48 protein-coding genes and 1 pseudogene (1 of these 49 running past the window's edge) are annotated in these 57,671 nt (G+C 70.1%); 25 read left to right on the top strand and 24 right to left on the bottom strand.

From position 1 onward, the window contains the following. From OO69_RS07425 to OO69_RS07405, 5 genes are all read right to left on the bottom strand, one after another. Positions 1-145, bottom strand: partial view of an expansin EXLX1 family cellulose-binding protein gene (locus tag OO69_RS07425; RefSeq protein ID WP_033279658.1) — the 5' portion only. It extends 779 nt beyond the left edge of the window; only the first 145 of its 924 coding nucleotides appear in the window; it begins with the start codon at positions 143-145; the stop codon falls past the left edge of the window. Positions 146-337: 192 nt separating this feature from the next. Further along, on the bottom strand, positions 338-937 hold the full coding sequence (locus tag OO69_RS07420; RefSeq protein ID WP_234444363.1) for a hypothetical protein: 600 nt from the start codon (positions 935-937) through the stop codon (positions 338-340). A gap of 52 nt (positions 938-989) precedes the next feature. Next, on the bottom strand, positions 990-1,487 hold the full coding sequence (locus OO69_RS07415; protein ID WP_033279657.1) for a hypothetical protein: 498 nt from the start codon (positions 1,485-1,487) through the stop codon (positions 990-992). A 71-nt stretch (positions 1,488-1,558) separates the two neighbouring features. Continuing rightward, positions 1,559-2,983, bottom strand: coding sequence for a carboxylesterase/lipase family protein (locus OO69_RS07410; RefSeq protein WP_033279656.1), 1,425 nt, complete (start codon positions 2,981-2,983; stop codon positions 1,559-1,561). 61 nt (positions 2,984-3,044) lie between these two features. Then, positions 3,045-4,331: an MFS transporter gene (locus OO69_RS07405; protein WP_234444362.1), complete on the bottom strand. Its 1,287-nt coding sequence runs from the start codon at positions 4,329-4,331 to the stop codon at positions 3,045-3,047. Between the two features lie 139 nt (positions 4,332-4,470). Here OO69_RS07405 and OO69_RS07400 point away from each other — a divergent pair, with 139 nt between their 5' ends. The 11 genes from OO69_RS07400 (at position 4,471) to OO69_RS07350 (ending at position 19,647) form a co-directional block, all read left to right on the top strand. Then, the gene (locus tag OO69_RS07400) at positions 4,471-5,724 is read left to right on the top strand and encodes an ROK family transcriptional regulator (protein ID WP_033279654.1); all 1,254 of its coding nucleotides are present in this window, start codon (positions 4,471-4,473) and stop codon (positions 5,722-5,724) included. Between the two features lie 119 nt (positions 5,725-5,843). Next, positions 5,844-6,851, top strand: a complete 1,008-nt coding sequence (locus tag OO69_RS07395) for a LacI family DNA-binding transcriptional regulator (RefSeq protein ID WP_106970979.1) — start codon at positions 5,844-5,846, stop codon at positions 6,849-6,851. 256 nt (positions 6,852-7,107) lie between these two features. After that, positions 7,108-8,442, top strand: coding sequence for an ABC transporter substrate-binding protein (locus tag OO69_RS07390; RefSeq protein ID WP_033279653.1), 1,335 nt, complete (start codon positions 7,108-7,110; stop codon positions 8,440-8,442). 7 nt (positions 8,443-8,449) lie between these two features. Beyond that, complete coding sequence (locus OO69_RS07385) at positions 8,450-9,397, top strand: carbohydrate ABC transporter permease (RefSeq protein WP_033279652.1); 948 nt, start codon at positions 8,450-8,452, stop codon at positions 9,395-9,397. 62 nt (positions 9,398-9,459) lie between these two features. Beyond that, entirely contained in the window at positions 9,460-10,266 is an 807-nt protein-coding gene (locus OO69_RS07380) for a carbohydrate ABC transporter permease (RefSeq protein ID WP_051800866.1), read from the top strand. 29 nt (positions 10,267-10,295) lie between these two features. Beyond that, entirely contained in the window at positions 10,296-13,025 is a 2,730-nt protein-coding gene (locus OO69_RS07375) for a glycoside hydrolase family 38 C-terminal domain-containing protein (protein ID WP_033279650.1), read from the top strand. 57 nt (positions 13,026-13,082) lie between these two features. Further along, positions 13,083-16,064, top strand: a complete 2,982-nt coding sequence (locus tag OO69_RS07370; RefSeq protein WP_033279649.1) for a glycoside hydrolase family 2 TIM barrel-domain containing protein — start codon at positions 13,083-13,085, stop codon at positions 16,062-16,064. Positions 16,065-16,179: 115 nt separating this feature from the next. After that, the gene (locus OO69_RS07365) at positions 16,180-17,907 is read left to right on the top strand and encodes an MOSC domain-containing protein (RefSeq protein ID WP_033279648.1); all 1,728 of its coding nucleotides are present in this window, start codon (positions 16,180-16,182) and stop codon (positions 17,905-17,907) included. 190 nt (positions 17,908-18,097) lie between these two features. Continuing rightward, complete coding sequence (locus OO69_RS07360; RefSeq protein WP_033279647.1) at positions 18,098-18,451, top strand: hypothetical protein; 354 nt, start codon at positions 18,098-18,100, stop codon at positions 18,449-18,451. A gap of 145 nt (positions 18,452-18,596) precedes the next feature. After that, entirely contained in the window at positions 18,597-19,268 is a 672-nt protein-coding gene (locus OO69_RS07355) for a SigE family RNA polymerase sigma factor (RefSeq protein ID WP_033279646.1), read from the top strand. Positions 19,269-19,296: 28 nt separating this feature from the next. After that, on the top strand, positions 19,297-19,647 hold the full coding sequence (locus OO69_RS07350) for a hypothetical protein (RefSeq protein WP_033279645.1): 351 nt from the start codon (positions 19,297-19,299) through the stop codon (positions 19,645-19,647). A gap of 22 nt (positions 19,648-19,669) precedes the next feature. On the opposite strand, the gene OO69_RS07345 is transcribed toward OO69_RS07350, so the two are convergent. From OO69_RS07345 to OO69_RS07295, 11 genes are all read right to left on the bottom strand, one after another. Further along, a complete protein-coding gene (locus tag OO69_RS07345; protein WP_033279644.1) occupies positions 19,670-20,659 on the bottom strand; it encodes a sugar kinase in 990 nt (329 codons plus the stop codon). Then, positions 20,656-21,303, bottom strand: a complete 648-nt coding sequence (locus tag OO69_RS07340; protein WP_033279643.1) for a bifunctional 4-hydroxy-2-oxoglutarate aldolase/2-dehydro-3-deoxy-phosphogluconate aldolase — start codon at positions 21,301-21,303, stop codon at positions 20,656-20,658. Before OO69_RS07340 ends, OO69_RS07345 begins: the two co-directional genes overlap by 4 nt. Positions 21,304-21,333: 30 nt before the next feature. Next, entirely contained in the window at positions 21,334-22,152 is an 819-nt protein-coding gene (locus OO69_RS07335) for a hypothetical protein (RefSeq protein ID WP_033279642.1), read from the bottom strand. Continuing rightward, positions 22,149-23,294, bottom strand: a complete 1,146-nt coding sequence (dgoD, locus tag OO69_RS07330) for a galactonate dehydratase (protein ID WP_033279641.1) — start codon at positions 23,292-23,294, stop codon at positions 22,149-22,151. Before dgoD ends, OO69_RS07335 begins: the two co-directional genes overlap by 4 nt. Continuing rightward, positions 23,291-24,067: a FadR/GntR family transcriptional regulator gene (locus OO69_RS07325; RefSeq protein WP_033279640.1), complete on the bottom strand. Its 777-nt coding sequence runs from the start codon at positions 24,065-24,067 to the stop codon at positions 23,291-23,293. The genes dgoD and OO69_RS07325 overlap by 4 nt, the downstream gene beginning before the upstream one ends. Before the next feature lie 34 nt (positions 24,068-24,101). Continuing rightward, entirely contained in the window at positions 24,102-24,875 is a 774-nt protein-coding gene (locus OO69_RS07320) for an SDR family NAD(P)-dependent oxidoreductase (RefSeq protein ID WP_033279639.1), read from the bottom strand. Positions 24,876-24,962: 87 nt separating this feature from the next. Beyond that, complete coding sequence (locus OO69_RS07315; protein WP_033279638.1) at positions 24,963-27,029, bottom strand: alpha-galactosidase; 2,067 nt, start codon at positions 27,027-27,029, stop codon at positions 24,963-24,965. After that, complete coding sequence (locus OO69_RS07310; protein WP_033279637.1) at positions 27,026-27,874, bottom strand: carbohydrate ABC transporter permease; 849 nt, start codon at positions 27,872-27,874, stop codon at positions 27,026-27,028. The genes OO69_RS07315 and OO69_RS07310 overlap by 4 nt, the downstream gene beginning before the upstream one ends. Then, positions 27,874-28,809, bottom strand: a complete 936-nt coding sequence (locus OO69_RS07305) for a carbohydrate ABC transporter permease (RefSeq protein ID WP_033279636.1) — start codon at positions 28,807-28,809, stop codon at positions 27,874-27,876. The genes OO69_RS07310 and OO69_RS07305 overlap by 1 nt, the downstream gene beginning before the upstream one ends. A 1-nt stretch (position 28,810) precedes the next feature. Beyond that, a complete protein-coding gene (locus tag OO69_RS07300; protein WP_033279635.1) occupies positions 28,811-30,103 on the bottom strand; it encodes an ABC transporter substrate-binding protein in 1,293 nt (430 codons plus the stop codon). Between the two features lie 90 nt (positions 30,104-30,193). After that, the gene (locus OO69_RS07295; RefSeq protein ID WP_033279634.1) at positions 30,194-32,323 is read right to left on the bottom strand and encodes a glycoside hydrolase family 27 protein; all 2,130 of its coding nucleotides are present in this window, start codon (positions 32,321-32,323) and stop codon (positions 30,194-30,196) included. A 222-nt stretch (positions 32,324-32,545) separates the two neighbouring features. Between OO69_RS07295 and OO69_RS07290 the strand changes: the two genes are divergently transcribed. Next, complete coding sequence (locus tag OO69_RS07290) at positions 32,546-36,607, top strand: discoidin domain-containing protein (RefSeq protein WP_033279633.1); 4,062 nt, start codon at positions 32,546-32,548, stop codon at positions 36,605-36,607. A gap of 11 nt (positions 36,608-36,618) precedes the next feature. Here the strand turns inward: OO69_RS07290 and OO69_RS07285 are convergent, their stop codons facing one another. Continuing rightward, a complete protein-coding gene (locus tag OO69_RS07285) occupies positions 36,619-37,065 on the bottom strand; it encodes an SRPBCC family protein (RefSeq protein WP_033279632.1) in 447 nt (148 codons plus the stop codon). 173 nt (positions 37,066-37,238) lie between these two features. Here OO69_RS07285 and OO69_RS07280 point away from each other — a divergent pair, with 173 nt between their 5' ends. Together OO69_RS07280 and OO69_RS07275 are read left to right on the top strand one after the other, a co-directional pair. Continuing rightward, complete coding sequence (locus tag OO69_RS07280) at positions 37,239-38,225, top strand: ATP-binding cassette domain-containing protein (RefSeq protein WP_033279631.1); 987 nt, start codon at positions 37,239-37,241, stop codon at positions 38,223-38,225. After that, complete coding sequence (locus OO69_RS07275) at positions 38,222-39,007, top strand: ABC transporter permease (RefSeq protein WP_033279630.1); 786 nt, start codon at positions 38,222-38,224, stop codon at positions 39,005-39,007. The genes OO69_RS07280 and OO69_RS07275 overlap by 4 nt, the downstream gene beginning before the upstream one ends. Here the strand turns inward: OO69_RS07275 and OO69_RS07270 are convergent. From OO69_RS07270 to OO69_RS07255, 4 genes are all read right to left on the bottom strand, one after another. Next, the gene (locus tag OO69_RS07270) at positions 38,988-42,125 is read right to left on the bottom strand and encodes an ATP-binding protein (RefSeq protein WP_033279629.1); all 3,138 of its coding nucleotides are present in this window, start codon (positions 42,123-42,125) and stop codon (positions 38,988-38,990) included. The two genes, OO69_RS07275 and OO69_RS07270, sit on opposite strands and share 20 nt — an antisense overlap. 35 nt (positions 42,126-42,160) lie before the next feature. Then, entirely contained in the window at positions 42,161-43,441 is a 1,281-nt protein-coding gene (locus OO69_RS07265) for an MFS transporter (RefSeq protein ID WP_234444361.1), read from the bottom strand. Between the two features lie 247 nt (positions 43,442-43,688). After that, positions 43,689-44,270, bottom strand: coding sequence for a LuxR C-terminal-related transcriptional regulator (locus OO69_RS07260; RefSeq protein WP_234444381.1), 582 nt, complete (start codon positions 44,268-44,270; stop codon positions 43,689-43,691). Positions 44,271-44,320: 50 nt separating this feature from the next. Then, the gene (locus OO69_RS07255) at positions 44,321-45,583 is read right to left on the bottom strand and encodes a sensor histidine kinase (protein WP_051800824.1); all 1,263 of its coding nucleotides are present in this window, start codon (positions 45,581-45,583) and stop codon (positions 44,321-44,323) included. 133 nt (positions 45,584-45,716) lie between these two features. Between OO69_RS07255 and OO69_RS07250 the strand changes: the two genes are divergently transcribed. The 7 genes and pseudogenes from OO69_RS07250 (at position 45,717) to OO69_RS07220 (ending at position 51,480) form a co-directional block, all read left to right on the top strand. Then, on the top strand, positions 45,717-46,040 hold the full coding sequence (locus OO69_RS07250) for a hypothetical protein (RefSeq protein WP_158713357.1): 324 nt from the start codon (positions 45,717-45,719) through the stop codon (positions 46,038-46,040). Between the two features lie 96 nt (positions 46,041-46,136). Further along, positions 46,137-47,342, top strand: a pseudogene (locus OO69_RS48775) (IS701 family transposase). Between the two features lie 84 nt (positions 47,343-47,426). Continuing rightward, positions 47,427-47,966: a DUF6368 family protein gene (locus OO69_RS07240; protein WP_158713356.1), complete on the top strand. Its 540-nt coding sequence runs from the start codon at positions 47,427-47,429 to the stop codon at positions 47,964-47,966. A gap of 110 nt (positions 47,967-48,076) precedes the next feature. Next, entirely contained in the window at positions 48,077-48,517 is a 441-nt protein-coding gene (locus OO69_RS07235; protein ID WP_033279626.1) for a MarR family winged helix-turn-helix transcriptional regulator, read from the top strand. 29 nt (positions 48,518-48,546) lie between these two features. Next, positions 48,547-50,304, top strand: coding sequence for an MFS transporter (locus tag OO69_RS07230; protein WP_033279625.1), 1,758 nt, complete (start codon positions 48,547-48,549; stop codon positions 50,302-50,304). Between the two features lie 40 nt (positions 50,305-50,344). Beyond that, positions 50,345-50,911, top strand: coding sequence for a cysteine hydrolase (locus OO69_RS07225; protein WP_033279624.1), 567 nt, complete (start codon positions 50,345-50,347; stop codon positions 50,909-50,911). Next, positions 50,908-51,480, top strand: coding sequence for a YbhB/YbcL family Raf kinase inhibitor-like protein (locus tag OO69_RS07220; protein WP_033279623.1), 573 nt, complete (start codon positions 50,908-50,910; stop codon positions 51,478-51,480). Before OO69_RS07225 ends, OO69_RS07220 begins: the two co-directional genes overlap by 4 nt. Before the next feature lie 28 nt (positions 51,481-51,508). Here OO69_RS07220 and OO69_RS07215 read toward each other — a convergent pair whose 3' ends face one another. Beyond that, the gene (locus OO69_RS07215; RefSeq protein WP_033279622.1) at positions 51,509-52,555 is read right to left on the bottom strand and encodes a LacI family DNA-binding transcriptional regulator; all 1,047 of its coding nucleotides are present in this window, start codon (positions 52,553-52,555) and stop codon (positions 51,509-51,511) included. Between the two features lie 109 nt (positions 52,556-52,664). Here OO69_RS07215 and OO69_RS07210 point away from each other — a divergent pair, with 109 nt between their 5' ends. From OO69_RS07210 to OO69_RS07195, 4 genes are read left to right on the top strand one after another with little or no spacing between them, the layout of a single operon-like run. Further along, positions 52,665-53,843: a phytanoyl-CoA dioxygenase family protein gene (locus OO69_RS07210; protein ID WP_033279621.1), complete on the top strand. Its 1,179-nt coding sequence runs from the start codon at positions 52,665-52,667 to the stop codon at positions 53,841-53,843. Between the two features lie 29 nt (positions 53,844-53,872). Then, a complete protein-coding gene (locus tag OO69_RS07205; RefSeq protein WP_033279620.1) occupies positions 53,873-54,634 on the top strand; it encodes an SDR family oxidoreductase in 762 nt (253 codons plus the stop codon). Between the two features lie 31 nt (positions 54,635-54,665). Next, positions 54,666-55,667 carry a Gfo/Idh/MocA family oxidoreductase gene (locus OO69_RS07200; protein WP_033279619.1) on the top strand — a complete coding sequence of 334 codons (1,002 nt, stop codon included), beginning with the start codon at positions 54,666-54,668 and terminating at the stop codon, positions 55,665-55,667. Beyond that, on the top strand, positions 55,664-56,683 hold the full coding sequence (locus OO69_RS07195) for a Gfo/Idh/MocA family protein (protein ID WP_033279618.1): 1,020 nt from the start codon (positions 55,664-55,666) through the stop codon (positions 56,681-56,683). Before OO69_RS07200 ends, OO69_RS07195 begins: the two co-directional genes overlap by 4 nt. A gap of 58 nt (positions 56,684-56,741) precedes the next feature. On the opposite strand, the gene OO69_RS07190 is transcribed toward OO69_RS07195, so the two are convergent. Continuing rightward, entirely contained in the window at positions 56,742-57,575 is an 834-nt protein-coding gene (locus OO69_RS07190) for an ATP-binding cassette domain-containing protein (RefSeq protein WP_051800865.1), read from the bottom strand. Between the two features lie 5 nt (positions 57,576-57,580). Then, a partial coding sequence (locus OO69_RS49990; protein ID WP_078652292.1) for a sugar ABC transporter permease occupies positions 57,581-57,671 on the bottom strand: 91 nt, incomplete at its 5' end.

Here is a 57,671-nt window from a genome sequence, read left to right as displayed (position 1 = left end):
AACTGATCGCCGAGGGCTCGGTGGCGGCACTTCCGGCTTCGGCCTTCACCTCCTCGCCGTTCTTGTGGCCGGGCAGGAGCACCAGGGCCAGGGAGACGACGATGAGCACCGCGGCCGCCGACAGGAACAGCCACCGCTTGGACACCGGACCTCCTAGATGACCGCCACCCGTTGCTCGGGGTGAGGAAGGCAGCGATCGTGGCAGCCTCGCGGTGACGGCGGCAAGCCCTTTCTCCGGGAGCGTAGTTGGGGACAGATGTGGCTTCACCGTGCTGGCGTGGTTCCTGATGCGCACCGTCGGTCGCGCCACCGTAACCCGGCCTGCCTGAAGGCCGGGTTACTGGCGCTCGAACCCGTCGGCCCGGCTCCACCGCAGAGTGCTGTCCCTCCCGAAGACGACCTGCTGCCCATCGCTGGAGACGGTGGCCCGCTCCCAACCGTCGAAGTCCTTCGCGACGTTGACGCTCCACTCGGTCAGGCCGCCGGTGCCGACGGCCGCGATGGACTCGGTCGGCGGTTCACCGTCGTAGCAGTAGGAGCCGAAGTCGGCGATCGCGGCGACGGTTCCGTTCTTGGTGCGCAGGTGGATGCCCTGGCATGCGTCGGTCTTGGTGCGGTAGATGACTTTCGGTTCGGTCCAGGCTTTCGCCGTGGGGCTGTAGTGCTGCTCGACGAGGCCCTTGCCGCGCAGGTAGTGCAGGGCCACACGGCGGCCGTCGTCGAGTTTCGCCACGGCGTTGTACGGGCTGGGGCTGCCGCTCCAAGGGAGGTCGCTCTTCTCCAACTCTGCGGTGTACACGGAGGAATCCGGGGAGGCGGTCGCGGAAGGCGCTGTCGTCGCCGAGTCCTGGTGACCGCCGCCGCATGCCGCCGCGGCGATCATCACCGACACCGCCGCCGTCGCCCTGACCAACATCTGAATGCCGGGCTTGTGCATACACGCCTCCCGTTCGCCCTACTCAGGCGCAGCATAAGCACGAGCCAGCTGTTCACGGTGGGGGGCGGTGGCCAGGCAGGTCCCTCGCGGCCTGGAGTGCGTCGAGTCGGAGAGCCTCGAAGGACGCGGTCCGGTCGTCGTCCTGGTCGGCCAGCGAGATCGCACAGTGCACGATCGGCTGGAGTGCGTCCGGGTAGCCGAGTGCCTCGGCGACCTCGGTCCAGATCAGATCGGCGCCGGTGGCCGGATCGAGGCCGCCGTTGGTGATCTCCTCGGCCAGCCAGTAGGCGTGGGCCCAGTGCGCGGCCGTAGGGTCTGCCGGTGGTTCGAAGGACAGCCTCAGTTCGTCGAGTACGTGGTCGAAGAGCTCGGGTGCTTCGGGTTCCTCTTTGCGTGCGAGGCCGGCCAGGAGAGGGAGGGACGGGCTGTCGACATCCGCGAGAAGTGCGTCCAGGCCCGCCTGGATGAGCTGGTCGGATCCCACATGGCAGCCGAAGGCGCGAGCCCTGGCGAGTCGCCCGAGCCGCGCCTTGGCCTCTTCCCCGGTCATGTCCTCGGCCTCCGTCCACCTGGCAGGAGGCAGATGGTGTCACGGCCGGGGGGTCGTTCCGCCACCGGATTTCAGGGCGTGGTCCAGATACGGCGTTCGGCGCTCAGCGGGTCGTCCAGGGCCTCCGGGACCGTGTCCCAAGTCATCGTCGTGCGGCGCTTGTTGGTGTAGCGGGGCCACTGCGGGCCCGGGTCCAGGTCGCGGATGAAGGCGACCCACGCGGCGTGCATCGCGTCCGCCAGGGACTGAGGCGGATGCGGGCCCGTCGCCGCCGTGACGCGTTCCGCGTCCAGGAGGTCGAAGGCGAAGGGGATCTCGGTGCAGTGGGCGGCGCTGCCCCAGGTGAAGTGGTAGAGCCAGGTGGGGAGTTCGTGGTGGGCGTGGGACTCGGCCAGGGCGAGGGACGGGCCGCGGAAGATGGCGTCGGTCAAGGCCTGCCCCATGCGTAGTGCTGGGTCCGCCCTGTCCTGGAGGGCTGTGTACATGGTCACGGCGTCGGAGCCCAGGCCGTGGCCTGCCAGTACGGCGTCAACGACCCCCACGGGTACGGGTGTTGGTGTGGTCCCCGGCGGGGGGTAGAACTCGCGCTGGGTGAAGCCGAGCAGGAGCGGGACGGGGGCCGCGCTGCCGTTCGCGAAGGCGTCCGGCACCGGGACCGGAATCAACTCCCCGTCCGCGAAAGGCGCCAGCGTCAGGCCCGCCTCGGGTGTGGCCAACGCGTCCTGGAGGGCGAGCAGTTCGTCGCCGGTGAGGTCGCGGAGGGCGGAGGCGAGGGCGGGGACGCCGGTGCGTTCGGCCAGGCGGGCCGAGTCGGCGAGAGCGTCGCGGCGGTGCTGGGGCGACCTGACCGCGCCGGACTGGGAGATCACGGCACGGAAGAGGCCGTGTGCCGAGGGGGTCGCCATCAGGGTCTGAGCGGCGCCGCCGCCCGCCGACTGACCGGCGACGGTGACCTTCCCCGGGTCGCCGCCGAACGCGTCGATGTTGTCGCGCACCCAGGTCAGCGCGGCGATCCAGTCGAGCACACCGCGGTTGTCGGGGGCGTCGTCGAGGTGCAGGAAGCCCTCGATGCCGAGCCGGTAGCCGATGGACACGAGGACGATGCCGTCGCGGGCGAAGGCGGAACCGTCGTACCAGGGACTGGCGGCGGACCCGGCGACGTAGCCGCCGCCGTGGATCCAGACGAGGACCGGCAGGCCGGCGCCCGGGGTCGGGTCCGGGGTGAAGACGTTGAGGTTGAGCACCCCGTCGCCCGGTATCGACGGCTCCGGGATGGTGGTGGGGCCGTCGAGGATGAAGGGGCGGCGCTGCGCGGTGGGCCCGTACCGGGTGGCGTCGAGCGGCTCGGTCCACGGCTTGGTCGGGACGGGCGCGGCGAAGCGGAGGTCGCCGACGGGGGCCTCGGCGTAGGGGATGCCGAGGAAGCGGGCGGTGGTCTGCTGCCACACCCCGAGGACGGGGCCCAGGGACGTGGCAGCGAGTACGGACTGGGGCACGGAGCAACTTCCTTGTGGAGGCGGGGGGTTCGAAGGACGGGGGGGGGCGATACTTCGTCCGTTATTTGACGCCCTTGATCGGGCGGATGGCCAGCGCGCTGATCAGGACGACGGCTGCGGCGAAGGCGAACAGGACGCGGTAGCCCGGGAGTTTGTCGGAGCCGGCGGCGAACGAGGTGATGAGGACGGAGGCGATGATCGGTCCCAGGGCCTGTGGGACGTTGGTGGCGATGTTGAGGATGCCCAGGTCCTTGCCGGCCGCCGCGCCCTTGGGCAGGACCTCGGTCATCAGGGCCATGTCCAGCGACATGTACGTACCGAATCCCATGCCGCTGACCAGCGCGTACGCGTACATCGCGGGCAGGGTGGGGCTGACCAGCGGGATGGCCATCGACAGGGCGAGCAGGACGGACGCGCCGATCACGAAGATCTTGCGGCGGCCGGTGCGGTCGGAGATCTTCGCCGCCGGGATGGCTCCGGCGAGGGTGCCGACGAAGGCGAGCACGGACATCAGCTGCTGGGCGCTGTCCACCGCGCCGCCGTCCAGGCCGACGTAGTCCTGGAGGGCGTAGCGCTGGTAGGTGGCGACGCCCCAGTAGCCGAGGATGAACGTCATGCGGGCCACGAACGCCCAGGCGAAGTCGGGGTGTTGGCGCGGTGAGACCCAGAAGCCGGTGAGGAACTCCCGCCAGGAGAAGGGCTCCGGCGGCTCGGGGCGGGTCCGGTCCCGGTTGAGCAGGACGAACGCGAGCACCACTACCAGGACGATCGCGGCGATCACGCCGTATCCCAGGCCGAGTTGACCGGCGTAGCGGGCGGCGACGATCACGCCGAGCGTGGCGCCGAGGTTGGAGCCGAGACCGACGAAGGCGGAGACGATGCCGAACCTGCGCGGGGCGACGCGGTCGGCCATGACGGCGGTGAGCGGGGCCTGGACGACGTTCAGCAGCACCTGGACGGCGACCCACATCAGCGTGAGCCAGAGCAGGGTGGTGGCGTGCGAGATGGCCAGCAGGGAGAGGGTCGAGCCGACGGCGCCGAACAGCATCCAGGGGGTGCGGCGGCCCAGGCGGCCCCGGGTGCGGTCGGAGATGGCGCCGATGATCGGCTGGGCGAAGAGCGTGACGATGGAGGAGGTCATCGTCACCAGAGCGAGGTTCGATTCCTTCGCGGCGGCGTCGAGGTTCTGGATCTGAGCGGGGAGCAGAACCACGACGAGACCGGCGTACGCGGTGTAGAGAGCGGCGAATCCCGCACCCATCGACCACATCAGGACGTTCACCTGGGAGCTGCCCAGGGTGTCGTCCGTTCGGGAGGTGGCGGGGGCGGAAGAGGTCGAAGCGGACAAGGACGCCTCCACGGGGACGGACCGGCACCGTTGCCGGTGCCGGGAGTATGGCCACGTGGATTTATTTATTTCAAGGCTCGAAAAATAATATCTTGGCCACCTTGACCGGATCCCTTCTGGCGGAGGCACAATCGTCTGCGTGAACGCCCCCGCCGACTCCGCCGACGTACGACGCCGCAATCTGGCCCTCGTGCTGCGGTACCTCGACGCCCACGGCCCGTGCGCCCGTACCGAGGTGGCGGCCGGCACCGGACTGGTGCACGCCACGGTCACCGCGCTGGTGACGGAGTTGATCGACCGCGGCCTGGTCGCCGAGGCGGGGTCCGTGCCGTCCGCCGGGCGGGGCCGCCCCCGGCGTCTGCTGCGGCTGGTCCCCGAGCGCGTGGTCATCCTCGCCGCGCAGGTGAGTCTGGAGTCCGTGCACGTGTTGGCGGCGGACTTCCGGGGCCGCGTCCTGCACCGCGAGTCGGCGCCCCACCACGCGCCGTACGGCGATCCGCGCGCCCTCGCCGCGGTCATCGGCTGCGTGGTGCGGTCGGCCGAGGCGGCGGTACGGGACGCGACACCGCACGCCCATCTCGCCCAACTCGCCGTGGCCATGGCCGGACCGGTCGTCGGCACCTCCCAACTGGTGGCCGCCGCCATCGACTTCGGCTGGCACAGCACCGACCTGCGCTCCCTCGTCGTCGCCGAACTCCCCTTGCTGGACTGCCCTGTTGACGTGGTGAACGACGCGAACATGGCCGCGCTGGCCGAGTATCACGCGCTCGCGGCCGACGGCGTCGAGCACCCCGACACCGTCGCCTACATCAAGGCCGACACCGGCGTGGGCGGCGGGCTGCTCGTCAACGGCCGTGTGCACAGCGGGAGTCACGGCATGGCGGGTGAGATCGGGCATCTGCCGATCTCCCTCGACGGGCCCAACTGCCGCTGTGGGACGCGTGGTTGCCTGGCGATGTACATCGGACCCGAACCCCTCATCCACGCGGCCGGGTTGGACGCCGTGGCCGAATCGGAGGGCGGCGAGGCGGCGCTGGCCAAGCTGGACCGGCGGCTGCGCGCGGGCGATCCGGCCGCGGTCGCCGCGCTCGGGGCTGCCGGGCACGCACTCGGAGCCGCCGTCCTCGGCGTGTCCGGTGTCACCGACGCGGGCGAGATCATCCTCGGCGGATACCTCGCCACCTGGGCGTCTTGGCTCGCGCCCGGCCTGGACGAGCGACTCGCCGGACGCCGCGCCCTGGCGCCCGACATGCAGCCGCTGATCACCTTCGGCGTCCTCGGCGGGGAAGCCACGCTGCGCGGCGCGTTTCAGACCTGCCGCGACGCCCTGCTCGACGATCCCACCAGCGTTCCGGCGCTCGCCCGGACCCCGATTCCCGTGCCGTCCCAATAGCGCGACGCCCACACGAATCGTCCCCCACCTTCCGGTCGTGGCTTCGTTCGGCCGCCCTCGTACATGCATACTCGGGCTCTGCGCGCGCACCGGCGTTCGCGAGAAGCGGGAGGTGGGCGATGGTGGTGCCGTCGGCAACGGGGACGGAACCCCGGAAAATCACGATCAATGACGTCGCCAAGTCGGCCGGGGTGTCCCGGCAGACGGTGTCACGGGCGCTGAACGACAAGGACGAGATCGACAGCGTCACGAAACAGCGGGTGCTCGACGCCGCCCGCGCGCTCGGTTACCGGCCGAGCCGGTTCGCCCGGGGTCTGGTCCGGCAGGACACGATGACCATCGGGCTGGTGATCCCCGATCTGCTCAACCCGTTCTTCACCGAGGTCGCGGCCGCCGCGCTGGAGGCGGCGAGGACCCGTGGCTGGCAGGTCGTCGTGTACGACACCGGGGACCGGGCGGAGGAGGAACTCGGCACGCTCCAGGTGATCAGCTCCCAAGTGGACGCCGTCATCGGCTACTTCAGCTGTCCCGAGAGCGAACTGGAGAAGTTCACGCGCGGCATGCCGGTGGTGCTCATCGGCCGGGAACAGCGCACCCGGTTCAGCGCGATCCAGATCGACGGCGCGGCGGGGGTCCATGCCGCGGTCGCCCACCTGGTCGCGCGGGGGCACACCCGGATCGGCATGCTCGACCACCACACCCGGGCCGAACCGAGCATCCGGCACGAGTGGTTCACGACCGCCGCGACCGCCCACGGGATCGAGGCCGGCCTGATGGTCCCCGCGGACCAGACGGCCGACGGCGGCGGATCGGCGCTCAGGACCCTGCTCGCCGACCATCCCGACGTCACCGCGGTCCTCACGTTCAACGACATCATCGCGATCGGCGCCCTGCGCGAGGGCCGCCGCCTCGGCCGGAGCATCCCGCAGGAGCTGGCGGTCATCGGCTTCGACGGTCTGCAGCTCGGGGCGCTCGTCGAGCCCCCGCTCACCAGCGTCGCCCTCGACACCCGCCGGCTCGGCGCGCTCGCCATCGAGCAGGTCGCGCGGCTGCTCTCGGGAGAGGAAGCGCTTGCGGGCGACGACCTCGTCGTACGGGGTGAACTGCGGTTGAGCGGCTCCGCCTGACCGCCACGCGTGCGCATCCGGTCCGAATGTCTTGACACTCGCCCGGGCCGAAGCGCAGACTTCCGAACATTCCAAAATGCATGTCGAGGTCTATCTGCAGGCAGTCCCGTGAGCGCTCACGGGAGCGCTCACGGGACACTCTTAGACCTCGGGAAAATGGTGTGCCCACGTCCCTTCCACCCAGAAGGCATCCCGCCCTCGGGATCAGCATCGAGCCGCCTAGCACCGCCGCTAGTCGTTGTCTGGAACGGAAACCATGAGCAGCACAATCACGCGCATCCGCCTCGGCGCCGTAGCCGTGGCCGCCAGTGTCGCCGTACTCGCCGGATGCTCGTCGTCCTCGCCGTCGACGAAGACCTCCGCGGCCTCCTGCGCACCCGCCAAGGGCAAGGTCACCCTCCAGTACTGGAACACCGTTCCGGGCATGGACAAGGTGGTCGCCCTGTGGAACAAGAAGAACCCGGACATCCAGGTCTCCACGAAGAACATCTCCAACGACCAGTACGGCATCCTCAGCAACGCCCTCAAGGCGGGCAAGGCGCCGGACCTGGCCCAGGTCGGCTACGACGAGTTGCCCAACCTGCGTACCCAGAGCGCGTTCGTGGACGCCTCGGCCTGCTCTGCGGCCACCGCGGCCAAGTCGAAGTTCGTGCCGTGGACCTGGTCGCAGACCAGCTTCGGCAACACCGGCGTCTTCGCCCTGCCGCAGGACACCGGCCCGATGGCCCTCTACGTCCGCAGTGACATCTTCAAGAAGTACGGCATCGCGATCCCGAAGACGTGGGACGAGTACGCGGCCGCCGCGGCCAAGCTGCACAAGGCGGACTCCAAGCTCGACATCACGTTCTTCGACCCGAACAACGCCGAGTGGTTCAACGGGCTGCTGTGGCAGAACAACTCGCAGATGTACAGCTACGCCGACAACAAGTGGCAGGTCACCGTCGCCTCGGAGCAGAGCAAGCAGGTCGCCGACTACTGGCAGAAGCTGATCTCCGGCAAGCTCGTGCGCACCGACCTCGCCAACGGTTCGACGCAGATGTACGCCGCGTACCAGAAGGACCAGATCGCCAGTTACGTCGGCGCCGCCTGGGGCTACAGCATGTTCCGCGACAACCTCCCCAAGCAGGCCGGGAAGTGGACGATCGTCCCGATGCCGACGTGGGGTTCGAACGGCGCCTCCGGTGACTGGGGCGGCTCGACCGTCGCGTTCATGAAGGGCGGCAAGCACCTCTACGAGTCGGTCAAGTTCAACACCTGGCTGAACACCGATCCGGAGGCCCTCGCGCTGGAGAACCAGCTGGGCGGCCTCTACCCGGCGGCGAACGCGGGGCTCCAACTGCCCGCGCTGTCCAAGGGAGTTCCGTACTACAACAACGAGAAGATCTTCGACGTCTTCGCCGACTCGTCCAAGAAGATCAACACCAGCTTCACCTGGGGCCCGACCCAGAAGACGGTGAACCTCGCGCTCCAGGACGCGATGGCCAAGGCGGCGGCCGGTGACGGCACGCTCTACGACGCGCTGACGACGGCGCAGGCAGCCGCGCTGAAGTCCATGAAGGACCAGGCGATCCCGGCCGCGGCGGGCAAGTGACCGCGCAATGACCGACATCGCAACGCGCGCGGCGCGCGTGGTGCAGTCACCCGGGGGCCGTCGCCGTCTCAACGGCGGCGGCCCCCGGGCGGGCACCATCTTCGCGTTCGTGATCCCGTTCTTCCTCCCGTTCGTGCTCTTCTACCTGGTGCCGGTCGGCTACGCGCTGTGGCAGAGCGTCCGCGTCGTCCGCCGCACCGGCGGACAGTACGGCACCTCGTACACGACGTTCGGCGGCTTCGACCAGTACGAAAAGGTGCTCCAGAACAGCGAGTTCTGGTCCAGCGTCGGCCGCATCGGCCTGTTCGGCATCGTGCAGGTGCCGGTGATGCTGTTCGTCGCTCTGGTCATCGCACTGCTCCTCGACACTCCCCTGCTGAAGCTCAAGTCGGTCTTCCGCATCACCGCGTTCATGCCGTACGCCGTACCCGGTGTGATCGCCGCGATCATGTGGTCGTATCTCTACTCGCCCCAACTCAGCCCCGTAGTCGACCTGTTGAACGACATCGGGCTCAAGCCCGACTTTCTCGGCCCGGGTGCCGTGCTGTGGTCGGCGGCGAACATCTCCACGTGGCTGTGGACCGGCTACAACATGCTGATCATGTTCTCGGCGCTGCAGTCGATCCCGCAGGAGCTGTACGAGGCGGCCAAATTGGACGGCGCCAGCAACTGGGCCATCGCCTGGCGGATCAAGGTCCCGATCATCGCCCCGTCGATCGTCCTCACCACGGTGTTCTCGATCATCGGCACCCTCCAGCTCTACGCCGAGCCGGCCGTGCTGCGGCAGATCTCCTCGAACATCTCCAGCACGTTCACGCCGAACATGCTCGCCTACGCGGTGGCCTCCGGGAACAACTACCAGCAGGCCGCGGCGATCTCCGTGGTCATCGCCGTCATCACCTTCGTCCTGAGCTTCGGGTTCATGCGACTGACGTCGAAGAGGGCCGGCCTGTGACCAACCGATCCGCCAACAAGCGCTCCGTGAACCGCGAGAGCCAGGTCAGCCGTACGGCCGCGATGGCCCTGATGCTCCTCCTGGCGATCTACTTCCTGCTGCCGATCTACTTCCTGATCGTCGCCGCCACCAAGCCGCAGGGCGACCTCGCCGCCACCAACGGCCTGACGTTCTCGCACTTCAACCTGTTCGAGAACCTGCGTGTCCTGTTCAGCCGCAGCGACGGCATCTTCGGCAAGTGGATCGTCAACACCGTGATCTACGCGGTCTTCGGCGCCCTCGTGGGAACGCTGATCTCCGCGCTGTGCGGATACGCGCTCGCCAAGTTCAGTTTCCGGGGCCGGGAGTTCCTGTTCTCGGTCATCCTCGGCGGCGTCCTCGTCCCGACCACCGCGCTGGCGCTCCCGCTGTTCCTGCTGTTCTCGGCGACGGGCATCGTGAACACGTACTTCGCGGTGTTCCTGCCCAGCATCGTCAGCCCGTTCGGGGTCTATCTCGCGCGGATCTTCGCCAACGCCGCTGTACCGCAAGAGCTGTTGGAGTCGGCGCGGCTGGACGGCGCCGGTGAGTTCCGCACGTTCTTCTCGGTCGCGTTCAAGCTGATGACGCCGTCGCTGGTGACCATCTTCCTGTTTCAGTTCGTCGCGATCTGGAACAACTTCTTCCTGCCGATGGTGATGCTGCAGAAGGAGTCCCTCTTCCCGATCACGCTCGGCCTGTACGAGTGGAACGGCCAGACGGCCCGCGCCCCGCTGCTCCAGGAGTCCGTCATCACCGGCTCGTTGGTGTCGATCGTGCCCGTGATCATCGTGTTCATCCTGCTCCAGCGGTTCTGGCGCACCGGACTCGCCGCCGGTTCCCTCAAGTGACCGTCCCCGCACAGAAGGTGCCTCCCGCGATGCCCAACCCCGCTGTGTTCGTGCCCCACTTCCACTGGGACCGCGAGTGGTACGAGCCCTTCCAGGTGTTCCGGCACCGGCTCGTCGCCGCTCTCGACACCGTGCTGGAGACGGCGGAGACGGACCCGGACTTCCGGTTCACCGTCGACGGCCAAATGGCCGCGATCGAGGACTACTTGGAGATGCGGCCGGAGAACCGCGAGCGGGTCGCGGCCCTCGTCGCCGAGGGCCGGCTCGCGGTCGGCCCGTGGCTGATCCTGCTCGACGAGTTCCTCTGCTCCGGCGAGACCATCGTCCGCAATCTGCAGATGGGTTGGGCCGCGGCGGCCGACCTGGGCGGCGCGATGCCGATCGGCTATCTCCCGGACATGTTCGGCCACGTCGCCCAGATGCCGCAGATCCTGGCGCGCGCGGGCATCGAGCACGCGGCGCTGTGGCGCGGGGTACCCGGCTCCGTCGACGGCCACGCCTTCAACTGGCGTGCGCCGGACGGCTCCCAGGTCCGTACCGAGTTCCTCTTCGACGGCTACGACAACGGCCTCGACGTCCTGCTGGTGCCGGACAGAATCGGCCGCGCGCTCGGCGACTACGCCGAGATGACGGCCGAACGCTGGGGCACGGATCCGGTGTTGGCGATGGCAGGCACCGATCACAACGCGCCCGACCCCCAACTCGCCTCCTGGCTACGGCAAGCCGCCAGCGAGGGCCGCGCGATCACCATCGCCACTCTCGACGAGTACCTCCGCAAGCACGTCCGCGACGAGGTCTCCGCCAGCGTCACCGGCGAGCTGCGGAGCCATGTGCGCGGCAACATCCTCCCGGGCGTGCTCTCGGTGCGGCTCGATCTCAAGCAGCGCATGGCCATTGCCGAGCGCACGATCGACCACGCCGAGCGCGTGAACGCCCTGTGGTCGCGGCGCGACGACTCACCGTTCCTGGACCTCGCCTGGCACAAGATCATCGAGTCGACCGCACACGACTCGGTGGTCGGCTCCGGCACCGACGAGACCTGCGACCAGGTCGCCGCCCGCCTCGCCGAAGCCGCGCAGACGGCCCGCGCCGTACGGGACGCGGCGCTCACCGAGCCCGCCGAACTGGTCCCGAGCGACGGCTACTTGGTCGCCAACCCGCTGCCGTCCGACCGCTCGGTGCTGGTCGAGGTGGACGTCATGGCCCCGCCGGAGGGAACCGCGCTCATCGCGACCGCCGCCGACGGTACGACAGCCCCCGTACAGCTGATCTCCGAGGCCCCGACCGTCCTCAGCGACGAGCGCATGGACGCCTCCCAGCTCGAACGCGTCCTGCGTCGTATCCACCGCCGTGAACTCTTCGGCCGCCAGATCGACCACTACGAACTCACCCCCGGCGCCCTGGTGTTCCACCTCGCGGAGGTACCGACCGCCGGCCCCTTCGACCTGCTGATCCTGCGCCGCGAGGTCGCCGAGGCAGCAGCCCAACACCCGGGTGAGTGGCGGGTGTTGACCATGGAGGAGGCCCGGGCCACCGCACTCGTCCCTGTGCGCGTTCCCGCCTCCGGGCTGGCGTCCTTCCGGGTCGAACCGAGCGACCGCGCCTCCGCCGCCGTACCGTCGCACGCGCCCGCCACGGCGACGGACCGCACGCTCTCCAACGGCCGGGTCTCGGTAGCGGTCGCCGCCGACGGCACCCTGGACCTGACCGGGCCGGACGGCACCGTGCTGTACGGAGTGGGTCGGCTCGTCGACGGCGGTGACCGGGGCGACAGCTACAACTACGCTCCCCCGGCGCACGACGTCCTCGTGTCGGAGCCGACGGAGATCGCCGTCGAGGTCGTCGAGAACGGCCCCCTGCGTGCACGGCTGCGGGTCACCCGCGTCTACGAGTGGCCGGCCGCGCTCTCCGCCGACCGCAATGTCCGCGGCGAACAGACCGTGCCGACACCGGTGGAGACGCTCGTGGAGGTGCGCGCGGGCGAGCCCTTCGCGCGGGTCTCCACGTCCTTCCTCAACCAGTCCGCCGACCACCGGCTGCGCTTCCACGTACCGCTGCCCGAGCCGGTCACGACCTCCGCGTCGGCCGGTCAATTCGCCGTCACCGAGCGCGGATTGACCGCCGAGGGCGGCTGGGGCGAGTTCCCGCTGCCGACCTTCCCGGCCGGTTCGTTCGTGTCGGCCGGGGCCGCCACCGTCCTGCTCGACCACTCCAGCGAGTACGAACTCGTCGGCGACGGCTCCGAACTCGCCGTCACGCTGCTACGCGCGATCGGCTCGATCAGCGTCAACATCCACCCCCTGCGCGATGAACCTGCGGCGAGCGAGATCCCCGTCCCCGGCGCGCAGGACCTCGGGATGCGGATCGAGAACCGGTTCGCCGTCGTCCCGTCGGCCACCGGCTGGCGCGGTGCGAACGCGGTGGCGCTCGCGGAGGAGTTCCGCAACGACGTACTGGTCACCCGCGGAACCGCGCCCACCGGGGGCCAACTGCCGCCCGACACCGCCGGGTTGCGCGTCGACGGCGGGGACGTCCTCGTCTCGGCCGTCCGCCGCGTCACCGACGCCGAGCACGGGCCCGGCACCGAGGTGCGGCTGACGGCGATGAGCGACACCGGCTCGACGGTCCGCGTGACGGGCACGTTCACCGAGGCCGTCACCGTCGATCTGCTGGGCAGGACGATCTCCCGCACCCAGGTCCAGGACGAGCTCGAACTCGCCCTCGGCCCCTGGGAGATCCACACCGTCGTGCTCCGGTAGGCGGCCATGATCGAATGCAATGCACCCGTTCCACCCTCACGAAAGCGTTGTGACCTCTTGCTTCCCGAGTTCTCCCCCCAAGTTTCCGACCTCGCTCCCGGGCGTGGTGCCCTGCGTCCGGCGCGCTCGTGGCTGCACTCCGACGCGAAGTCCCTTTCCCTGAACGGGCCCTGGCGTTTCCGCCTGTCCCCCACGGCGTCGGCGGCGGAGGACTTCGCGGCCGACGGCTTCGACGACAACACCTGGGACAGCATCCCCGTGCCCGCCCACTGGGTACTCGAGGGTGACGGTGCCTACGGCCGCCCGATCTACACGAACATCCAGTTCCCGTTCCCGATCGACCCGCCGTACGTCCCGGACGAGAACCCGACCGGTGACTACCGCCGCACCTTCGACGTCCCCGCCGACTGGTCGGACGCCGAGCGGGTCGTGCTGCGCTTCGACGGCGTCGAGTCGCTGTTCCGCGTGTGGGTCAACGGCGTCGAGGTCGGCGGCGCGAGCGGCAGCCGGCTCGCCCACGAATTCGATGTGACGGACGCCGTACGCCCTGGTGAGAACGTCGTCGCGGTGCGGGTGCACCAGTGGTCGGCGGCGAGTTATGTCGAGGACCAGGACCAGTGGTGGCTGCCGGGCATCTTCCGCGATGTGACCCTGACCGCCCGTCCGGCCGGAGGCATCGAGGACGTCTGGCTGCGGGCCGGTTTCGATGACGGGCGCGGGCGGGTCGAGGCTGAGGTCGTCGCCGACGCTACGGCGTTCCCGGTCACCCTGCGCATCCCCGAACTCGGCGTCGAGCAGGTCTGGGCGACGCCGGACGACGTGGCGGCCGTCGACATCGCCGAAGTGGAGCCCTGGTCGGCCGAGTTGCCACGCCTGTACGACGCCACGGTGTCCACGGCCGCGGAGACCGTCTCGCTGCGGGTGGGTTTCCGTACGGTCGAGATCCGCGGGGACCAGTTCCTGGTGAACGGGCGCCGGGTCGTGTTCCACGGGGTGAACCGGCACGAGACCCACCCGGAGCGCGGCCGTGTCTTCGACGAGGCGCACGCCCGCGAGGACCTGGCGCTGATGAAGCGGTTCAACGTGAACGCGATCCGCACCAGCCACTACCCGCCGCACCCCCGGCTGCTCGACCTCGCCGACGAGCTCGGGTTCTGGGTGATCCTGGAATGCGATCTGGAGACGCACGGCTTCGGCAAGGTCGACTGGGTCGGCAATCCCAGTGACGACCCGGCCTGGCGCGAGGCTTACCTCGACCGCATCGAGCGCACGGTGGAACGGGACAAGAACCACCCCAGCATCGTGATCTGGTCCCTCGGCAACGAGGCGGACACCGGCAGCAACCTCGCCGCCATGTCGGCCTGGGTGCACGCCCGCGACGCCGAACGCCCCGTGCACTACGAGGGCGACTACACCGGCGAGTACACCGACGTCTACTCGCGCATGTACGCGTCCGTGCTGGAGACCGAGCAGATCGGCACCGACGGTTCCCGTGCCCCGCTGCTCAACTGCACGCCCGCACAGGGCGCCAGGCAGCGCACCAAGCCGTTCCTGCTCTGCGAGTACGCCCACGCGATGGGCAACGGCCCGGGCGCCTTCGACCAGTACGAGGCGCTGGTGCGCCAACACCCGCGCCTGCACGGCGGGTTCGTGTGGGAGTGGCGCGACCACGGCATCCTGACCACGACACCGGACGGGACGCCGTACTACGCGTACGGCGGTGACTTCGGCGAGGTCATCCACGACGGCAACTTCGTGATGGACGGCATGGTGTTGAGCGACGACGTGCCGACGCCGAGCCTCCACGAGTTCAAGGCCGTAGTGGCGCCGGTGCACTTCGCGTTCGACGGCGACAAGGTCGCGATCACCAACCTCCGGCACACGACCGACACGTCCGACCTGCGCTTCCGCTGGCGGGTCGAGCACGACGGACACCCTGTGGAATCAGGGGAGTTGGAGGTCCCGTCCGTCGTGGCGGGCGACTCGGGCCGGGTGTCGTTGCCGTCGGTCCCGGTGTCGCCGGATGCCGAGACCTGGCTGACGATCGACGCGGTGCTGGCGACGGCGACCCCTTGGGCGCCCGAGGGTCATGTCGTCGCAACTGCCCAGCTGGACCGATCGGTTCGGCGTCCCATCCCTGCCGGCCGTGGCCGGTTCGACTGGCAGCCCGGCGCCGGGACTCTCACGCTCGGCGTCGCGGAGTTCGTCGGCGGGTCTCTCGTCAGGCTGGGCGAACGCGCCGTAGCCGGGCCTCGGTTGGAGCTGTTCCGCGCTCCGACCGACAACGACAAGGGCGCGTGGGGCGAGGTCGACGAGAGTGACGCGAGTGTCTCCGGGGTGTCCAACGCCGAGCTGTGGCTCCGTGACGGGCTCGACCGGCTGACCTCGCGCCGGGTGTCGGTGGAGCAGAGCGCGAACGCGCTGCGCACGGTCGACAAGGTGTCGGCCGCCGACTCGGGCCTGTCCGTACTGGTGGAGTCCGTCTGGTCGCGCGAGAGCGACGGCGAGGTGGAGCTGCGGGTGGAGATCCAGCCCTCGCACGGCTGGCAGACGGTGTGGCCGCGGATCGGCGTGCGTTTCGACCTGCCCGACGGCACGGCGCCGATCGACGGCGCCGAGTGGTTCGGCCTCGGTCCGCTGGAGTCCTACCCCGACAGTGTGCGCGCGGCCCGCACCGGGCGCTTCGCCGCCTCCATCGGCGATCTCTCGGTCGACTACGCACGCCCCCAGGAGACCGGTCACCGCTCCGAACTGCGCCGACTGGCCCTCACCAGCGGCGACACCGAGGTGCTGCGCATCGAGGCCCTCGCGGACACCCACGGTCGCCGTCCGGGCTTCACGCTCAGTCGGCACACCCCGCAGGAGATCGCCAAGGCCGGGCACCCGTACGAACTGCCGGATTCGACGACGAGCCGGCTGTTCGTCGACGCCGCCCAGCACGGGCTTGGCTCACGGGCCTGCGGTCCGGATGTGTGGCCCGAGTTCGCGCTGCGCCCGGAGGCTCGCACGATCAGGCTCCGGATCACGGCACCGGAGTAGGCCGACAGGTTGAGGGTGCGGTCTCGCACGGCGACGGCCGCACCCTCACTATGGGAGGAGACGACTGCCCCGGCCGCGCCCGTATCCGGCCGTCCCCGTGGGAAGGAGCGCTCCGATGCCCACCCTGCTGTCAGTGAATGTCGGCATGCCGAAGGACGTTCCCTGGCAGGGCAAGACTGTCTATACGGGCGTATGGAAGTACCCGGTGGTGGGCCCGGCGATGGTCCGCCGCCTGAACATCGACGGCGACGGCCAGGGCGACACGGCAGGCCACGGCGGCGAACAGCGGGCGGTCCTCGTCTACCAGATCCAGTCGTACCGGCACTGGCAGCGGCACTTCGGCCGCGACGACCTCGGCTACGGCCAGTTCGGCGAGAACCTCACCGTGGACGGCCTCCTCGACGACGAGGTGTGCATCGGCGACCGATACCGCATCGGCGAGGCCGAGTTCGAGGTCACCCAGCCGCGCGTCACCTGCTACCGCGTCGGCATGCGCTTCGGCGAACCCGAGCTGGCCGCGCTGCTGGTGAGCCATCACCGGCCCGGGTTCTACATGCGGGTCGTGCGGGAGGGGCGGGTGCAGGCCGGCGACCGGATCGTACGGACCAGGACCGGTCCAAACGCGCTGAGCGTCGCCGACATCGACGCGCTGCTCTACCTCCCCGGCCGCGACCCCGCCAAGCTGCGCCTCGCGCTGGACGTGCCCGCGCTGAGCCCCGGCTGGCAGGGGTCGTTCCGTGAACTGCTCGCCGCGGCCGACGACTTGACGACCTCCGCCCACCCGGCCTGGGCCGGTTTCCGCGCGCTGCGCGTGACGGAGGTGGTCCCCGAAAACACGACGGTCACCTCGATCCGGCTGGCAGCCCCGGACGACTCCCTGCTCCCGGCCGCCCGCGCGGGCCAGTACCTGACCCTGCGCGTCCCCACTACGACCGGCCCCGCCCCGGTGCGCAGCTACTCGCTCTCCGCCGCGCCCGACGCCGGCACCTACCGGATCAGCGTCAAACACGAGCCCCACGGCACCGCGAGCGGCTACCTCACCACGCGGCTACGGCCCGGCGCCGAACTCGAAGTCGCCGCGCCCCGTGGGGAGTTCGTGTACGCCGAGGACAGCGGACCGGTGCTTCTCGTCTCCGCCGGCATCGGTCTCACGCCGGTGCTGTCGATGCTGCACGAGCTGGCCGCGCAGGGCAGCAAGCGGGAGGTCTGGTGGATCCACGGCGCCCGCGGCCCCCGGGAACACCCCCTCGCCGCCGAGGCACACGACCTGCTCACCGCGCTGCCGGACGCGCACGAGCACGTCTTCTACAGCGCGGCCACACCCGAGGAACGGCGGCACGCCCATGCCACCCCGGGACGCCTCACGAAGGACAAGCTGCTCGCGCTGTCCATCCCGGCCGACGCGACCGCGTACATCTGCGGCCCCGCGCCCTTCATGACCGACATGAGGCAGGCCCTCACCGAGGCCGGCATCGACCCCGAACGCATCCATACCGAGTTGTTCGGAACGCTGGGCGCCATCAACCCCGGCCTCACCGACCACCCCGCCCGGGCACCGCACCAGCCCCCGGGCACACCCGGAACCGGCCCGCTGGTGACCTTCGCCCGCAGCGGTATCGCCGTCCCGTTCGACGCCGACACCAACGGCACTGTGCTCGAACTCGCCGACGCCTGCGACGTACCCACCCGCTGGAGCTGCCGCACCGGCGTCTGCCACACCTGCGTCACACCCCTGCTGTCCGGCACGATCACCTACTCCCCCGACCCGCTGGAGCCACCGGCCGACGGCGAGATCCTGATCTGCTGCGCGCGTCCCGGCACGGACATCGTCCTGGACATGTAGGGACCGTCTCCCACTCCCGCGAAGGGCCGTCACGCACGCCCCGTAGAAAAGATTCCTCCGACCTGCAACCTCGATGCCCTCGGAACGTCTGTCCGGGTGGAGGCGCCTCCGAGCCAGGGCCTTCGCCACGGGAAGCCAGCCGTGGCGGCGGCCCGCCAGTCCCGTCAGCATCGACGATTCGAGGAATCACATGTCCGCAGGTCAGACCGTCCGCTGCAGCCTCCGCGCGGGTCGGGTACGGATCGCCCTGGGCGTCACCGGCGCCGCCGCCGCGCTCGCCCTCGGCGGCTCCTTCACCGCCCACGCCGACAACTCCGCGCCCGCCCCGAAGCCGGTTCCCGCCAAGGGCACGCCCGCCGACCAGTGCCCGGAGCCGGTCGAGGCGGTGCCGAACGGGATCGCCCACGCCTACAAGGGCAAGCAGGTGTCGTACACCATCCTGAGCGACGACCCGGTCGACGCGGTGCCCGGCGACGACTGCACCGCCCCGGACCCGAGCAAGGGCACCCCGGTCGACGCCAAGCCCGCTCCCGCCAAGCGCTGACACGCGCGGCGAACTGCCGCTGATCGGCACGGGCCAGTCATCCGGCCCGTGCCGAGGTGAAGCCGCCGGGTACCTGCCCGGCGGCCTCACCGCCCGCCCGTCGACACCGGGCGCAGGTACGAAGACCTTGCTGTCCTGGAGATCCATGAACGCGGCGACGACCCCGGCCTACGGCATACCGACGGGCGGACACCGGCCCCCACGTTTCCCGGCGCGCACCTGGTCGGACGCGCTGCGACGGGCGCTACGGCACCTGGTGCGCGGGGTGTCGCAACGGCGCGAGGACATCCCGGCCGTGCCGGATGCACCGACCGTCTCCGCCGACCTCCACGAACCCGGCATCGACGAGCTGTACACCCACCGCCGCCTGCCCCTCGTCCGCCTGGCCCTGCTCCTCGTGGACGACCTCCCCACGGCGGAGGACGTCGTGCAGGACGTCTTCGCCGCGCTCTACCGCCGCCACGGCGAGCGCCTCACCGGCCTCGACAACCCCGACGCGTATCTGCGCACCAGCGTGGTCAACACCTCACGCTCGGTCCTGCGCCGCCGCCGTACGGTACGGGCCCACGTCCCCGAGCGCGAAGGGCACGCCCCCTCCGCCGAGGAACCCGTACTCCTGCGCGAGGAGCACGGAGAGGTGATCGCCGCCCTGCACCGGCTGACCCGGCGGCAACGTGAAGTGCTGGTCCTGCGGTACTGGTCCCATCTCAGCGAGGCCCAGATCGCCGACACCCTGAGCCTGTCCCGCGGCGCGGTCAAATCCACCGCGAGCCGCGCACTGGCCGCCCTGCGCCGAGAGTTGGAGGCGTCCCGATGACAACACGCGTGACCCCGGAGGCGTTCCGATGATCGAGCAGGACCTCGGTTCCGGCCTCCCTCCGGACCCCCTCGAAGAACGGCTGCGCAACGCCCTGCGTGCCCGGGCCGACTCCGTCGACCTGTACGCACTGCGTCCCGCGACCCCGCCGACCAGTCGGCCCCGGCTGTTCCGGCTCCCGGCCCTCCACCCCGTCCGCCGTACCGCCGTCGCATTGCTCGTCGTGGCCGCAGCGGTGATCGGCGTGCTGTTCCTGGCGCTCCACGAGGTCCGGGAACCACCGGTCGGTCCCGCGAACCGCCCCTCGGTGTCCCCCACTCCCAGCACCATGGATGCCGTACCTGGTCCGGGCGACGTCGACGCCTCACCCCATCGTTGACCGAGCACGATGACGCGCCTGGTCACCCACAGAAACTGCTCCCGGCAGCCCACTCGCTCGCCGGAAGCTCAAGAAGCCACTCGATCCGCGCGCTGTCCGGCAACGGGCCATGATCGGCCGTCACTTGAAGCGCCGAGGCGGCCGTGATGTGTCCCAACCGCAGCGCACGCTCTATGCCGTCCCCGCGCAGCAGCCCGGCCAGAACCCCGGCCGCGAACGCGTCGCCCGCACCGACGGGTTCCACCACGTCCGTGTCCAGCGCGGGCACGATCCGTACGCCTTCGTCACTGAAGGCGACGGCGGAATGGCCGCCGTCCTTGACGACGAGCAGGCGCGGCTGCGGCAACAGCCCCCGTACGTCGGCCGGTTCGAGTTCCGCGCCCCACAACTCCCGCGCTTCGTCGAGCCCGACGAAGGTGATGTCGGCGAGCTCGGCCAGATCGCGCAGCACGGTGGCGGCCGTACCCGGCGGCCACAGCGCGGGGCGGTGGTTGACATCGAAGCTGATGGCGTACGGCCGTTCAGCGGCCGGGACACTGAGCGCGGTGGTCACCAGGCTCCGGCAGGACGGGGACAACGCCGGTGTCACGCCCGTGAGATGGAGTACAGCGGCCGATCTCAGCTTGTCGTCGTCGAGCACATCGGGGCCCATCGCCGAGGCCGCCGAGTTGCCCCGGTAGTAGTGGACCCGGGTCTGCGAACCGTTCGGCTCCTTCACAAGCAGCCCCGTGGGCCGCTCCGGATCACACCGCACACCACTCACATCGACACCGGCGGCCCCGACCTCCGCGAGCACGCGCCGCCCCAACGGGTCGTCGCCCACGGCCGAGAGCCACGAGACGGGAATCCCCAAGTCGGCCAGATACATGGCCACATTCGACTCGGCCCCGGCCACCGACACCCGCAGATCCTCAGCGCACTCCAGCGACGAGGACGGGTCGGGAGCAAGGGCCGCCATGGTCTCCCCGATACAGACGACCCCACCTCCGGCCGACTCCCATCCGTTCGTCATGACACCTCCCGCACGGACGAGACTTCCTCTACGACGGTCAGCAGAGCGCGAGTTCGGGCGCGCAGCGCGGTCAGGCTGCCGCCGTCGGCCGCGTCGCCGACGAGGGGTGAGCCGACGCCGACGGCGGTCGCCCCGGCGTTCAGATACTCCCGCGCGGCCACCTCGTCCACGCCGCCCACCGGCACGAACACCTCGCGCGGGAACGGTCCGCGCAATGCCTTGAGATAGGCGGGACCGCCGGCCTCGGCAGCAGGGAAGATCTTCAGCGCGGCGACATCGAGGGGGCGTGCGGCGAGGATCTCGGTGGGGGTCAACACCCCCGCGATCACCGGCAGTTCGAGCCGCCGCGCCTCGCGGATGCCGTCCCCGAGCGCGGGGGTGACGGCGAAGTTCGCGCCGGCTCGATGGGCGGCGCGGGCATCGTCGGCGGTCAGGACGGTACCGGCGCCCAACGGCCTGTCGGGGCCGAGTTCCTTGCGGGCCCGCTCGATGACGGACAGGGCGTCCGTACCGGTCAGGGAGACCTCGATCAGTTCGACGCCCTCCTCGGCGAGGGTCAGTACGGTGCGTACCGCGGCCTCGGGATCGGTGCCGCGGATGATCGCGACGAGGCGGTGTGCGGCCAGGGCCGCTCGCAGATCCATGTGACGAATTCCCTTCCTGTGCAGGTCGGTTCAGGCACAACGGCAGTTCGCGGCCAGCGTCAGCCGCCACCGCACTTCGCCCGAGGCGGGTACCCGGGCGGCGTCATCAGTGCCGGCCTCGGCGAGGTCGAAGACGCGGCCGAGCATCGGTTCAACGCCCGTGCTCCGATAGGGGTGTTGAGCGGGACAACCGCCCAGGTTGCGCCACAGCGCCATGGACACGGGCTGCCCGTCGGCCTCGATGGCGAGGGAAAGCCGGTCGGCCTGGTCATGGACGCAGCAGTGGGAAGCGTCCACAACCGCCCCTACGGCGGTCCCGTCATCCGGACCCAACCGGTCCAGGCGCAGTCCGCACGGTGCGGGCCAGTCACCCTCCACCCATGAGGCACCGTCCGGCCACTCCCGCTCCAACAGCCGCGCCGCTTCAGGGAATAGCCGCGTACCTGCTCCATCACGAATGCGCAGAGACGCACGGTCGGAGAGGTCGAGCAGAGCATGCGCGGCCCATACAAAGCGGAAGCCCGTGTCGGCCGTCAGGACGTAGTCGACCTCGGCCCCATCGTCGGTCGCACGCACAGTCCGCGCCAATGTAAAGCGATCGCAGTGGAGGACATCCGCAACTCCCTCCCGAGTCCAGGTTCTTGACCAGGCGTCACCGTGGTCGGGAGCACCCCGGACCGTCGGTATGCACTCCTCCAGCCCGCCCGCGTCCACGAAGGTGTCACCGGGGGAAACGTTGTCGCGCTCCGGAGCCTCGCGCCGCCACAGCCACTCACGCCCTGCCGCCCGCAGCGAGGTCCAACGCCCGCCGTGGGCACGGTCGATAACGATGTCCAACGGCACGGTCACCACTCCGCGAAGGAGCCGTCGGGGTGCCGCCACACGGGGTTGCGCCAGGCGTGGCCGGTCCGGTCGGCGGCCCGTACGGCGGCCTCGTCGACCGTGATGCCGAGGCCGGGGGCGTCACCGCGCAGGGCGTGGCCGTCGACAAACCGGAACGGTGCCGGGTCGACGAGGTAGGACAGCAGGTCGGCATCCTTGTTGTAATGGATGCCCCGACTCTGCTCCTGGATAAGGAAGTTGGGGGTGGCGAACGCGACCTGGAGACTCGCCGCCAGCGCGATCGGGCCGAGGGGGCAGTGCGGGGCGAGTTGAGCGCCGTAGGCCTCCGCGAGGGAGGCGATGCGGTGGACCTCCGAGATGCCGCCGGCGTGGGACAGGTCGGGCTGGACGACGGCGATGCCCGCGGCGAGTATGGGCAGGAACTCGCCGCGTCCGTAGAGGCGTTCGCCGGTGGCGAGCGGTACGGGACTCGATTCGACCAGACCGGCGAGTTGACGACCGTGCTCGGGCAGGACGGGTTCCTCGACGAACAGCGGGTGCAGCGGGGCGAGTTCGGCGAGGACGCGGCGGGCGCCGGCGGCGGTGAAGCGGCCGTGGAAGTCGACGGCGACGTCGCGGTCGGGGCCGAGTGCCTCGCGGGCGGCGGCCACGCGGGCGACGACCGCGGCGGTCTCGGCGGGGGTGGGGATCGGTGAGGTGGCTCCGGCCGCGTTCATCTTCACGGCGGTGAAACCGGCCTCGACCTGGGCGGCTATCTGCTCGCGGAGTTGGGCGGGTTCGTCGCCGCCGACCCAGGCGTAGACCCGGACGCGGTCGCGCACGGGACCGCCCAACAGGGCGTGCACGGGGGCGCCGTAGGTCTTCCCGGCGATGTCCCACAAGGCCTGGTCGAGGCCCGCGACGGCGCTGGAGAGGATCGGGCCGCCCCGGTAGAAGCCGCCCTTGGACATGACCTGCCAGTGGTCCTGGATGCGCAACGGGTCCTGGCCGACGAGGTGTTCGGCCAGCACGTCCACAGCGGCGCGGACGACCTCGGCGCGCCCTTCGACGACCGGTTCGCCCCAGCCGACGACGCCCTCGTCGGTCTCGACGCGGCAGAACAGCCAGCGGGGCGGGACGAGGAAGGTCTCGACACGGGTGATCTTCACTGAGACCGGGAGCCTTCCGTTTCTTCGGAGTCCTGTGCGGAGTCCACGTGGGAACCCTCCTCTTCGGAGTCGTCCAGCCGGTCCAGGTCGCGGCCGGCCTGGTCCAGCAGGGCGCGCATCGCGGCCTCGGCGGCCTGCGGGTCCTGGTCGCGTACGGCGTCCAGGACGGCGCGGTGGGCGGGGACCGGGTCCTCGCTGTGCGGGGCGCTGTGCACGATCCGGTCGCGGTGTGCGAGGCCGGACTCGATCACCATCTCCATGCGTTCGAGGAGTTCGTTGTGGGTGGCGGCGAGCAGGGCGCGGTGGAAGGCGAGGTCGGCCTCGACGGCATGGGCGGCGTCGCCGCCCTGCTCCCCCATCGCGTCGAGGGCACCGTCAAGTGCGGCCAGATCAGCGTCGGTTCGGCGCTGGGCGGCCAGGCGTACGGCGGCCGGTTCGATGATGGCGCGCACCTCGGCGAGGTTGTGCAGCAGCGCCCGGTCCGACTCGCTGGTGGAGGCACCCTCGAACTGCCAGCGCAGGACATCGGCGTCGAGCAGGTTCCACTCGGCACGGGGGCGCACGAAGGTGCCGCGCCGCTGCCGGGCGTCGACCATCCCCTTGGCCGCGAGCACCTTCAGCGACTCGCGCAGCGCGGTCAGGCTCACGTCCAACTCGCTCTGCAGCGCCACGAGATCGAGCGTGGCGCCTTCGGCGATCTCACCGCCCAGGATGCGGCGGGCGAGGAGTTCCACGGTCTGGCCGTGGACGCCTCGACGGGCATAGGGCGTCATGTCGTACAGCCTTTCTGCTGGTTGGGGAGCGTGGTCATGCGGAGGCCTTGACGACGCTCCAGCCGCCGTCCACCACGAGACTCGTCCCGGTGATGTAGGAGGCTTCGTCGGCGCTGAGGAACGCGATGGCCGCGGCCACTTCCTCGGGGGTGCCGAAGCGGCGTGCGGCCGTCTCGGCGATGCTGCGTTCCCGTTCCTCGGGCGGCACCCGGTCCCAGGCGGCGGTCAGTATCGGACCCGGAAGCACGGCGTTGACGCGCACAACTGGCCCGTATTCGACGGCGAGTTGGCTGCAGAGGGAGAGCAGCGCGCCCTTGGCGGCGGCGTAGGCGGGATGCCCGGGAATGCCCTTGTGGGCGTGCACGGACGAGGTCAGAACCACCGAACCCCGCCGCTCCTCCAGATCGGGCAGCACCGCCCGGAACCCGAGGAAACTGCCGGTCAGATTGACGTCGAGCTGCCGTTGCCAGGACGGCAGGGTCATCTCGTGGGCCGGGGTGACTTCAACGGTGAAAGCGTTGCTCACGAGGACGTCGACAGGCCCGAAGGTGTGCGCGGCGCCGACGATCCGCGCCCAGTCGTCCTCGACGGCGACATCGGCAGCCACGAACCGCGCCCGCCCGCCGTCCTTGACGATCCGCTCCGCCACCAACTCGCCCCGCTCCTCGGCGACATCGGCGAGCACGACGGCGGCTCCCTCCTCGGCGAGGCGTACGGCCGTGGCGGCTCCGATGCCGGAGGCCGCTCCGGTGACCACGGCCGTGCGTCCGGTGAAACGGGCGCCGTGCCGTCGTACGGACTGGTCCATCGAGGTTCGACTCCTTCGGGTCTCGCGTCCTTCGCGTCTCTCACGGGCAAGGTCTTGCTGGAGAGGCCTGCTGGAAACATAAGGGGCTCACTCGCGTATCAGCACGACCAGGTCCGCGTCATGATCGGCACTCCACGCGAACGGCAGCCCGTAGTGCAGCAGATGCGCTCCGCTGTACGACGTCCCGGTCGCCGCGTCCCGGTAACGCGCCGTCGCGTCCAGTCCCCGCAGCCGAAGCCGGTCCATCCGCCCCGGCACGAGCGGGGCGCCGTCGAGACGCCCGGTGCTCAGCGCTGCTACGACGGTCCGGTCCCCGGCGTCGTACTGCACTCCGCAGCTCGGCTCCTCCGGCGTGCCAAGAAGCCGTGCCTCGCCATGGTGGATCACCTCCCGCGCCTCCTTGTACCGGCCGATCCACCAGGCCGCCTCGGCCCGCTGCTCCGGCGTCCACGCGCGCAGGTCGGCGCCGATGCCCAGCACCCCGCACATGGCGTTGACGAACCGGAAGGCGAGACTGCGCGGGCGCGGATCGAAGACGCCGGGCGCGTCGGTGACCCACGAGCTCATGACGTGCGGGGCGTGCGCGTGCAGGAAGCCGTACTGGGTCGAAAGCCGGTCCAGCGGTGCGGTGTTGTCGCTGGGCCACACCACGTCCGTACGCGCGATCGTCGCATGCTCGATCCGCCCGCCGCCGCCCGCGCAGCCCTCGACGGTGACGTCCGGGTGGGCCGAACGGAGGTGGTCGAGAACGCGCAGGTATCCGGCGACATGCTCGGCGTCGAGGTCGACGCGGCCTGCACCGGGACGGCCTCGCTCGGTGGGCGGGCGGTTCATGTCCCACTTCAAATAGCTGATGTCGTACGTGCCGAGGAGCCGGTCGAGCGTCTCGATCACGAAGTCCTGGACGTCGGTCCGGCCGAGGTCGAGGAGGAGTTGGTTGCGGACGAGTCGGCCGGGGCGGCCCTCGATCCGGTAGACCCACTCGGGGTGTTCGGCGTACAGACGGCTCCCCGGGCTCACGGCCTCGGGCTCTATCCACAGACCGAAGTCCAGGCCCAACGTCCTTACGTCCGCGATGAATTGGTCGAAGCCCAGTGGGAAGGCCGCCGGGTCCGGCCACCAGTCACCCAGTCCCCCGGTGTCGTCGCCGCGCCCGGTGAACCAGCCGTCGTCCACGACGAACAGCTCGGTGCCGATGTCGGCGGCCGTCTTCGCCAGCTCCCGTTGCGCGGCCGCGTCGACGTCGAAGCCGGTGGCCTCCCAGGAGTTGTAGAGGACCTTGCGGGGGCGGTGCAGGCGTTCGCCGGTGAGGTGTCGTTCGTAGCGGTGCCAGACGCGGGACAGCCCGTCGAGTCCCTCCGGGCTGAAGGCGCAGGCGAGTTGGGGGGTGGCGAGGGTCTCGCGGGGGGCGAGGAGCACTGCTCCCTCGTGGGGGACACGGCCCGCCCTCACCCGCACGGCGCCGCCGGGTTCGGCCTCGGCGGTGATGTGCCAGTTGCCGGGCCAGGCGAGGGCGATGCCGTAGGCGGCCGGCGACTCGCCGTCCTGCACCGCGAGCCAGGGCGCGTACGCGTGTCCCGGTGCGCCTTGCAGGCTGCCGATACTGAACGTGCCTCTGGGCAGGTCGAGTTGGGTGCGCTGGAACTCCTGCGACCACTGGCCCGTGAGGTACGTCAGGCGGGCAACGCCAGTGACGGGGATGTTCACGGCGGCCGAGTCGAGGCGCTCCAAGCGCATTTCCTGAGCAGCGGCGGTGAACTCCGTCCAGCGGAGGATCACGTCTGTGCCTGGCACGGTCTCGTAGTGCAGGACGGTACAGAGGCCCAATTGCTCGTCGTGGAAGGTGAGTCGTAGCGCGCCCTCGTCCTCTTCGGCCCCGGCGAACTCCCACCACACGCCCCGGTCGTCGCCGTCCGGACGGGACGCCACCAGCTCCGAGCCGGTGAACGGCCGTAGTCCGTACGGCAGATACTCGGCCGGTGCCGCGTCGGCGGGGGTGATGAAGTGTGTGCGCCTCGACCAGTCCAGGGCGGAGGGACCGTCCTCGACGCCGAGCGGGCCCCATGCGTCGAGTTCGGCCCAGGGGCCGTCCGGGGACAGGCGCACGGTGTAGCTGGTGTTCTCCGTGCGCAAGGTCCAGCGCTGGTACGTCACTTGACCGCCCCGAGGTTGAGCCCGGCCACGAAGTGCCGCTGGAAGCGGAGGAACACGGCGACCGTGGGGGCGGCGGCGATGACGGAACCGGCCGCGATGACGTTCCACATCGAGACGAACTGGCCCTGAAGTCCGATGAGGGCGGCGGTGATCGGCATCTTGGTGTCGCTGCGCAGCACCGTGATCGCCCACAGCAGGTCGTTGAAGATCCAGGTGAAGGACAGGGCACTGAGCGCGGCCAGGGCGGGGCGGGTCAGCGGCAGGATGATGCGCCAGAAGATCTGCCAGGGGCCGGCGCCGTCGACGACCGCCGCCTGCTGGATCTCCGTCGGGATCGACCGCATGAATCCGTGCAGGACGAAGACGTAGAAGCCGACGCCGAAGCCGATCTGCACGCCGATGAGTGCGGGCAGGGTGTCGAAGACGCCCATCACCTCGCTGAGCTTGGACACCGGGATGAGGAGGATCTGCGGCGGGAGGAGGTTGCCGCCGAGCATGAGGAGCAACAGGGAGCGGCGGAAGGGGACTTCGTAGCGGCTGAGGGCGAAGGCGGCCATCGCGGCGAGGGCCAGTGTGATCAGGACGCAGGGGATGGTGACGATCAGGCTGTTGATGAGGGCGCGCTGTTGGCCGCCGTCCACCCAGGCCTGGTGGAAGTTGCCGAAGGTGAAGGAGTGCGGCCAACTGCCCAGTCCGTGGGCGGCGATGTCGTCGAAGGAGCGCAGGCTGGTCACCAGGACCAGGGCGATGGGCAGCAGCCAGAGGATCGCCAACGCGCCCGCGCCGAGGTGGAATCCGGCGGTCGCGGCGCGCTTGCGGCGCAGGGCCGTGGAGTTGGCGGACATCAGTCGGCCTCCCGGAACGCGCGGACGAGGTAGGAGCAGATGACGCCGAAGGCCAGCACGAAGATGACGACGGCGAGGGCGGAGCCGTAGCCAAGTCGCAGGGACTGGAAGGCGGTTGAGTACATGTAGGTGCTCAGCAGCTCGGAGGAGTGGTAGGGGCCGCCGCGGGTCAGCGACCACACGACGTCGAAGGAGCGCAGCGAGTCGATGACGATGACCGACAGAACTACCGCGTTGACACTGCGGAGTTGGGGCAGCGTGACGTGCCGGAGGCGCTGCCAGGCGCTGGCGCCGTCCACCTTGGCGGCCTCATAGAGGGCGGGGTCGATGCCCTTGAGGCCGGCCAGGTAGAGGACCATGACGTAGCCGATCTGGCGCCAGAGCGCGGGCACGATCACGGCGTAGAGGGCGGTGTCCTGGTCGGCGAGCCAGGCGTGGCGGAGGCTGCCGAGGCCTACGGACTGCAGGAGTTGGTTGAGGACGCCGTCGGGCTGGTAGATCGCCTGCCAGACCAGGGCGGTGGCGACCAGCGAGAAGACGACCGGCAGGAACAGGGCCGCGCGGTAGAAGCCGACGCCGCGGCGCTCCTGTTGGAGGAGGAGTGCGGCGGCGAGGCCGAGCACGGCGGACAGGCCGCCGAAGAGCACGAGCCAGAGGACGGTGTGGCCGGCCGCGCTGCGGAAGACCTCGTCGTGGGCCATCTCCCGGAAGTTGCCCAGGCCGACGAACTGCGGTGGGGAGACGCCGTCCCATTTGGTCAGGGCGAGGTAGAAGCCCTGCACGGCGGGCCAGAACACCCACACGGACTCGGCGAGCAACGGGATCAGGACGAAGGCGAGTACCAGCGGGGGTGTGCGCCGGGGGCCCCGAACCCGCTTGCCCGGGGCGGGCGTTCGGGTCGGGGACTTCCGGTCGGGCGCGGTCAGGACGGCCATGTCAGGCGTTCCAGATCTTCTCGGCGTCGCGCTGCCAGTCGGTGAGGATGCTCCCGATCGACTTGGGCTTGGCCAGGAACTTGGTCAGCGCGTTGTCGGCGGTGGGCTGGAGGGCGTCGCTGGAGTCCCGGTTGAAGAACTGGGTGATCTCGGTGGCCGCCGCGATGTGCTCGCGGCCCTTGGTGACCAGGGCGGTGCCGGCGTCCTTCGCGGCGGGGTTGCAGGGCAGGACGGTGCCGGAGGAGCCCTTGATGTAGATCTCCTGGGCCTCGGCGGTGGCGAGGTACTTCATCAGGTCGATCACCTGGTCGTGCCGACCGGTGCGGGCGCTGGCGAAGTAGCCGTCCGTGGGCGCCTCTTCGGCGAGCGGGACCTTCGGGTCGATGATCGGGAAGCGGAAGAAGTCGATGTCGTCGAGAGCGTTCTTGGGCGCCGCGTCGGCGAAGAAGGTGCCGATGAGCATCATGCCGCTGCGGCCGTTGAGCAGCGAGGTGGTGGCGTCCTGGAAGGCGACGGCGGCGCCGTTCGGGTCGAAGTAGGGCAGCACCTCCTGCCAACGGTCGAAGACCTTGCGCACCTCGGGGTCGTCGAACCGGTGCTTCCCGGCGAGGAGTTGGCGGTGGTACTCGGCGCCGTTGATCCGGATGTCGAGGTAGTCGAACCACGCCGAGGCCACCCAGGCCGTGCCGCCGCCGGCGCCCAGCCCGATCGGGGTGACGCCCTTGCTCTTGAGCTTGTCGCACAGGTCGAGGAACTCGTCCCAGCTCTTCGGCTCGCTGACGCCCCACTTGGCGAAGTTGGACTTCCGGTAGAACATGCCCCACCAGTAGTAGGTGGTGGGCACGAAGACCTTCTTGCCCGAACTCGTAGACGTGCAGAGCGAGTTGAGCGCCTTCGAATAGCGCTTGAGGTCGGGCGAGGAGGTCCATGCCTCGTCGAGGTCGAGCAGCAGGTTCTTCTTGGCGTACGCGTCCGCCACCGAGCCGGGGTACCAGGTGTACACGTCCGGCGGGTTGGCCGAGGTGAGGTACGTCGGCAGCTGGGTGCGGAAGGTCTCCGCGGCGACCGTGTTGAGGCTCGCCCGGTCGGAGCCCTTCTTGGCGTAGGCAGCGACGAGGTCCTCCATCGCGGCCTTGGCCTGCGGGGCGGAGAGGTTGGACTGGAGGGTCACCGCGCCCTTCGAGGAACTCTTGCTCGATGAGGTCGAGGTGACACAGCCGCTGAGCAGCGCCGCCGTCCCCGCGGCACCGAGTCCCGCGAGGAACCGGCGTCGGTCTGGCTGATGGTTCGTCATGGATGGCTCCCTGTGGATCCCGCGCGGATCCAGATGCACGCGGTTCCAGATTCACGTGGCGTCCCCACCACGTCAAGAATAATTACTAATTTAGTTGAACTGGGTCAGGTGCACATAGCCGTCGACTCCGCGGAACACCGCGTCGACCGCCCCACCCGGCCCGGCCACCGCCCCGAGCGCACCGTCGAACGCCGCGCTGGGGAAGGCGAGTTGCTTGGTCCAGCCCTGCCACGCACCGTTCTCGTACCGCTGCCGCCAGAGCGTGTAGTCGGCGGCCCGCGCGTACAGCACCACGGCGTCCCCTACGGCGACCAGCGTCGGACTCCCGCTGACGGTCCCGCCGACCGAAGCCCACGGCGACCACTCCCCCGACGCGTCCCGGGACCGCGTCCACACGTCGTCGGCCGCACTGCGCACGGCGATCGTCACCTGCCCTTGCGCGTCCACGGCAGCGGACGGCCGCCCGTACACCGCCTTGCCACCGGGTGCGCCGAGCGAGGTCCAGCCGGTCGACGGGCCACGCTGCACGACCTGCCCGTCCGTGCCCGTGGCGAACAGCGTCCAGTGCGCCGGATCGGCGAACGCCGCCGACGGCGCGTCGGCCACCCGGCCGCCCAGGCTCTGCCACGCACCCCAGCGGCCGCCGACGTAGACGCGCCGGTACACCCGGGAGTCGGCGCCACGCACGAAGACGTCGATCCGGCCGCCGGCCGAGGCGTACGCGGCGGGCTGGCCTAGGATCTCGCCCTTCGTGGGACCGCCGAGATCCCGCACCCGAGAGTCCGTCCGCTGGACGAGCGAGCCGTGCGGTCCGCGCAGGAAGGTGCTCAGCGAGTCACCGTCCCGCACCACAGCCGGACTTGCCGTGGCCTTCTGACCCAGATTCGTACCGGGCAGGGCGTCCGCCCCCGTCAGCTTCAGGAGCGCGGTGCCGTGCGCCGGGACCTCGACGGTGTACGACCCCGTGTGCGTGCCCCGGTCGGCGCGAGCCCGCAGGTCACGCACCCGGACCGACCCGCCGAGCCCGGCATCCGCGAACTGCACGGTGCGCAGGGCGGGTTGGTCGGACCGGTTGAGCAGGACGACCGCGCGTCGGCCGTCACCGGTGAGGACCTTGCTGTAGACGTCGCCGACGGAGTCGCTGGCCACGCGTACGCCCTGGACCGCGAGCGGGTCCTGGTCGACGGCGATGATCTCCGGGTTGCGCAGAGTCGCGAGCATCGAGTCCGACAGGGTGCGCGGGTCGGAACCCAGCACGAGCGGCGAGCCCATCTCGGCCCACATCACGTACTGCGTGGTGGACTCCTCCTGGGTCAACTCCAGCGTGCCGTCGGACATTTGACGCATGGGGATGAGGTAGTCCGGGTCGTTGTAGTGCCCGGGTCCCTGCGCCTCGGGGTGCCAGGCGTTCGCGTCCATGTTGCGCAGGATGTTGGGCCACTGGCCTGGGCTCGGGGTGCCCCAGGCGATGTCCGTGCCGGTGCGCCAGGAGTCGGCGATCGTCGGGCCGTAGACGTACGTGTTGTGCGCGTCCTGCTCGGGGGTGTGCGGCAGGCCCCAGTCGTCGGTGAGCGGGTTGCAGAGGTTCAGCAGCATCTTGCGGCCGGACTTGGCGACCGCGTCGCTGAACTCCTTGAACGCCGGGCCCGGATCGAGCTTGGCGCCGATGCCGCACAGGAAGTCGACCTTGACCGCGTCGATCTTCCAGCCGGCGAACTGCCGCGCGTCCGCGTCGTAGTGGCCCCTGCTGCCGAGCCCGCAGCTCTTGCCGCCGTCGTAGGTGCCGGCGTCGGTGTAGATGCCGGCCTTCAGGCCGCGCTGGTGCAGGTAGGAGACCAACGCGGGGATACCGGACGGGAATCGCTCCGGGTTGGCGACCAATCGCCCTTGCGCGTCACGCGGGTTGTCGGCCTGCCAGCCGCCGTCGAGCCACACGATGTCGTAACCGGCGTCCCGCAGACCGCTGTTGACCAGCTTGTCCGCGACGGAGCGCACTTGCTGCTCCGTGGGCGCGCCCAGACCGTAGTAGGTGTTCCAGCCCATGTACGGCGTCGGCGCGAGACCGCTGTCGTAGTAGTCGGGTGCGCCCTGGTCGGCGCCGGTCTGCGCGGTGGCCACCGGGGCGGCGGTCGCCGCCAGTACGGTCGCGATGGCGACGACGGTGGCGCGGCGCGTCCGTCTCGAAGCCGCGGGTGTGCGGACCTGCGGTTGTGAAGTCACTTGCCTCTCCCGAGGGTTGGGAAGCAGGAGGACGTGACGCGGGCCGCACTGCGACAGGGGCTTCCGGCGTCACGGCGACGACTGTGGCGCGCGACCGAAACCCTGTCAATATTAATTCCTAATTTATTAGAACGCCGCATCAGGGGTTGACACAGCTTCCCTCGCGTCACAGCCTTTGGCAACGTTGTCAGTGCCGCCGACGTTTGATGGGACATCACGCTCATGACAGATCAATCGGGTTCGCCACGCCTGTCGCGCCGCTCCGTCGTCACCACGGGTTCGACCTTGCTGGCGGGGTTCGGCCTCGGACTCTCGTTGCCCACGTCGGCCACCGCGACCTCCTCCCCCGCCACACCCGGCGAACTCGCGCTGCACCGCCCCGTGTCCGTCTCCTCGACGGCCTACGCGCCGACCCCGGGTTCGTTCGTGGTGGACCGGCTCGCCTCGCAGGGGGTGCGCGGAAGCGGATGGCGGGCGGCGGCGGGCGACCCGCAGTGGATCGCGATCGATCTTCAGGCCGCGTGCGAGGTCACGTCGATCCGCCTCACCTTCGAGGCCGACGCGAGCAACCCGGTGTTCACGCCTCCCACCACGGGCAACCCTGCCGACGGCACAACAGGCAAGGAGATCCAGTCCAGTTACTCGGTCGAGTACGTCGTCGAGACATCGACCGACCACACGACCTGGACCAGCGTGTACCGCACCACGGCAGGCACGGGCGGAGTGGTGGACATCCAGCCCGCGCGCCCGGTCACCGCACGCTGGGTACGGCTGACCTCGACCCGCCGCTCCAACCCCAACCCCCTTGGCCTCAACGGGTTCGAGGTCTACGGCACCGTCGCGGGCCACCGGCCGTCGGCCACGGGCTGGACGGACTGGGGCACTCACTCCGGACCGGTACCCAAGCTGACGGTGGCCGAGGACGGCACGGTCCCGGTGGAGTCGGGGTGGCGGCTGACGCTCGACGACTGGGCCGACGCCGACGGCGCGAAGTTGTCGACGGCAGACGTCGACGCAAGCGGTTGGCTGCCTGCAACCGTCCCTGGCACGGTACTTGGCTCACTCGTGGATCAAGGCAAGCTGCCCGATCCCGTGGCCGGACTGAACAACCTCCATATCCCCGAGGCCCTGTCACGTCATTCTTGGTGGTACAGGCGGGAGTTCGAGCCGCCTCGCGGTCTGCGCGCCGGTGCCGGGCGGCGGACCTGGCTGGAGTTCGACGGCATCAACCACACGGCCGACATCTGGCTCAACGGACACCACGTGGGCGGTCTGACCTACCCGTTCGCCCGCTCGGCCCACGACGTGACCGAGCTCCTCGCGACGGGCGGGGCGAACGCGCTCGCCGTGAAGATCACGCCCATGCCGGTCCCCGGAAGCCCCGGTGACAAGGGCCCCGCCGGTGAGTCCTGGGTGGACGCCGGTGCCAACCAGATGAACCTCAACTCCCCCACCTACCTGGCCTCTTCAGGCTGGGACTGGATGCCGGCGGTACGCGACCGGGCCGCCGGCATCTGGAACCACGTCCGGCTGAGAACGACCGGCCAGGTCGTGATCGGCGACCCGCGCGTCGACACCGTGCTGCCGAACCTGCCCCAGGTGTCGGTCGCCGAGCTGACGATCGTCGTACCCGTCCGCAACGCCGACACCGCCGACCACAGGACGACGGTCTCGGCGTCCTTCGACGACGTGCGGGTCAGCAAGGTCGTCACCGTGCCGGCGGGCGGGAGCGTCGACGTCACGTTCGTGCCTGACGCCTTCGGGCAACTGCGGCTGCGGGACCCGGAGTTGTGGTGGCCCAACGGATTGGGTGATGCCGCCCTCCACAAGCTCACGATCACCGCAGCGGTCGACGGTTCCGAGAGCGACCGCCGCACCACCCGGTTCGGCATCCGGCAGTTCGGCTACGCGTACGAGGTGCCGCTGCCGTTCGCCAACTCTGGTGACGCGTATACCCAGTCGGTGACGTTCGACCGGCAACAGGCCCGGTACGTGCGCGTCAAGTGCCTTGCCCGCGCCTCCGGTTGGGGCTACTCCCTGTGGACCCTGGCCGTACGCGACAGCACACGGACCGCCACCGACCTCGCCCTGCACGCACACGCAGACGCGTCGAGCACGGACGGGGACGACCACGCCGCCGCCAACGTGACCGACGGCGACCCCGGCACCCGCTGGTCCTCGGCCTACGAGGACGACCAGTGGATCCGGGTCGACCTGGGGTCCGTGCAGTCCTTCGACGGTGTCGACCTGGTCTGGGAACAGGCGTACGCGAAGGCGTACTTGGTGCAGGTCTCCTCCGACAACGCCACCTGGACCGATGCCGCGTCGGTGGACAACAGCGCGGTTCCGCTGCCCTTCAACAACGGCAACGCGAGCCTGCAAGTGGAGGACTTCGCCGCCCGGACCGCGCGCTACGTTCGTATCAACTGCGGCTTGCGCAACACCAGTTGGGGCAACTCCCTGTGGTCCCTCGGCGTCGTCGACAGCACCGCCCCCGCAACCGACCTGGCCCTGCACCAGAAGACCACCGCGTCCACCGAGGACCCCGACCACCCGGCCGCACACGCCACCGACGGTGATACGAGCACGCGTTGGTCCTCCGAATACGAAGATCACCAGTGGATCCAGGTCGACCTCGGAGACTCAAAACGTTTCGACCGCGTCGCCATCCTCTGGGAGTCGGCCTACCCGAAGACCTATGTGATCCAGGTGTCGGACGACGCGGAGACCTGGGCCGACGTGAAGTCGGTGTCCAACACCCCCGACCCGCTGAAGATCAGCGTGAACGGGGTGCGGGTCCTGGCCCGGGGCGGCAACTGGGGCTGGGACGAGCTGTTGCGCCGGATGCCGCCGGAGCGGATGGACGCGGCCGTACGCATGCACCGCGACATGAACTTCACGATGATCCGCAACTGGGTGGGCACGTCCGACCGGGAGGAGTTCTTCGCCGCCTGCGACGAGCACGGGATCCTGGTGTGGAACGACTTCCCCAACGCGTGGGGCATGGACCCGCCGGACCACGACGCCTTCAACTCGATCGCCCGGGACACCGTCCTGCGCTACCGCATCCACCCCAGCGTGGTCATCTGGTGCGGCGCCAACGAGGGCAACCCGCCCGCCGCCATCGACCAGGGCATGCGCGAGGCCGTGGAGGGACAGGCCCCCGGCATCCTCTACCAGAACAACTCGGCCGGCGGGATCATCACCGGCGGCGGACCGTACGGCTGGGTGGAGCCGGAGAAGTACTTCGACCCAACGACCTACGGCAGCAAAGACTTTGGGTTCCACACGGAGATCGGCATGCCCGTCGTCTCCACCGCCGCCAGCATGCGCAACATGACGGGCGACGAGCCCGAGTGGCCGATCCGCGGCGCCTGGTATTACCACGACTGGAGCGAGCGCGGGAACCAGGCACCGCAGACGTACAAGGCGGCCGTGGAAGCGCGCCTCGGAACGGCCACCGGGCTGGACGACTTCGCGCGCAAGGCCCAGTTCGTGAACTACGAGAACACGCGCGCCATGTTCGAGGCCTGGAACGCGAACCTCTGGGACAACGCCAGCGGTCTGATGCTGTGGATGTCCCATCCCGCGTGGCACAGCACGGTGTGGCAGACCTACGACTACGACTTCGACGTCAACGGCACGTACTACGGCGCCCGTTCGGCCTGTGAGCCCTTGCATGTCCAGGCTGATCCCGAGGGGCGGGTCATCGCGGTCAACCACACGCGCGACGGCCTCAAGAACGCCGTGGTATCAGCCGAGTTGATGGATCTGACGGGGCGTCGGCTCGGCGGGAACAGGAGCGCGCGACTGGACGTGGCGCCGGCCACGACCACGAAGGCGTTCAGCACTGCCTGGACCGACGACCTGCCGGACCTGCATCTCCTCCGCCTGACGCTGACCGGTGGCGACGGCCGGGTGCTGTCGCGCAACACCTACTGGCGCTATCGCACACCGGCGGCCATGCAGGGACTGGGCAAGGCGCCGCGGACGAAGGTCTCCGCGACGCTCGGGCGCGTGTCCCGTTCCGGGACCCGTACCGAACTGACCGCCACCGTCCGCAATCACGGCCCGGCCGTCGCCGCGATGGTCCGGCTCTCGCTGAAGGACGGTACGACCGGCCATCGCGTGCTGCCGACGCTGTACAGCCACAACTACCTGTGGCTGCTGCCCGACGAGTCCCAGACCGTCACCCTGTCCTGGCCGACCCGGGCCCTGACCTCAGGGCGTCCGCTCCTGGAGGTAGAGGCGTACAACAGCCGCCCCGCGACCGCGAGTTCTTAGACTTCGGTCCGTCAGGACGCCTCCACCGCCGTCTTGATGCGTTGCCCGAACGCGGGCGCGTCCTTGCGGGCCGCGCCCAGGGCGAAGCCCACCAGGAGCTTGCCGACGCCGTGGCCTTCGAGGACGTTGAAGATCCGGACCCGGGTCGTGCCGGGTCCGGTGGACTCCAGGTCGTAGCCGCCTTCGACCGCCGTCACGACGTTCTTGGAGGCCTCGGTCCAGCGGATGCGGTGAGGGGCGTCGTATTCGGTGATCCGGAACTTCCGGCCCGTCTTCATTCCGGCGTCCTTGACCGTGCTGGTGAAGACGGTGCCCACGGCCGTCGGGCCCTCGGGAGTCTTGGTGATCTCCTGGACCCGCGGACTGAACTTGGGGTCGTTCGTGCCCTCGGCGAGGAAGGCGAAGACTTCCTCGACGGGGCGGTTGACCTCGGCTGTCGCCTCGAACTGTCCGGCCACGATTCCTCCTGTGCTGCGGTGGGAGTTTTGGCTGGGTGCGCGCTGATGTGCCGAGCACCCTCAGCCTATCGGCGTGGCTCCGTCCGTGCTCCCTGTCGGAGATCTCGCCGGTTCCAGAACCCTGAAACCATCGTGAAACCGAGCTGAATGCGCCCTCCCGCAAGCTCTGCGGCATGACGACAACGACCCACGAACTCGCGATCTCAGCCACCGGGCTGCGCAAGGCCTACGGGGACAAGACAGTGCTCGACGGCATCGACCTGGCCGTCCCGGCCGGTACCGTCTTCTCCCTGCTCGGTCCGAACGGCGCCGGCAAGACCACCGCCGTCAAGATCCTCTCCACGCTCATCACCGCCGACGCCGGCGAGCTGCGGGTCGGCGGTCACGACCTGGCCACCGACGCACAGGCCGTGCGGGCCGCGATCGGTGTCACCGGACAGTTCTCCGCCGTCGACGGGCTGATCACCGGCGAGGAGAACATGCTCCTCATGGCGGACCTGCACCACCTGTCCAAGCAGGAGGGACGGCGGGTCGCCGCCGAGCTGCTGGAGCGCTTCGACCTCGCCGAGGCCGCGAAGAAGCCCGCGTCCACCTACTCCGGCGGTATGAAGCGCCGCCTCGACCTCGCCATGACCCTGGTCGGCAGCCCGCGGATCATCTTCCTCGACGAGCCGACCACCGGCCTGGACCCCCGCAGCCGCCACAACATGTGGGGCATCATCCGGGAGCTGGTCTCCGGCGGTACGACCGTCTTCCTCACCACTCAGTACCTCGACGAGGCCGACGAACTCGCCGACCACATCGCGGTGTTGAACGACGGAAAGCTCGTCGCCGAGGGCAGCGCCGAGGAGTTGAAGCGGCTCGTCCCCGGCGGACACGTGCGGCTGCGCTTCACCGACCCGGACGCCTACCAGTCCGCCGCGACGGCCCTGCGCGAGGTCACCCGGTTCGACGAGACGCTCTCGCTGCAGATCCCCAGCGGCGGCAGCCAGCGCGAACTGCGCGCCATCCTCGACTGGTTGGACGCCGCCGACATCGAGGCGGACGAGCTGACCGTGCACACCCCCGACCTCGACGACGTGTTCTTCGCCCTGACCGGCGGCGCCAAGGTCGCCCACCAGCCCAGCGTGTCCGACCAGCCCAAGGAGAACGTCCGATGAGCACCCTCTCACTCGCCGTCCGCGACTCGTCCACGATGCTGCGCCGCAACCTGCTGCACGTACGGCGCTACCCGTCCCTCACCCTGAACCTGCTGCTCACGCCGATCATGCTGTTGCTGCTCTTCGTCTACATCTTCGGCGATGTGCTGAGCACGGGCATCGGCGGCGCGGACCGTTCCGACTACGTCGCGTACCTCGTCCCGGGCATCCTGATGATGACCATCGGCGGCACCGTGATCGGGACCGCGGTGTCCGTCGCCACCGACATGAACGAGGGCATCATCGCCCGCTTCCGGACCATGGCGATCCACCGCGGTTCCGTGCTCGTCGGGCACGTCGTCGGCAGTGTGATCCAGTGCGTCGCCAGCGTGCTCCTCGTCGGAGCCGTCGCCGTGGCCATCGGTTTCCGGTCCACGGACGCCACGGTGCTGGAGTGGCTGGCGGCCTTCGGACTGCTCGCGCTGTTCTCCCTGGCACTCACCTGGATCGCGGTCGGGATGGGCATGGTCAGCCCGAGCGCCGAGGCGGCCGCCAACAGCGCCCAGCCGCTGATCCTCCTCCCGCTGATCTCCAGCGCGTTCATCCCGGCCGACACCATGCCGGGCTGGTTCCAGCCCATCGCCGAGTACCAGCCGTTCACCCCGGCCATCGAGACCCTGCGCGGCCTGCTGCTCGGCACCGAGATCGGCAACAACTGGTGGATCGCGCTCGCCTGGTGCGTCGGCCTGACCGTGCTCGGCTACCGCTGGTCCACGGCCGCGTTCAACCGCGACCCGAAGTAGTCGCCATGACAGCGCGGGCCGCCTCCCGCAACTCGTCCCGCCCCAGGGCGGCGTACTCCGACACCGCGTCGGTGTACGCCGCCCTGTCGGCGTCCTCGGCCTCCTGCCGGGCGAGGTCCGGCGACATCGTGGGCTGGAACTCCCGCAGCACGCCCAGCCGTTCGGCCAACGCGATCATCCGTACGGCATCGGCCTGGGGTGGTTCGGACGCGAGCCCCACCATGCCGAGGGCGTGCAACATCGTCCCGAGCAAGGGGAGTTCGGAGGGTGAGCCGACCGGTTCGGCGAGCAGCGTCCGCAGCCGCCGACGCAGCCGGTCGACCAACTCCCCCACCAGCGCGAGCCGTCCGGCACGGGCGTGGGCCGTCACCGTCACCGACTGCACCATGAACGCCCACGGGTCGAGCCGGGCCTCGTCGTCGCGCAGCGCGCCGGCCGCGAGCATGCGCTCCACGGCGCCGCGCCACAGGCCGAGTCCGACCTCCGTCAGTCCGCGGGCGAGCGCGATCTCGGCGCGCCCGCCGAGGTCGGGCCGGTAGAAGTCGTCCTCTGGCGGGGTGCTGTCGCTCTCCGCCTGCCGCAGCCAGTACTCCGCCTCGTCCGCGTCACCGCGCTGCAGACAGGCGAGGACGAGGAGCGAACGGATGCCGACGTAGTCGTGCCCGTCACCGAGCCGCGGCAACACCGCGAGGGACGCCTTGAGATGCTCGTACGCCTCCTCGCCCCGCCCGGTCCGCAGGCACAGCTCGCTCAGCCGCGAGTGCACCATGAGCTGCACGGACGGATTGTCAACTCGCGCCAGCCCTACGACAGTTCGACGCGCGGAGACCAGCGCGCGCTCGATGTCGTGCTCGAACTCCCAGACGTAGCAGGCGACACACTCGGCGATACCGGACAGCAACGGCCCCTCGCCGCCTTCGCCTTCGCACAACCTGCGCAGCACGTCGTAGTCGGGCCGGCGTATCTCGGGGATCGCGCTCAGCACGATCGCGGTGGCGCGCATCAACGAGGTCGGCGGGGCCGGCGGCAGCCGCCGGAGGGTGACGAGCTGGCGTACGGCGCGCGGGCCCGTGCCCATGAACACGGTCACCGTGCCCAACACCGCGGCGGTGCGGGCGACTTCGACGTAGGCGGGCGCGGGGTGGTAGTGCGACAGCGCCGGTCCGGTGTCCTCGGTGAGGGCGACGAGGCGGGGGTAGCTGGTGCCGGTGGACCACATACTGGCGAGGACCGCGGTCACGGCGGCGGTCGCGGGGTCGTCCGCACGGGCCAGCGCATGCCGCAGCGCCGCCACGAGGTTGTCCTGCTCGGCCTTGATCCGCTCCCACGCGGCCTGCGAGTCCGACCCGAAGAGCACATCGTGATGCGCGACCCCGAACTCCCGCGCCCAGACAAGGAATTCGTCTACGGCCGCCTCGTCCTCGCCCGCCTCGCTGCGCCGGGCCGCGCTGAACTCCCGTACGGTCTCCAGCATCCGGAACCGCACACCGGCCGGGGTGTCGGCGACGGTGAGCAGCGACTGGTCGGCCAACTGCTCCAGTACGAGCAACGCGTCGTCGCCCAGCACCTGTTCGGCCGCCTCGCCAAAGAAGCCGCCGGGGAAGACGGACAGGGTGCGCAGCGCGGCCCTGGCATCCTCGGCGAGCAGGTTCCAGCTCCACTCGACGACCGCGTGCAGGGTGCGGTGGCGCTCCGGCACGTCGCGCGCCCCGCCGCGCAGCAGGGCGAACCGGTCGCCGAGGCGGCGGGCGATGTCCGGCACCGACAGGACGCGCACCCGCGCCGCCGCCAACTCCACGGCGAGCGGCAGCCCGTCGAGGTGCCGGCACAGTTCGGCCACCGCGTCCGGCGGCAGCTCCACCCCGCTCCGGGCGGCCCGGGCCCGCTGCGTGAACAGCTCGACCGAGACACCGAGACCGAGCTCCGGCAGCGCGTACACCGCCTCCGAGGTGAGGCCGAGCGGAGAGCGGCTGGTGGCGAGCACCCGTAGATCCTTGGACGACGAGACGAGTGCCTGGACGAGGTCGGCGGCGCCCCGGATGATCTGCTCGCAGTTGTCGAGGACCAGCAGCGCGGGCCCGGAGCCGAGCACGCCGAGGATGCCGGACACCGGGTCGCCCGAGGCGGGCCCGTTCATGGCACCGGCGCCGAGCGCGGAGGCTACCTCGGCGGCCACGTCCGCGTCCTCGGTGACACCGGCGAGCGGCACGAAGTACACGACGCGCTGCTCGGCCCGACGGCTGACGGCGTGCGCGAGCCGGGTCTTGCCGAGGCCGCCGGGTCCTACGACGGTGACGGCACGCGAACCGCGCAACAGCCGTTCCACCTCCGCGATGTCCTCGTCCCGCCCGAGCAACGGGTTCGGCTCGTGCGGCACACCGTGCCGGGCCACGGGCGCCTCGCCCCGCAGCAACTCCTGTTGTACGGCCTTGAGTCCGACGCCCGGGTCCGTGCCGAGTTCGTCGCGCAGCTCACGGCGGTACGCCTCGTACCGGGTCAGCGCGGCGGACGGGCCGGCCGTCGCGGCCTCGCCCCGCAACAGCTCACCGAGCACCTCCTCGTCCCGCGGATGCGCCATGGCGGCCGCGGCCAGTGGTCCGGCGGCCTCCGCGTGCCGGCCGAGGCGGGCGAGCGCCAGCGCCTGCGCGCGGACGAGCGTGTCGCGGACGGGGGCACGCTCGGCGCGCAGCGCGGCGACGGGGTCGTCGCTGTCGATGCCCTGGTCGGGGGTGCCTTCCCACAGCGCGAGCCCGGCCTCGGCCTCGGCCAGCGATCCCGCGTGGTCCCCGGCCCTGGCCCGGTCCGCGCAGGCAGCCGCGTGCAGCAGCAGGGCGGAACTGTCGACCTGGTCCTCAGTGAGGGCGAGCCGGTATCCGGTCGGCGTACTGACGATGAGGCCCGCGCCGAGCTGCGCCCGCGCCCTGGACACGAGGACCTGGAGCGCCTTCCCCGGCCGCTCCGGCAACTCGTCCGGCCACAGCCCTTCCACCAGCCGCTCGGTGCTGCAGCCGGTACGCAGGTCGCCCGCGAGCAACGCGAGGAGACCGCGGAGACGGGGCGCGGTGACCTCCTGTCTTCGATGGGCGACACGCGGCAGCAGGGTCAGGTCAACAGTCACCCGTGCAGATTAACCAAGGTCCCGCCACCGCTTCCCTACTCGGCACCAGGTCGGTCACTTGGGAGGGCGTAAAGATCCGTTCCCAGGCGCGCGAGCGGGGACAGCGCTATCACCAGCGGGGACAGCACCATGCCCCCGGCCATCACGAGGAGGCTGGTGCGCAGCCCCCACTCCTGCGCGAGGAACCCGCCGAACAGTGAGCCCAGGGGTGACAACCCCATGCCGGCGAACGTGATCGTCGCGGCCGCACGCCCCTGCAACCCATGCGGCGTCACGGCCTGTCGGACGGCAATGACCGCGACGCTCACCAGCTGTCCGCTGATCCCGAACACGAAGTTGACCGCGAGAAGTACGGGGACCGTCGTCGCGGACGAACCGTGCAGCGCGGGCACACACACGAACGCGCCGTCGCCGAGTGCCGCCGCGACCACGATCACCCGGCCGTATCCGAACCGGCCGGGCAGCCGGGCGGCCAGCAGCGCGCCGACGAGCGCGCCGGGACCGGTCGCCGCGAGCGCCAGGCCCACGGCGGTGCCCGACAGATGCAGTTCCCGTGGGAGAAAGACCAGGTAGACGGTCATCGTCGCGGCGAAGAAGAACTGGAAGGCGGCCGCGGCGAGACACACGGTCCGCAGCAAGGAGTCGCCGACGACGAAACGCAGCCCGTCATGGATCCGCCGCCACACGCGAGGGGGATGTTCCGCGCGCGCCGGGACGGACTCGGTCCGGCGGATCCGCCGGACCGACAGGAACGACAGCGCGAAGAACAACGCGCTGGAGGCGACGGCGATCGGCGCCGACAGCAGGGTGACCAGCGCGCCGCCGAGGGCGGGCCCACCGATCTGAGCGGCGGACCGGCTGCTCTCCAACGCGCTGTTGCCCCGCACCAGCTGATCGTGTGTCACCAGCCGTACGAGCGAGGCTTGGTAGGCTACGTCGAAGAACACGGACAGGACCCCGGCGACGAAGACCAGCACGAACAGGGCGGGCAGGCCGAGCCAGTTGAGCAATCCGGCCACGGCGGCCGCGCCCAGCACCAGGGTCCGCCCGACGTCGGCCATCACCATCACGGTGCGTGTCCGCCATCCGTCCACCCAGGCGCCGACGAGAAGCGAGAGCAGCAGGATCGGCGCCTGCTCCACCGCGCGCAGGACGCCCAGCTGTCCGGCACCGATGTCGAGCGTGAGGACGGCGAAGAGCGGCAGGATCACCAGGCTTGTCTGTTCGCCGAGTTGGGAGACTGTCTGTCCCAACCAGAGCCAGCGGAAGTCATTGTTCGAAGTGGACGGCACGGGAACCCTTTGAGTTGCCGACAACGAGACCCGCGACCCGGCGCGCGAAGGACGCGCCCACGGTTCGAGCGGGGAGGGAAAGGCTCGCTGTGCCGCAGCGACATCAAGGGCGGCACGCGATGACGGGCCGATCTCGGCCTATGCCGTCAACGCGCGCCCGGACGACCGGGCATCTCTGGGCTCCAACTACTGGGCGGTCACTGGCGGTTGGGACAGTAGCTCTTGGGGGCCTCGCGCGAAAGCCAATTGCGGCCCTCGCACCTCGCATTGCTCACCCGGCGCTCAGGAACCGCAGTACCGCCAGCACCCGGCGATGGTCGCTGTCGACCGACGGCAGATCCAGCTTCGTGAAGATGCTGTTGATGTGCTTGGCCACCGCGCTGTCGCTGACGACGAGTTGGCGGGCGATGCCGGAGTTGGAGCGTCCCTCGGCCATCAGGGCCAGTACCTCGTGCTCGCGTGGGGTCAGTCGGTCCAGTGGGCCACTGGACCGCCGTAGGAGAAGCTGGGCCACGACCTCGGGGTCCAGGACGGTGCCGCCCGCCTCGACGCGGCGGAGGGCGTCGATGAAGTCCTCGACGTCGGCGACGCGTTGCTTGAGCAGGTAGCCGACGCCGCCGGTGTTCGCCGTCAACAGGTCGGCGGCGTACCGCTCTTCGACGTACTGGGAGAGCAGCAGGACCGCTGTCGCCGGCCACTCGCGGCGGATGACCAGGGCCGCGCGCACCCCCTCGTCGGACTGGGCGGGTGGCATGCGGACGTCCACGACGGCTATGGCGGGGCGGTGTTCGGCGACGGCGGCGAGGAGGGCGTCGGCGTCACCGGCTTCGGCGGCGACCTCGTAGCCGGCCATCTCCACCACCTTGACCAGGCCGATCCTGAGCAGGACCGAGTCCTCGGCGATCACGGCGAGACGGCGCACGGCAACTCCACGGTGATGACGGTCGGGCCTCCGGCGGGGCTGCTGATCGAGAAAACGCCGTCCACGGAGGCCGCCCGGCGGGCGAGTCCGGCCAGGCCGGAGCCGTGCGCGGGGTCGGCACCGCCGGGACCGTCGTCGGCGACGGTGACCCGGAGCCTACCGTCGCGGATCCCGACGGTGACGTCCGCCCGGGAGGCCTCGGGGGCGTGCTTGGTGATGTTGGCCAGGGCTTCGGAGACGGTGAAGTAGGCGACCGCCTCGACGGTCGGGGCGAGCCGCCGGGGCACGTCGACGCGCAGTCGCACCGGGAGCGGGCCGCGCGCGGCGATGCCGGACAGGGCGGCGTCCAGTCCCCGGTCGTCCAGGACGGCCGGGTGCAGGCCGCGCACCAGGTTGTTCAGCTCGTCGATCGCCTCCTTCGCCTCCCGGTGGGCCTGGTCGATGACCTGCCTGGCCTCGTCGGGCAGGTCGGTGAGTGTGGCTCTGGCGATGCCGAGGTTCACGGCGAGGGAGACCAGACGCTGTTGTGCTCCGTCGTGCAAGTCCCGTTCTATGCGCCTGCGTTCGGCGTCGGCGGCATCCACCGCTCCGGCCCGGCTCTCGGTGAGGTCTTCAACTCGGCGCGTGAGCTGCTCGGTTCGGCTGGGGCCCAACAGGGCCACGGCAGCGCGGGTGTCGAGGCGGACGAGGACGGGGGTGAGCCAGGCAGCGATCAACAGGGCAGCGATTCCGGACACGTTGATGTACACCGCCTCCGTGGAAGTCTCCAGAAACTTCAGCTGGTGCTCCGGCGGCAGACCCCACATCCACACCAGGGCGGTCCCCGCGAAGGCGCCCCAGCCCCACAGCGCGGCGGTGACGGCCGTCCCGCACAACATCGACGGTCCGACCAGCAGGTGATAGGTGACCTGTCGCCAAGTCGCCCCGGCGAGCAGCCAGTTCACCGCTCGACGGAGCGTGGGCCTGCGCTGCGCGACGGGGAGCCGCGGTATGTCGACCCCCGCCAGCGAGGCGAACCTGCGGCGCTGGACGGCGGTCAGCGCCCCGGCGGCATAGACGATCACCAACAGCGGTGCGTAGACGGCCAGTTGGATCTCCAGCACACCATTGGGGTCACGGATGAACAGCCACGGTTCCGTCATCAGCACGAGTGGCAGCAACTGCAGCGGTACGCCGGCGAGGTTGAAGACCGTCGCGCGGCCCACGCGTGCGAACGCGCCGCGCAGCGCGGTGAGAAGGCCCATGAGCACACCGTAGAACGCGCGCGTTCCTGCGGACCATGCAGCTGGCTTCCGCTTCGGGCTGTACCCAGCACCACCCCCAGGTCGGAAATCCACGCTACTGACCTGGGAGTTCATCCCGAGAAGCCTTGTCCGCATGACAACGACACCCTGCTGGACCTGGTCCGCCCGTGTGCTCACGGCCGCCGGACTGGCCCTGATTCCCTGGATCTTCGTGTTGGCGCGGGTGGCCGGCGCCTACCCCGTCGCGTGGGTCGGCCTGGACACGATGGAGGCGATAGGCCTTGTCGGCACGGGCCTGTTACTGGCCCGCTCCGACCGGCGACGGGTCGCCGTGGCCCCGGCCACCGCCGTTCTCCTGACGGTCGACGCCTGGTTCGACGTACTGACCGCGGGCCCCGGAGCGGTCCTCGCGGCGCTTCGCTATCTGGCCTGGTCAGAGGCATCGTCGGGAGTGTAGTTGGCCGTTGGCATGTCAGGGGCGGTCTTTCCGGACCGCCCCTCCAACGAATGACATCGAGAGCTGTCTGCGCGGTGATGAGGGCAGCCTTCCCGCGTGATCGACGACCTTGCCGACGCGGCCTGGGACCGTGAACTCGACGACCTCTTCTTGCGCATCGGCCACCGTTTCGGCCGGGCCGACCTGCGGCGGCGCATGCGTGACTACGTCCGCGCCCTGCTCGGCCCAGTCGGCCGCAAAAACGGCTGGCAACTTGCCGAACACGCAGGCCACCGCACCCCCGACGGTCTGCAACGGCTACTGAACGGAGTCACCTGGAACGTCGACGACGTCCGCGACGATCTGCAGACATACGTCGCCGAAAAACTCGGCGAGGCCGACGGAGTCCTCATCCTCGACGACACCGGCTTCATCAAGAAGGGCACCACCTCCGCGGGCGTGCAGCGCCAGTACTCCGGCACCGCCGGCCGCACCGAGAACTGCCAGATCGGCGTCTTCGCCGCCTACGCCACCACCCGCGCACGCGCCCTGGTGGACCGCGAGTTGTATCTGCCCAAGTCCTGGACGGACGACCGCGAACGCTGCCGCGCCGCCAAAATTCCTGATGAGAGGGGCTTCGCCACCAAACCAGAACTGGCCAGGGCCATGGTGCTGCGCGCACTCGCCTCGCCGCTGCCGATCGCCTGGGTGACCGCGGATGCCGCCTACGGCCAGGAGTGGCGTTTTCGCCGGATGCTGGAAGAAGCCGCGGTCGGCTACGTGCTTGCCGTCCCGTAGTCCCAGCCGGTGCCCCGCTTCGGCCGGATCGACTACCTCTTCGGTCAGGCTCCGGATGAGGCATGGGAGCCACGTTCGTGCGGCGACGGCGCCAAGGGCCCGCGCGTCTATGACTGGGCGGCCATCCAGCTCCCGGTGATCGAGGACTTCGACGGTGAGCGGCCCACCCATCACCGATGGGCACTGGCCCGGCGCAGCATCACCAGACCCGATCAGATCGCCTACTACCTCGCATACGCGCCGGTGGGCACCGACATCGACCGGCTCGTGCGCGTTGCCGGACGCCGCTGGGCGATCGAGGAATGCTTCCAGGCCGCGAAGAACGAGTGCGGCCTGGACCAGTACGAAGTCCGCCGCTACGTCGGCTGGATGAGGCACATCACCCTGGCCATGCTCGCGCATGCCTTTCTCGCGGCTACGGCGGCAAAGGGGGATGCAGAAACGGTTCCACCATGGTTTCGCTCACCGTGGCAGAAGTCCGCCGGCTCCTGGCAACTGGCGGCGGTCCGGAAAGACCGCCCCTGACATGCCAACGGCCAACTACACTCCCGACGATGCCTCTGACCAGGCCAGATAGCGAACCGCTGCTGGAGTACTAGGATCCCCAGCATGCCCGGTCCAACGTTGGTGATCGAGTTGGCGAAGCCGCTCTCCCAGGGTGCGTTGCGGGAGTTCCGAGCACTGCTGATCGGGCTCTCGTCCCGCTTCGACGAGGAGCGACCCGGGTTCTTCGACATCGAAGTGCACACAGAACGGCTAGGCATCGAAGACAAGCGAGCGGAGGACCGGCGCCGGCCCTTCCTGGTCTACCTGATGGGGCCGGGTGCCGGCGACGAGACCACCTTCGAGGCCGAGCACGCGGACGAGCCCGAGGTGGAGGCCCTCCTCGGCTTCCGGCCGACCCACGCCGTCAATGTCAGCGCCGGCCGCAACGGCGAGATCGACCACGTGGCCACGGCCCTGCTGACCGCCGCCGTCATGGACGTCATCGGGGGCGTGGCCAACGCCGAACTGCTGGACGGGCAGGCGTCGTTCGTTGCCGGCCTTCCGGGGGTCCTGGGGATCGTGGACGACGACCAGATAGCACTGGGGTCGGCGGAGTTCCTGCGGGCCTGGGTCGGACACCCCGCCTTCCGGCTGGTCAAGTAGCCCCACTGGATGCGCGCCCGTTCGCGGCGTCGTACAGCATCGCGCCCCCTCCCCCGGGCGCCGCGACACCGCGAATTCACTAAGGCAGGTTGATAAAGTAGCCTTAGCTTATGAACGACGACCTGGACCCCGAGGCGGTCGCCTCAGCCCTGCTGGCGGGTATCGGTGTGCTCGTGCGCCGGGCCCGGCAAGTGCCGGTCGAGGGCGGGCTGACGATGCCCGAGCGGAGTGCCCTGTCGCGGCTGGATCGCGCGGGCCCCACCACCTCGTCCGCGCTGGCCCGCGAGGCGCAGATCACCGCGCAGGCCATGGGGGCGACGCTCAACGCGCTGCGGACCCGTGGCCTGGTCGAGCGCCGTCCCGATCCGGAGGACGGCCGGCGTGTGGTGCTGACGGTGACCGACGCGGGCCGGCAGGCGCTGAAGGACAAGCGCAACGGGCGGGTCGAACTCCTCGCCCGGGCCCTGACCGGCGGGGCGTTCACCCCGAAAGAGCTGGAGCAACTCGCGGCGGCGGCACCGCTGTTGGAGCGCCTGGCCCAGAACATCTGACGGCGACGGAGCCAGGAGGAAGCTGACCGATGACAGACCCTTCCAAGACGCGCGCCCCGCGCCACCCGACCGCCGACGACCGGTACAAGTGGACCGCGCTGACGAACACGACCGCCGCGGTCTTCATGTCCGCGCTGGACGGCTCCATCGTGCTGATCGCCCTGCCTGCGATCTTCCGGGGCATCCACCTCGACCCGCTCGCACCGGGCAACATCGCGTATCTGTTGTGGATGATCATGGGATACCGGCTGGTCCAGGCCGTGTTGGTGGTCACGGTGGGGCGGCTCGGCGACATGTACGGCCGGGTCCGGATCTACAACTCCGGGTTCGCGGTCTTCACCGTCGCCTCGGTCCTGCTGTCCTTCGACCCCTTCGACGGCGGTCACGGAGCGATGTGGCTGATCGGCTGGCGGCTGCTTCAGGCCGTCGGCGGCTCGATGCTGACCGCGAACTCGGCCGCGATCCTGACCGACGCGTTCCCCGAGGAACAGCGCGGCTTCGCCCTGGGCATCAATCAAGTCGCCGCCCTGGGGGGCATGTTCATCGGTCTGGTCGCCGGCGGTCTGCTGTCGGCCTGGGACTGGCGGGCGGTGTTCTGGGTCAACGTGCCCATCGGGGTGTTCTTCACCGTGTGGGCCTACCGCACCCTGCGCGAGACCGCCAAGCGCGACGGCGGCCGCATCGACTGGTGGGGCAACATCACCTTCGCCGTGGGCCTCAGCGCCACCCTGATAGCGGTCACCGCCGGCCTCCAGCCCTACGACGGGCACACCATGGGCTGGACCAACCCCCTGGTCGACGCCCTGATCGCCGGCGGACTGCTCCTCCTGGCGGCGTTCGTCGTCATCGAGAGACGCGTCTCCGCGCCGATGATCCAGCTGAGCCTCTTCCGCCAACGGGCCTTCACCTTCGGCAACTTGGCGGGCCTGGCCATCTCGATCGGCCGGGGCGGGATGCAGTTCGTGCTGATCATCTGGCTGCAGGGCATCTGGCTCCCGCTGCACGGCTACGACTACGGCGACACCCCGCTGTGGGCCGGCATCTTCATGCTCCCGCTGACAGCGGGCTTCCTCGCGGCCGGCCCGGTCTCCGGGTATCTGTCGGACCGGCTCGGTTCGCGGGGGCTGGCCACCGGCGGCGCGGCGCTGTTCGGCGCGAGCTTCCTGGGCCTGATGTGCCTGCCGATCGACTTCAGTTACTGGATCTTCGCGCTGCTGATCGCGCTCAACGGGATAGCCAGCGGGATGTTCGCCTCCCCCAACTCCTCCTCGATCATGGGCAGTGTGCCCGCGGGGCTGCGCGGTGTCGCCTCCGGCATGCGCGCCACCTTCCAGAACTCCGGCACCGCCGTCTCCATCGGCGTCTTCTTCTCCCTGATGATCGCCGGGCTGGCCAGGAGCCTCCCGGGCACCCTCACCGCAGGGCTTCAACAGCAGGGCGTACCGGCCCACTTGGCCGCGCAGGTCGGCGGGCTGCCCCCGGTCTCGTCCCTGTTCGCGGCGCAGCTGGGCGTCAACCCGATCCAGCATCTGCTCCAGCCCAGCGGAGTGCTGCCCCATCTGACGGCGGCGCAGCAACACACCCTGACCGGCAGCGAGTTCTTCCCGAGCCTGATATCCGGGCCCTTCCACTCGGGCCTGGTCATCGTGTTCGCCTTCGGCGCCACCCTCGCGTTCCTCGCCGCGATCGCCTCCCTGCTGCGCGGCGCCGGCACCGGCCCCACGGCCAGGACCCCGCGACCGCGCAAGGCCGCCACCGGCAACGCCCTTTCACGACCGGACAAGTGACATCCAAGGCACCAAAGACACCGCAGGAGATCCAACTCCCATGCCACTCACAACGATCGACCCCATCGCCGCGCTCGTCGTGGTCGACCTGCAGAAGGGCATCGTCTCGGCCCTCACCGACGCCCAGGTCACGGCCTCCGTCAAGCAGGCGACCCACTTGGCCACCGAGTTCCGGCGCCACGGTCTGCCCGTGATCCTGGTCAACGTCACCGGCCGCGCCCCGGGCCGTACCGACACCGGACGATCCGCCAACAGCGCGGCCCCGCCCGCCGGTTGGGCCGACCTCATCGACGAACTCGACGTACGGCCGACCGACCGTCTGATCACCAAGCGGCGGCGCAGCGCGTTCCACGACACCGGACTCGACACGCTCCTACGGGACTTGGGCGTCACGCAGGTCGTGCTCACCGGCATCGCGACCAGCTCGGGCGTCGAGTCGACGGCGCGCTCGGCCTCCGACCACGGCTACCACGTCGTCCTGGTCACCGACGCGATGGGCGATCCCGACCCCGAGGCCCATCGCCACAGCGTCGAGCGCGTCTTCCCCAAGCTCGGCGAGACCGCGACCACCGCCGAGGTCGTCGACATGGTGGAGGCGACGCGATGAGCCTGCTCGGCCGACTCCTGAAGAACCGCAAAGCAGGCGACACCCACATGGCGTGGAACCTGCCCAACCTCCAAGGCCCCGAGCAACTGACGCTCACCAGCGAGGACTTCGACGACGGCGACACCATGCCGCTGAAGCAGTGCGCGAAGCAGATCGGCGGCGCCGACCTCTCGCCCCGGCTGGCCTGGACCCCACTCCCGCCCGGCACCGCGCAACTCCTCCTGGTCGTCGAGGACATCGACGTCCCGATCTCCAAACCGGCGGTGCACTGCCTCGCGTTGATCGACCCGGCGGCCGGACACCTGGAGGCCGGCGCGCTGTCGTACCGACAGCCCGGCCCCGGCGTGCGGGTGCTCCGCTCCACCATCGGACGCGGCTACCACGGTCCCGCGCCCATCAAGGGCCACGGCCCGCACCGCTACGTCTTCCAGCTGTTCGCCCTCTCGGCCGCCGTGGACAGCGCCTCCGGCACGACGCCGGTGGACCGGGCACGCCCCCGCGCCCTCCTGCCCACGATCACCGCACCCGTCCTCGGCCGGGGCCGGCTGACCGGCGTCTACGAGCGCTGACCCCAACACCCCTCCGTGTGCGCCGAGTTCAGTCGACGACCGGTACGGACGGTGCCCCCGGCGGCATGTTGAACGGGGTGACCACCTGGATCGCCGAGGGCAGTGTCGGGCCGTCGTCAGGGAGGGCCTTGTGGGCGCGCATGACGATCTGGCAGGCGCGCCGCATGTCCTGGCGCAGGTCGTGGTGGAGGACCGCGGACAGGCGGCGCTCGCGCAGCAGCCGGGTGTTGTCGTGGTCCAGGTCGTGGGCGATGAACACCGCGCACTCCCGGCCCAGCGCGTCGAAGGCGTCGAGGGTGGCGAGGTTGCCGCCGCCCGCCGAGTACACGGCGATGATCTCCTCGTCCCGTTTCAGCGCCTCCAGGACCAGTTCGTGCTGGGTGGCGTCCAGGCCGTCGCTGTCGGTGACCTCCACCAGGGACCGCCTTGGGTCGGCGAGGCGCATCGCGCTGCGGAAGCCCATCTCGCGCTCCTCCTCGCCCCGGAAGGAGCCCCGGCTGATGGTGGTCAGCACATTGCCGGGCCGCCTGCCCAGCCACTGTCCGAGGAGGTAGGCGGCGGTGGCGCCGGCCGCGCGGTTGTCGATGCCGACGTAGGCCAGGCGTGCGCTGTGGGGCAGGTCGGTCACCAGGGTGACGACGGGGATTCCGGCCGCGATCAGCCGCCCGACGGCGGCGGCGATCTCCGGTTCGTCGGGGGCCTTGAGGATCACGCCCTGCGAGCCGCGCCTCGCGATCCCGTCCAGCGTCGCGGTCAGTTCGGCGGGCGGGCAGGTCTCGCGGAAGTGGAAGCGTGAGCGCACGAGGGCGGGGTGCAGGGAGGGCAGTTCGGCTTCGAGCGCGTCCCGTACGGCGGTGGAGAACCGCTCCGGCGTCTGCATCACGATGTCCATCATGAAGGTGCGGCCGCCGAGCCGGACCTGGCTCTGCTGGCGGTCCAGGTCCTTGATGGCTTCCTGCACCTCCCTGATGGTGCTCTCCGTGACATTGCCCCGCTGGTTGAGGACACGGTCGACAGTGGCCGTGCTCAGCCCGGCCTGACGGGCGATTTCCCTGATCGGGTACCGGTGACGCATGAGTGATCCCCCAGACCGATGATGCACTTTTGATGTGGCGAGAGGCATTGAATGATGGGTTTGTTTTATCAAGACTGGCAGAAACGCACTGACAGCGAAAGGGACCCGGATGTCTCCCATCACCGCAAGGACGCGGACTTGGCTGACCGAGGCGGACTGCGATCTCGACGCGTTCCGCTCACTCGTGGAGCAGCGCACCGACATCGCCGACCATCCCTCGGCCGAGCGCGTCGAGCAGAACGTCCCGCTCTACGACAGCGCCCGGCTCCGTGCTCTCGCGGCCACCGCCGAGGGCCGCCGGGACGTGCAGAGCGAGCTGGTGGGGGCGCTGCTCGACGGGCCCGGCATCGTGGTCCTCAAGGGCGCCTTCCCGGACGAGGCCGTCGTGGACCGGGCGTCCGAAGCCTTCCGCGCGCTGATCGAGGAGGAGCGCGCGAGCGGCGCGGCCCGCGGCGACCACTTCGCCAAGCCCGGCGCGAACGACCGCGTGTGGAACGCCCTGGACAAGATCGCCGTACGGGCGCCCGAGGCGTTCGCCGACTACTACGCCAACGACATCCTGGAGCTGATCTCGGAGGCCTGGCTCGGCCCCGCCTACCAGGTCACCTCGCAGCTCAACGTGGTCAACCCGGGTGGCGCGGCGCAGAGCGTGCACCGGGACTACCACCTCGGTTTCCTCTCCCAGGAGCAGGCCGCGGCCTACCCCGCGCACGTCCACCGGCTCTCGCCGGTGCTGACCCTCCAGGGCGCGGTGGCCCACGTCGACATGCCCGTCGAGTCCGGCCCGACGCTCTATCTGCCGCACTCGCAGAAGTTCGAGCCCGGCTATCTCGCCTGGCGGCTCCCGCAGTTCGTCGAGTACTTCGAGACGCACCACGTGCAGCTGCCGCTGGAGAAGGGCGACGCGGTCTTCTTCAACCCGGCGCTCTTCCACGCCGCCGGCCACAACCGCTCGGCCGACATCAAGCGCATGGCCAACCTGCTGCAGATCTCCTCCGCCTTCGGCCGGGCGATGGAAACGGTGGACCGCGAGGCGATGTCGAACGCCCTGTTCCCGGTGCTGCTGAGCCGCAAGGCCGAGGGCGTCTCCGAGGACTGGCTGCGCCGGGTGATCGCCGCCACCGCCGAGGGCTACCCCTTCCCCACCAACCTCGACCTCGACCCGCCGGTCGAGGGACTCGCCCCGCCCTCGCAGGCGGACACCCTCCGCCAGGCCGTCACGGAGGAGTGGGACGCGGAGCGGCTGCGCCACGAACTGCAGGCCGCCACCAAGCGCCGCCAGAGCTGAACCGAAGCCGAAAAGGACACATCACACTCATGGGACTGCTTGAGGACAGAGTCGTCCTCGTCAACGGAGGCAGCCAGGGCGTCGGCGCCGGTGTCGTACGGGCGGCCGTAGGTGAGGGCGCGACCGTCGTCTTCACCGGCCGCCGCGCGGACGTGGGCGAGAAACTCGCCGCGGACACCGGCACCCGCTTCGTGCGGGCCGACCTCTCCGATCCGGCGCAGGCACGCGACAGCGTCGTACAGACCGTGGACGCCTACGGCCGCGTCGACTGCCTCGTCAACGCGGCGGGGCTGACGTCACGCGGCTCGTTGCTGGACACCACGCCGGAGCTGTTCGACCAGCACATGGCGATCAACCTGAAGGCACCGTTCTTCGCGATGCAGGCCGCGGTCGCCGACATGACCTCCCGCTCGGCACCCGGCACGATCGTCAACATCGGCTCCAACTGCGCCCACGGCGGCCCCCCTTACCTCGCGCCGTACTCCACGGCCAAGGCCGGCCTCGCGGGCCTGACCCGCAACGCCGCCCACGCCCACCGCTTCGACCGGATCCGCATCAACACCGTCAACATCGGCTGGACGGCGACCGAGGGCGAGGACGCCATTCAGCGGACCTTCCACGGTGCCGGGGACGACTGGCGGGAGCGGGCCGCTCAGGCGCAGCCGATGGGCAAGCTCGGGCAGGTCGACGAGATCGCCGAGTTCGTGGTGTTCCTGCTCTCCGACCGCAGCGGCGTGGTGACCGGCTCGGTCGTCGACTGGGACCAGAACGTCTTCGGCGGCCAGGACTGAGCCGCACGCCGGCAGAAGGAGCACGTCTCTCATGCGCATAGGCATCATGGGACTGGGCCGCATCGGCGCCTTCCACACCGAGACCCTCGCCGGGCTCGGCGCCGTGGACTCCCTGGTGGTCACCGACCCGGTGGCCACCGCCGTCGCCACCGCCACCGAACGCTTCGGGGCCGTCCCCGCCGACTCCCCCGAGGCCCTGCTCGCGGCGGGAGTCGACGGTGTGGTGATCGCCGCCGCGACCGACGCACACCCCGAACTGATCCGCGCCGCCGTGCGGGCTGGCATCCCCGTGTTCTGCGAGAAGCCCGTGGCCCGCGGTGTCGAGGAGAGCCTGGAGGTGCTGCGCGCGGTGGAGGGCAGCGGTGTCGAGGTGCACATCGGCTACAACCGGCGCTTCGACGCGGGCTGCGTCGCCGCGCGCCGGGCCGTGGCGAGCGGTGAACTCGGCGACCTGCACACCGTACGGTCCACCACCCTCGACCCCGCCCCGCCGCCGGCCGCCTATGTGGCCGTCTCCGGCGGCATCTTCCGCGACTGCGCCGTGCACGACTTCGACATCGTGCGCTGGGTGACCGGCCGCGAGGTGGTCGAGGTCTACGCGACGGGCGGCAACCGCGGTGCGGACCACATCCGTGCCGCGGGTGACGTCGACACCGCGTCCAGCCTGCTCACCCTGGACGACGGCACCATCGCCGTCGTCTCCAACTCCCGCCACAACGCCCGCGGTCACGACGTACGCCTCGAAGTGCACGGCATGAAGGACAGCGTCGCGGTCGGCCTGGAGGACAAGCTGCCGCTACGGTCCGTGGAGCCGGGCACGACCTTCCCGGCCGGTACTCCGCACACCTTCTTCATGGACCGGTTCGCCGACGCCTACCGCGCCGAACTCACCGCGTTCACCGAGGTGGTGGCCGGTACCCGTACCTCCCCGTGCACGGTCGCCGACGCCGTAGAGGCGAGCTGGATCGCCGAGGCGTGCACCCTGTCCCTGCACGAACACCGTCCCGTACGACTCGAAGAGGTGCGCAAGTGACGACGGACGAACCCCTGCGGATCGGCGTCCTGGGCGCCGCACGGATCGCCGAACTGTCGATCGTGGGGCCGGCACGGGCGACCGGTCACCGCCTCGTCGCGGTGGCCGCCCGCGACCGCGCCCGCGCCGAGGCCTTCGCCGCCGAGCACGGTGTGGAGCGGGTGGTCGGTTCCTACGCCGACCTCGTCGCCGACCCGGAGGTCGAGGTCGTATACAACCCGTTGGCCAACAGCCTGCACGGGCCGTGGAACCTGGCCGCCCTCCGGGCCGGCAAGCACGTCCTCACCGAGAAGCCGTCCGCGAGCAACGCGACGGAGGCGGCCGAGGTCCACAAGGCCGTGGCCGAGGCGGGCACGGTGTTCATGGAGGGCTTCCACTACCTGTTCCACCCGGTCGTCCTGCGTCTCCACGAGCTGCTGGACAGCGGGGAGTTGGGCGATCTCCGGCACGTCGACACCATGGTCGCGATGCCCGCGCCCCCGGACAGCGACGTACGGTGGTCGCTCCCCCTGGCGGGCGGCGCGCTGATGGACCTCGGGTGCTACAGCCTGCACGCCCAGCGCATGCTCGCCCCCTGGGCGGGCGGAGCACCACGACTGGTCAGCGCACGCGGCGGCGAGAAGACCGGCGCACCGGGGATCGACGCGTGGCTGGACGCGGACCTGGAGTTCCCGGGCGGCACCACGGGCAGCGCCCGCTGCCACATGGCCCACGACACCTGGCAGATGAGCTGCCACGTCGTGGGCTCACGCGGCGAGGCCACGGTGATGAACTTCGTGCAGCCCCACCTGGACGACCGTGTCGTCGTGCGTACGGCGGCCGGTGAGCGCACGGAGGAGATGGGCCGCCGGTCGTCGTACACCTACCAACTGGAGGCCTTCGCCGCCCACTTGAGGCGCGGGGAGCCACTGGTGCTGGACGCCGATGACGCGCTGACCACGATGCGGCTCATCGACGACTGCTATCGGGCGGCGGGGTTCCCGGTCCGGCCGAGCACGGTGCTTCCCGAGGCCTGAGGAGAGACAGCGGTTGGGGGCGGTACCGCACCGGTACCGCCCCCAACCGCTGTGCAGATCAGCCGACTTTGAGCGCTGCCTCCTCGGGGAGCTTCTCGACGTCGAGGCCACGGACTTGCGACAACTCGTGCTTGAGTGCGGCGAGTTCGGTGCCGCCTGCCATGTGGTTGGTGAGCTCTTCGAGGGTGATCTCGCTGCGTTCGGCGGAGAGTTCCATGGTGCCGAGGCGCAGGACGCTGAAGTGGTCGCCGACCATGTAGGCGTGGTGCGGGTTATGGGTGATGAAGATGACGCCGAGGCCGCGTTCGCGGGCTGCGGCGACGTACTTCAGCACGACACCGGACTGCTTGACGCCCAGCGCGGCAGTCGGCTCGTCCAGGATGAGGACGCGGGCGCCGAAGTAGACGGCGCGGGCGATGGCCACACACTGGCGCTGGCCACCCGACAGGGTGCCGATGGGCTGGTCCAGGTTGTCCAGGACGATGCCCATGTTGCGCAGCTCTTCGTCCGCGGTCTTCTTCATCCGCTCGATGTCGAGACGACGGAACGGCCAGGAGCCCTTGGTCATCTCGGAGCCGAGGAAGAAGTTCCGCCACACCGGCATCAACGGCACGACGGCCAAGTCCTGGTAGACCGTCGCGATGCCCTTGTCGAGTGCCTGGCGCGGGGTGGTGAAGTGGACGGGATCGCCGTCGACGAGGAACTCGCCCTCCGTGTGCTGGTGCAGGCCGGAGATGATTTTGATCAGCGTGGACTTGCCCGCACCGTTGTCGCCCAGCACGCAGGTGACCTGGCCCGGGCGGACCGCGAGGTCCACGCCGTGCAGGGCGCGGACGTTGCCGTAGGACTTGCCCGTGCCGCGGAGTTGGACGATGGATTGACTGTTCGTCATGAAGGTCACCTCCGGGTCGCGGTGCGCTGGACCCACAGATTGATGAGGACGGCGCCCAGGAGCATCACGCCGAGGAACGCCTTGAACCAGTCGGGG

Source organism: Streptomyces sp. NRRL F-525, assembly GCF_000716605.1.
Taxonomy (GTDB): Bacteria; Actinomycetota; Actinomycetes; order Streptomycetales; family Streptomycetaceae; genus Streptomyces.
The sequence above is the reverse complement of the archived record's forward strand: the minus strand, read 5'-3'. Positions and strand labels throughout refer to the sequence as shown.

Coding starts and splice junctions, on each gene's coding strand:
- OO69_RS07345 (WP_033279644.1), bottom strand. CDS start 20,659: ATGACGAACGGATGGGAGTCGGCCGGAGGTGGGGTCGTCTGTATCGGG.
- OO69_RS07340 (WP_033279643.1), bottom strand. CDS start 21,303: ATGGATCTGCGAGCGGCCCTGGCCGCACACCGCCTCGTCGCGATCATC.
- OO69_RS07420 (WP_234444363.1), bottom strand. CDS start 937: ATGCACAAGCCCGGCATTCAGATGTTGGTCAGGGCGACGGCGGCGGTG.
- OO69_RS07360 (WP_033279647.1), top strand. CDS start 18,098: ATGTCCGCAGGTCAGACCGTCCGCTGCAGCCTCCGCGCGGGTCGGGTA.
- OO69_RS07415 (WP_033279657.1), bottom strand. CDS start 1,487: ATGACCGGGGAAGAGGCCAAGGCGCGGCTCGGGCGACTCGCCAGGGCT.
- OO69_RS07235 (WP_033279626.1), top strand. CDS start 48,077: ATGAACGACGACCTGGACCCCGAGGCGGTCGCCTCAGCCCTGCTGGCG.
- OO69_RS07225 (WP_033279624.1), top strand. CDS start 50,345: ATGCCACTCACAACGATCGACCCCATCGCCGCGCTCGTCGTGGTCGAC.
- OO69_RS07365 (WP_033279648.1), top strand. CDS start 16,180: ATGCCCACCCTGCTGTCAGTGAATGTCGGCATGCCGAAGGACGTTCCC.
- OO69_RS07395 (WP_106970979.1), top strand. CDS start 5,844: ATGGTGGTGCCGTCGGCAACGGGGACGGAACCCCGGAAAATCACGATC.
- OO69_RS07320 (WP_033279639.1), bottom strand. CDS start 24,875: ATGGACCAGTCCGTACGACGGCACGGCGCCCGTTTCACCGGACGCACG.
- OO69_RS07350 (WP_033279645.1), top strand. CDS start 19,297: ATGATCGAGCAGGACCTCGGTTCCGGCCTCCCTCCGGACCCCCTCGAA.
- OO69_RS07240 (WP_158713356.1), top strand. CDS start 47,427: ATGCCCGGTCCAACGTTGGTGATCGAGTTGGCGAAGCCGCTCTCCCAG.
- OO69_RS07355 (WP_033279646.1), top strand. CDS start 18,597: ATGAACGCGGCGACGACCCCGGCCTACGGCATACCGACGGGCGGACAC.
- OO69_RS07215 (WP_033279622.1), bottom strand. CDS start 52,555: ATGCGTCACCGGTACCCGATCAGGGAAATCGCCCGTCAGGCCGGGCTG.
- OO69_RS07390 (WP_033279653.1), top strand. CDS start 7,108: ATGAGCAGCACAATCACGCGCATCCGCCTCGGCGCCGTAGCCGTGGCC.
- OO69_RS07200 (WP_033279619.1), top strand. CDS start 54,666: ATGCGCATAGGCATCATGGGACTGGGCCGCATCGGCGCCTTCCACACC.
- OO69_RS07255 (WP_051800824.1), bottom strand. CDS start 45,583: ATGGGCCTTCTCACCGCGCTGCGCGGCGCGTTCGCACGCGTGGGCCGC.
- OO69_RS07260 (WP_234444381.1), bottom strand. CDS start 44,270: ATGGCCGGCTACGAGGTCGCCGCCGAAGCCGGTGACGCCGACGCCCTC.
- OO69_RS07280 (WP_033279631.1), top strand. CDS start 37,239: ATGACGACAACGACCCACGAACTCGCGATCTCAGCCACCGGGCTGCGC.
- OO69_RS07325 (WP_033279640.1), bottom strand. CDS start 24,067: ATGACGCCCTATGCCCGTCGAGGCGTCCACGGCCAGACCGTGGAACTC.
- OO69_RS07310 (WP_033279637.1), bottom strand. CDS start 27,874: ATGTCCGCCAACTCCACGGCCCTGCGCCGCAAGCGCGCCGCGACCGCC.
- OO69_RS07220 (WP_033279623.1), top strand. CDS start 50,908: ATGAGCCTGCTCGGCCGACTCCTGAAGAACCGCAAAGCAGGCGACACC.
- OO69_RS07205 (WP_033279620.1), top strand. CDS start 53,873: ATGGGACTGCTTGAGGACAGAGTCGTCCTCGTCAACGGAGGCAGCCAG.
- OO69_RS07210 (WP_033279621.1), top strand. CDS start 52,665: ATGTCTCCCATCACCGCAAGGACGCGGACTTGGCTGACCGAGGCGGAC.
- OO69_RS07385 (WP_033279652.1), top strand. CDS start 8,450: ATGACCGACATCGCAACGCGCGCGGCGCGCGTGGTGCAGTCACCCGGG.
- OO69_RS07275 (WP_033279630.1), top strand. CDS start 38,222: ATGAGCACCCTCTCACTCGCCGTCCGCGACTCGTCCACGATGCTGCGC.
- OO69_RS07230 (WP_033279625.1), top strand. CDS start 48,547: ATGACAGACCCTTCCAAGACGCGCGCCCCGCGCCACCCGACCGCCGAC.
- OO69_RS07375 (WP_033279650.1), top strand. CDS start 10,296: ATGCCCAACCCCGCTGTGTTCGTGCCCCACTTCCACTGGGACCGCGAG.
- OO69_RS07305 (WP_033279636.1), bottom strand. CDS start 28,809: ATGGCCGTCCTGACCGCGCCCGACCGGAAGTCCCCGACCCGAACGCCC.
- OO69_RS07250 (WP_158713357.1), top strand. CDS start 45,717: ATGACAACGACACCCTGCTGGACCTGGTCCGCCCGTGTGCTCACGGCC.
- OO69_RS07300 (WP_033279635.1), bottom strand. CDS start 30,103: ATGACGAACCATCAGCCAGACCGACGCCGGTTCCTCGCGGGACTCGGT.
- OO69_RS07380 (WP_051800866.1), top strand. CDS start 9,460: ATGGCCCTGATGCTCCTCCTGGCGATCTACTTCCTGCTGCCGATCTAC.
- OO69_RS07290 (WP_033279633.1), top strand. CDS start 32,546: ATGACAGATCAATCGGGTTCGCCACGCCTGTCGCGCCGCTCCGTCGTC.
- OO69_RS07190 (WP_051800865.1), bottom strand. CDS start 57,575: ATGACGAACAGTCAATCCATCGTCCAACTCCGCGGCACGGGCAAGTCC.